The 57,387-nt window shown below is 65.5% G+C and carries 50 protein-coding genes (1 of these 50 cut by a window edge); 25 read left to right on the top strand and 25 right to left on the bottom strand.

Annotated features, from left to right (window positions below):
* The 10 genes from xdhA to DRF71_RS18860 all read left to right on the top strand — a co-directional run.
* Positions 1–131 carry the 3' portion of a xanthine dehydrogenase small subunit gene (xdhA, locus tag DRF71_RS18905; protein WP_112312049.1) on the top strand. Its footprint begins 1,276 nt before the window's first position, so 131 of the gene's 1,407 nt are visible here — the last part of the coding sequence; its start codon lies off the left edge, out of view; its stop codon occupies positions 129–131.
* Positions 128–2,485 carry a xanthine dehydrogenase molybdopterin binding subunit gene (xdhB, locus tag DRF71_RS18900; protein WP_112312048.1) on the top strand — a complete coding sequence of 786 codons (2,358 nt, stop codon included), beginning with the start codon at positions 128–130 and terminating at the stop codon, positions 2,483–2,485. Before xdhA ends, xdhB begins: the two co-directional genes overlap by 4 nt.
* Positions 2,478–3,482: a xanthine dehydrogenase accessory protein XdhC gene (gene xdhC / locus DRF71_RS18895; protein ID WP_112312047.1), complete on the top strand. Its 1,005-nt coding sequence runs from the start codon at positions 2,478–2,480 to the stop codon at positions 3,480–3,482. Before xdhB ends, xdhC begins: the two co-directional genes overlap by 8 nt.
* The gene (locus DRF71_RS18890; protein WP_112312046.1) at positions 3,463–4,995 is read left to right on the top strand and encodes an ABC transporter ATP-binding protein; all 1,533 of its coding nucleotides are present in this window, start codon (positions 3,463–3,465) and stop codon (positions 4,993–4,995) included. Before xdhC ends, DRF71_RS18890 begins: the two co-directional genes overlap by 20 nt.
* Positions 4,996–5,091: 96 nt before the next feature.
* Complete coding sequence (locus DRF71_RS18885; protein ID WP_112312045.1) at positions 5,092–6,186, top strand: ABC transporter permease; 1,095 nt, start codon at positions 5,092–5,094, stop codon at positions 6,184–6,186.
* Positions 6,183–7,112 (top strand): ABC transporter permease, encoded by a 930-nt coding sequence (locus DRF71_RS18880; protein WP_112312044.1) that lies wholly within the window; start codon positions 6,183–6,185, stop codon positions 7,110–7,112. The genes DRF71_RS18885 and DRF71_RS18880 overlap by 4 nt, the downstream gene beginning before the upstream one ends.
* Before the next feature lie 50 nt (positions 7,113–7,162).
* Positions 7,163–8,254, top strand: a complete 1,092-nt coding sequence (locus tag DRF71_RS18875; protein ID WP_112312043.1) for a BMP family ABC transporter substrate-binding protein — start codon at positions 7,163–7,165, stop codon at positions 8,252–8,254.
* Between the two features lie 133 nt (positions 8,255–8,387).
* Positions 8,388–10,169 (top strand): aspartate--tRNA ligase, encoded by a 1,782-nt coding sequence (gene aspS, locus DRF71_RS18870; RefSeq protein WP_112312174.1) that lies wholly within the window; start codon positions 8,388–8,390, stop codon positions 10,167–10,169.
* Positions 10,169–10,633: a DUF1993 family protein gene (locus DRF71_RS18865; RefSeq protein ID WP_157971158.1), complete on the top strand. Its 465-nt coding sequence runs from the start codon at positions 10,169–10,171 to the stop codon at positions 10,631–10,633. The genes aspS and DRF71_RS18865 overlap by 1 nt, the downstream gene beginning before the upstream one ends.
* Positions 10,634–10,734: 101 nt before the next feature.
* Positions 10,735–11,466 carry a GNAT family N-acetyltransferase gene (locus DRF71_RS18860; protein ID WP_112312041.1) on the top strand — a complete coding sequence of 244 codons (732 nt, stop codon included), beginning with the start codon at positions 10,735–10,737 and terminating at the stop codon, positions 11,464–11,466.
* A gap of 419 nt (positions 11,467–11,885) precedes the next feature.
* Here the strand turns inward: DRF71_RS18860 and DRF71_RS18855 are convergent, their stop codons facing one another.
* The gene (locus DRF71_RS18855; protein WP_232831581.1) at positions 11,886–12,659 is read right to left on the bottom strand and encodes a response regulator; all 774 of its coding nucleotides are present in this window, start codon (positions 12,657–12,659) and stop codon (positions 11,886–11,888) included.
* A gap of 216 nt (positions 12,660–12,875) precedes the next feature.
* Here DRF71_RS18855 and mce point away from each other — a divergent pair, with 216 nt between their 5' ends.
* On the top strand, positions 12,876–13,280 hold the full coding sequence (gene mce / locus DRF71_RS18850; protein WP_112312039.1) for a methylmalonyl-CoA epimerase: 405 nt from the start codon (positions 12,876–12,878) through the stop codon (positions 13,278–13,280).
* Positions 13,277–13,576, top strand: coding sequence for a DUF1467 family protein (locus DRF71_RS18845; protein ID WP_112312038.1), 300 nt, complete (start codon positions 13,277–13,279; stop codon positions 13,574–13,576). Before mce ends, DRF71_RS18845 begins: the two co-directional genes overlap by 4 nt.
* Before the next feature lie 5 nt (positions 13,577–13,581).
* On the opposite strand, the gene DRF71_RS18840 is transcribed toward DRF71_RS18845, so the two are convergent.
* The 4 genes from DRF71_RS18840 to DRF71_RS18820 all read right to left on the bottom strand — a co-directional run bounded on the left by DRF71_RS18840 (position 13,582) and on the right by DRF71_RS18820 (position 17,951).
* Positions 13,582–14,295 (bottom strand): EI24 domain-containing protein, encoded by a 714-nt coding sequence (locus tag DRF71_RS18840; protein WP_232831580.1) that lies wholly within the window; start codon positions 14,293–14,295, stop codon positions 13,582–13,584.
* Positions 14,296–14,317: 22 nt separating this feature from the next.
* Entirely contained in the window at positions 14,318–14,902 is a 585-nt protein-coding gene (locus tag DRF71_RS18835; RefSeq protein WP_112312036.1) for a nitroreductase family protein, read from the bottom strand.
* Positions 14,903–15,665: 763 nt separating this feature from the next.
* Entirely contained in the window at positions 15,666–15,992 is a 327-nt protein-coding gene (locus tag DRF71_RS29480; RefSeq protein WP_408634551.1) for a hypothetical protein, read from the bottom strand.
* Between the two features lie 1,020 nt (positions 15,993–17,012).
* Positions 17,013–17,951: an MraY family glycosyltransferase gene (locus DRF71_RS18820; RefSeq protein ID WP_232831579.1), complete on the bottom strand. Its 939-nt coding sequence runs from the start codon at positions 17,949–17,951 to the stop codon at positions 17,013–17,015.
* Between the two features lie 2,977 nt (positions 17,952–20,928).
* Here DRF71_RS18820 and DRF71_RS18815 point away from each other — a divergent pair.
* Positions 20,929–21,123, top strand: a complete 195-nt coding sequence (locus DRF71_RS18815) for a hypothetical protein (protein WP_112312033.1) — start codon at positions 20,929–20,931, stop codon at positions 21,121–21,123.
* A gap of 150 nt (positions 21,124–21,273) precedes the next feature.
* Here DRF71_RS18815 and DRF71_RS18810 read toward each other — a convergent pair whose 3' ends face one another.
* From DRF71_RS18810 to DRF71_RS18800, 3 genes are all read right to left on the bottom strand, one after another.
* Positions 21,274–23,508, bottom strand: a complete 2,235-nt coding sequence (locus DRF71_RS18810) for a TonB-dependent receptor (RefSeq protein ID WP_112312032.1) — start codon at positions 23,506–23,508, stop codon at positions 21,274–21,276.
* Positions 23,509–23,654: 146 nt separating this feature from the next.
* Positions 23,655–24,665: a FecR family protein gene (locus DRF71_RS18805; RefSeq protein WP_112312031.1), complete on the bottom strand. Its 1,011-nt coding sequence runs from the start codon at positions 24,663–24,665 to the stop codon at positions 23,655–23,657.
* Positions 24,662–25,168 (bottom strand): RNA polymerase sigma factor, encoded by a 507-nt coding sequence (locus DRF71_RS18800; protein WP_112312030.1) that lies wholly within the window; start codon positions 25,166–25,168, stop codon positions 24,662–24,664. Before DRF71_RS18800 ends, DRF71_RS18805 begins: the two co-directional genes overlap by 4 nt.
* A gap of 344 nt (positions 25,169–25,512) precedes the next feature.
* Between DRF71_RS18800 and DRF71_RS18795 the strand changes: the two genes are divergently transcribed.
* The 5 genes from DRF71_RS18795 to DRF71_RS18775 all read left to right on the top strand — a co-directional run bounded on the left by DRF71_RS18795 (position 25,513) and on the right by DRF71_RS18775 (position 31,433).
* Positions 25,513–27,540 carry a TonB-dependent receptor domain-containing protein gene (locus DRF71_RS18795; RefSeq protein ID WP_112312173.1) on the top strand — a complete coding sequence of 676 codons (2,028 nt, stop codon included), beginning with the start codon at positions 25,513–25,515 and terminating at the stop codon, positions 27,538–27,540.
* A 61-nt stretch (positions 27,541–27,601) separates the two neighbouring features.
* On the top strand, positions 27,602–28,963 hold the full coding sequence (locus DRF71_RS18790) for a Vgb family protein (protein WP_112312029.1): 1,362 nt from the start codon (positions 27,602–27,604) through the stop codon (positions 28,961–28,963).
* A gap of 147 nt (positions 28,964–29,110) precedes the next feature.
* Complete coding sequence (locus DRF71_RS18785) at positions 29,111–29,488, top strand: DUF3649 domain-containing protein (protein WP_198672263.1); 378 nt, start codon at positions 29,111–29,113, stop codon at positions 29,486–29,488.
* Entirely contained in the window at positions 29,485–31,068 is a 1,584-nt protein-coding gene (locus tag DRF71_RS18780) for a PepSY-associated TM helix domain-containing protein (RefSeq protein WP_112312028.1), read from the top strand. The genes DRF71_RS18785 and DRF71_RS18780 overlap by 4 nt, the downstream gene beginning before the upstream one ends.
* A gap of 2 nt (positions 31,069–31,070) precedes the next feature.
* Entirely contained in the window at positions 31,071–31,433 is a 363-nt protein-coding gene (locus DRF71_RS18775) for a DUF3325 domain-containing protein (RefSeq protein ID WP_157971156.1), read from the top strand.
* Between the two features lies 1 nt (position 31,434).
* On the opposite strand, the gene DRF71_RS18770 is transcribed toward DRF71_RS18775, so the two are convergent.
* Positions 31,435–32,145, bottom strand: coding sequence for a helix-turn-helix transcriptional regulator (locus tag DRF71_RS18770; protein WP_112312026.1), 711 nt, complete (start codon positions 32,143–32,145; stop codon positions 31,435–31,437).
* Between the two features lie 63 nt (positions 32,146–32,208).
* Between DRF71_RS18770 and DRF71_RS18765 the strand changes: the two genes are divergently transcribed.
* Positions 32,209–32,796, top strand: coding sequence for a glutathione S-transferase family protein (locus tag DRF71_RS18765; protein WP_112312025.1), 588 nt, complete (start codon positions 32,209–32,211; stop codon positions 32,794–32,796).
* Between the two features lie 106 nt (positions 32,797–32,902).
* Here DRF71_RS18765 and DRF71_RS18760 read toward each other — a convergent pair whose 3' ends face one another.
* Genes DRF71_RS18760 through DRF71_RS18745 form a run of 4 tightly spaced genes read right to left on the bottom strand, consistent with a single transcriptional unit; the run spans position 32,903 to position 36,812 of the window.
* Positions 32,903–33,751, bottom strand: a complete 849-nt coding sequence (locus DRF71_RS18760) for a sugar phosphate isomerase/epimerase family protein (protein WP_112312024.1) — start codon at positions 33,749–33,751, stop codon at positions 32,903–32,905.
* Positions 33,748–34,899: a dihydrodipicolinate synthase family protein gene (locus DRF71_RS18755; RefSeq protein ID WP_112312023.1), complete on the bottom strand. Its 1,152-nt coding sequence runs from the start codon at positions 34,897–34,899 to the stop codon at positions 33,748–33,750. The genes DRF71_RS18760 and DRF71_RS18755 overlap by 4 nt, the downstream gene beginning before the upstream one ends.
* 9 nt (positions 34,900–34,908) lie before the next feature.
* Positions 34,909–35,673, bottom strand: coding sequence for a 3-ketoacyl-ACP reductase (locus tag DRF71_RS18750; protein ID WP_112312022.1), 765 nt, complete (start codon positions 35,671–35,673; stop codon positions 34,909–34,911).
* Positions 35,670–36,812 carry an acyl-CoA dehydrogenase family protein gene (locus DRF71_RS18745; protein ID WP_112312021.1) on the bottom strand — a complete coding sequence of 381 codons (1,143 nt, stop codon included), beginning with the start codon at positions 36,810–36,812 and terminating at the stop codon, positions 35,670–35,672. The genes DRF71_RS18750 and DRF71_RS18745 overlap by 4 nt, the downstream gene beginning before the upstream one ends.
* A gap of 202 nt (positions 36,813–37,014) precedes the next feature.
* Here DRF71_RS18745 and DRF71_RS18740 point away from each other — a divergent pair, with 202 nt between their 5' ends.
* Together DRF71_RS18740 and DRF71_RS18735 are read left to right on the top strand one after the other, a co-directional pair.
* Positions 37,015–38,031: an aldo/keto reductase gene (locus tag DRF71_RS18740; RefSeq protein ID WP_112312020.1), complete on the top strand. Its 1,017-nt coding sequence runs from the start codon at positions 37,015–37,017 to the stop codon at positions 38,029–38,031.
* Positions 38,028–38,480, top strand: a complete 453-nt coding sequence (locus DRF71_RS18735) for a MaoC family dehydratase (RefSeq protein ID WP_232831578.1) — start codon at positions 38,028–38,030, stop codon at positions 38,478–38,480. The genes DRF71_RS18740 and DRF71_RS18735 overlap by 4 nt, the downstream gene beginning before the upstream one ends.
* Before the next feature lie 6 nt (positions 38,481–38,486).
* Here the strand turns inward: DRF71_RS18735 and DRF71_RS18730 are convergent, their stop codons facing one another.
* From DRF71_RS18730 to DRF71_RS18715, 4 genes are read right to left on the bottom strand one after another with little or no spacing between them, the layout of a single operon-like run.
* Entirely contained in the window at positions 38,487–39,743 is a 1,257-nt protein-coding gene (locus DRF71_RS18730) for a glycerate kinase type-2 family protein (protein ID WP_112312019.1), read from the bottom strand.
* Positions 39,740–40,060, bottom strand: a complete 321-nt coding sequence (locus DRF71_RS18725; protein ID WP_112312018.1) for a Dabb family protein — start codon at positions 40,058–40,060, stop codon at positions 39,740–39,742. The genes DRF71_RS18730 and DRF71_RS18725 overlap by 4 nt, the downstream gene beginning before the upstream one ends.
* Positions 40,057–40,839 carry an enoyl-CoA hydratase/isomerase family protein gene (locus DRF71_RS18720; RefSeq protein WP_112312017.1) on the bottom strand — a complete coding sequence of 261 codons (783 nt, stop codon included), beginning with the start codon at positions 40,837–40,839 and terminating at the stop codon, positions 40,057–40,059. Before DRF71_RS18720 ends, DRF71_RS18725 begins: the two co-directional genes overlap by 4 nt.
* Positions 40,836–42,407, bottom strand: a complete 1,572-nt coding sequence (locus DRF71_RS18715) for an acyl CoA:acetate/3-ketoacid CoA transferase (protein ID WP_112312170.1) — start codon at positions 42,405–42,407, stop codon at positions 40,836–40,838. Before DRF71_RS18715 ends, DRF71_RS18720 begins: the two co-directional genes overlap by 4 nt.
* 140 nt (positions 42,408–42,547) lie before the next feature.
* Here DRF71_RS18715 and DRF71_RS18710 point away from each other — a divergent pair, with 140 nt between their 5' ends.
* Positions 42,548–43,366 (top strand): aldo/keto reductase, encoded by an 819-nt coding sequence (locus DRF71_RS18710; RefSeq protein WP_112312016.1) that lies wholly within the window; start codon positions 42,548–42,550, stop codon positions 43,364–43,366.
* 81 nt (positions 43,367–43,447) lie between these two features.
* On the opposite strand, the gene DRF71_RS18705 is transcribed toward DRF71_RS18710, so the two are convergent.
* From DRF71_RS18705 to DRF71_RS18675, 7 genes are all read right to left on the bottom strand, one after another.
* A complete protein-coding gene (locus DRF71_RS18705; RefSeq protein WP_112312015.1) occupies positions 43,448–45,049 on the bottom strand; it encodes a GMC family oxidoreductase in 1,602 nt (533 codons plus the stop codon).
* Positions 45,049–46,545: an aldehyde dehydrogenase family protein gene (locus tag DRF71_RS18700; protein ID WP_112312014.1), complete on the bottom strand. Its 1,497-nt coding sequence runs from the start codon at positions 46,543–46,545 to the stop codon at positions 45,049–45,051. The genes DRF71_RS18705 and DRF71_RS18700 overlap by 1 nt, the downstream gene beginning before the upstream one ends.
* Before the next feature lie 79 nt (positions 46,546–46,624).
* On the bottom strand, positions 46,625–47,656 hold the full coding sequence (locus DRF71_RS18695; RefSeq protein WP_198672262.1) for a zinc-dependent alcohol dehydrogenase: 1,032 nt from the start codon (positions 47,654–47,656) through the stop codon (positions 46,625–46,627).
* Entirely contained in the window at positions 47,653–48,594 is a 942-nt protein-coding gene (locus tag DRF71_RS18690; protein WP_112312169.1) for an ABC transporter permease, read from the bottom strand. The genes DRF71_RS18695 and DRF71_RS18690 overlap by 4 nt, the downstream gene beginning before the upstream one ends.
* 10 nt (positions 48,595–48,604) lie before the next feature.
* A complete protein-coding gene (locus tag DRF71_RS18685) occupies positions 48,605–50,110 on the bottom strand; it encodes a sugar ABC transporter ATP-binding protein (protein ID WP_112312013.1) in 1,506 nt (501 codons plus the stop codon).
* Between the two features lie 10 nt (positions 50,111–50,120).
* The gene (locus DRF71_RS18680) at positions 50,121–51,086 is read right to left on the bottom strand and encodes an ABC transporter permease (protein ID WP_112312012.1); all 966 of its coding nucleotides are present in this window, start codon (positions 51,084–51,086) and stop codon (positions 50,121–50,123) included.
* Positions 51,087–51,155: 69 nt separating this feature from the next.
* Complete coding sequence (locus DRF71_RS18675; RefSeq protein WP_112312011.1) at positions 51,156–52,265, bottom strand: sugar ABC transporter substrate-binding protein; 1,110 nt, start codon at positions 52,263–52,265, stop codon at positions 51,156–51,158.
* Between the two features lie 283 nt (positions 52,266–52,548).
* Between DRF71_RS18675 and DRF71_RS18670 the strand changes: the two genes are divergently transcribed.
* Complete coding sequence (locus DRF71_RS18670; RefSeq protein ID WP_198672260.1) at positions 52,549–53,229, top strand: TetR/AcrR family transcriptional regulator; 681 nt, start codon at positions 52,549–52,551, stop codon at positions 53,227–53,229.
* Between the two features lie 95 nt (positions 53,230–53,324).
* Here DRF71_RS18670 and DRF71_RS18665 read toward each other — a convergent pair whose 3' ends face one another.
* Positions 53,325–53,753, bottom strand: coding sequence for a GlcG/HbpS family heme-binding protein (locus DRF71_RS18665; RefSeq protein ID WP_198672259.1), 429 nt, complete (start codon positions 53,751–53,753; stop codon positions 53,325–53,327).
* Positions 53,754–55,325: 1,572 nt separating this feature from the next.
* Here DRF71_RS18665 and DRF71_RS18655 point away from each other — a divergent pair.
* Together DRF71_RS18655 and DRF71_RS28735 are read left to right on the top strand one after the other, a co-directional pair.
* Positions 55,326–56,498, top strand: coding sequence for an efflux RND transporter periplasmic adaptor subunit (locus DRF71_RS18655; RefSeq protein ID WP_112312009.1), 1,173 nt, complete (start codon positions 55,326–55,328; stop codon positions 56,496–56,498).
* 10 nt (positions 56,499–56,508) lie between these two features.
* Positions 56,509–57,387: ATP-binding cassette domain-containing protein (locus DRF71_RS28735; RefSeq protein ID WP_232831577.1), on the top strand; the 879-nt coding region annotated here is incomplete at its 3' end.

The raw sequence follows: 57,387 nt of genomic DNA, 5'->3' as shown, positions 1-57,387 counted from the left end.
AGGATTACCAGCCGCTTTCCGATATGCGGGCCTCGGCCACCTACCGCCTGAGCGCCGCACAGAACCTTTTGCTGCGCTGTTTTTATGAGCGCGCCGGCCTGGAAACCTCGGTCCTGAGGGTGGCACCATGAGCATCGGCAAACCTCTTCCCCATGATTCCGCGCCTTTGCATGTCGCGGGAACCGCGCGTTACCTCGATGATATTCCGTTGCCCCAGGGCGCGCTGCATCTGGCCTTTGGTCTTGCCACCATCACGCGCGGGCGGGTTGACCGGATCGACCTTGCCCCGGTGCTGGCGGCGCCGGGCGTGGTGCGGGTGATCACCGCCGAAGACCTGGTGACCGAGTTCGGCGCGGTGCCGGATTGCTCCCCCTCGACCCATGACGAGCCGCTCCTCAGCCCCGATGCCATCCATTTCCACGGCCAGCCCTTGTTCATCCTGGTGGCTGAAAGCCATCTGGACGCGCGGCGCGCGGCGCGGCTGGCGCGGATCGACTACCGGGAAGAGGCACCGATCCTGACCATTGAGGAGGCGCTTGCCGCCGGCAGCCGGTTCGAGCAGGGGCCGGTGATCTGGGCCCGGGGTGATGCGGCGGCCGCGATCGCAACCGCTCCGCACCGGATCGGAGGGCGCTTTCCCGTCGGCGGGCAGGAGCATTTCTACCTCGAAGGCCAGATCGCGGCGGCGCTGCCGCAGGAGGACGGGATGCATATCCTGTCATCGACCCAGCATCCAAGCGAGATTCAGCACAAGGTCGCCCATGCGCTGCATCTGCCAATGGCCGCGGTCCGGGTCGAGACGCGGCGCATGGGGGGTGGTTTCGGTGGCAAGGAAAGCCAGGGCAATGCGCTGGCCATCGCCTGCGCGGTGGCGGCGCGGCTGACCGGTCGCGCCTGCAAAATGCGCTATGACCGCGACGATGATATGGTGATCACCGGCAAGCGCCATGATCTGGAGATCCGCTACGAGGCCGGGTTTGATGATCAGGGTCGTGTGCTGGGGCTGGCTTTCACCCATCTCTTCCGCTGCGGCTGGAGCCAGGATCTGTCCTTGCCGGTCGCCGACCGCGCCATGCTGCACGCGGATAACTGCTACTTTCTGCCGGCGATCCGTATCGAGAGCCACCGGCTGAGGACCAATACCGCCTCGGCCACGGCATTCCGGGGCTTTGGCGGGCCGCAGGGCATGATCGGTATCGAACGGGTGATGGATCATGTGGCTTTTGCCCTTGGTCGCGAGCCGCTGGAGGTGCGGCGGGCGAATTTCTATGAGGCTGCGGCGGAGCCGGGGGGCCAGCCCCCCGGAGCCCCCCGGAGTATTTCCGTCAAGAGGAAGAGGACAGTTCAGAAGACGCCCTATCACATGCCGGTGGAGGATTTTGTCGGGCATGAGCTGGTGGCGCGGCTGGCGGAGAGCGCGGGCTATCTGGCACGCAAGGCAGAGATTACGGCCTGGAATGCGGGTTCAAAGGTGTTGAAACGCGGGATTGCGCTGGTGCCGGTGAAGTTCGGGATTTCCTTCACGCTGACCTGGCTCAACCAGGCGGGGGCGCTGGTGCATCTTTATCAGGATGGCTCGGTCCATCTGAACCATGGCGGTACCGAGATGGGCCAGGGGCTGAATCAAAAGGTCGCCCAGGTGGTGGCGGAGGTGTTCGGGCTGGAGGCAGAGGGTATCCGCATCACCGCCACCGATACCGCGAAAGTGCCGAATACTTCGGCGACGGCGGCCTCGTCGGGCTCGGATCTGAATGGCATGGCCGCGCGCGAGGCGGCTTTGGTGATCCGGGGGCGGCTGGCGGCGTTTCTGGCCGAAAAGCACCAGGTCGCGCCCGGTTCTGTGCGGTTTGAGGGCGGGCTGGTACGGGTGGCGGGCGAGGAATACCCCTTTGCCCGCGTTGCCGCCTGGGCCTACCAGGCGCGCATTTCGCTGTCTTCAACCGGCTATTATGCCACGCCGAAGATCACCTGGGACCGCGTGAAGGGCGAAGGGCGGCCGTTTTTGTATTTTGCCTATGGCGCGGCGGTGAGCGAGGTGGTGATCGACAGCCTGACCGGCGAGAACCGCATCCTGCGCGCGGATATCCTGCATGATACGGGGTCTCCGCTGAATCCGGCGATTGATATCGGCCAGATCGAGGGCGCCTATGTCCAGGGGGCCGGCTGGCTGACCACCGAAGAGCTGGTCTGGGACCGACAGGGCCGACTGATGACCCATGCGCCCTCGACCTACAAGATCCCCGCCTGTTCCGACCGGCCGCGCATTTTCAACGTTGAGCTGTGGAACCGGCCCAATCCCGAGGCGACGGTGGGGCGGTCCAAGGCGGTGGGTGAGCCGCCCTTCATGCTGGGGATCTCGGTCTTTACGGCGCTTTCCGAGGCGGTGGCGGCCTGCGGCGCTGGCCGGATCTGGCCAGACCTGGTGGCGCCCGCGACGCCCGAGGCGGTGCTGGCAGCGGTGGAAAGGGTCAGGCGCGATGTTTGACCGGGTCGCATTGCGCCAGGCCATTGCGGGCCATGGGCCGGTCGTGCGGGTGGTGATCGCCGGGCATCAGGGATCTTCGCCGCGCGAGGATGGGGCTTCGATGCTGGTCTGGGGCAGCGGCCAGGCCGGCACCATCGGCGGCGGCGCGCTGGAATTCCTGGCGGTGGGTGAGGCGCGGCGGATGCTGGCCCGGAGTGAGACCGGCAGCCTCACGCGCCATGCGCTTGGGCCCGGGCTGGGGCAATGCTGCGGCGGCGTGGTCGATCTGGTCAGCGAGATCTGGGATCTGCCGCGCCTTGAGGCGATCACCGGCAGCGTGATTGCCCGCCCGGTTGTGGCGTCTGCGCGCGAGGCCGGGGCGGCTGCAATGCCCTTTGTGATCCGCCGCGCCCTTGCCCGGGCGCGCAAGGGTCAGGCCTGGCAGGGTGGCCCGCTGCTTTCCGCCGGCTGGCTGGCGGAACCGCTGGCGGACCGGCCCTGCCCGCTCTGGATCTGGGGGGCGGGCCATGTCGGGCGGGCGCTGGTCTCGGTCTTCGGGCCGCTGCCCGATTTCGCGCTGACCTGGATTGATACCCTGCGCGAGCGCTTCCCCGAGACGCTGCCATCAGAGGTCGATGCGCTCTGGGCCGAAGACCCCGCGGCTCTGGTCCGCCATGCCCCGCCGGATGCGCAGCATCTGATCGTCACCTTCTCGCATGCGCTGGATCTGGACCTGTGCCACCGGCTGCTTTTGCACAAAACGGGGGGAATCGGGCTGATCGGCTCGGTCACGAAAGGGGCACGGTTTCGCAGCCGCCTGGTCGGGCTTGGGCATGAAGCGGCTGAAATTTCGCGCATCACCTCGCCGATTGGTGATATGAACCTGGGCAAGCACCCTCAGGCCATTGCGGTCGGGGTGGCGGTGCAACTATTGAAACGGAAACGGGAATCCGGAACTGCCTCCGGAGCCCGGCGGACGGAAAGGGCGGGGATCGCGGATGACAGCCGGTTCGGATGAGCTTTTGCGGCTGGAGGGCCTGACCAGGGCCTATCCCGGTGTCATCGCCAACAGCGATGTCTCTTTCACCATCCGCGAGGGCGAGATCCATGCGCTGCTGGGCGAGAACGGCGCCGGGAAATCGACGCTGGTAAAAATGATCTACGGGCTGGTGCGGCCGGATCAGGGCCGCATGACCCTGCGCGGCGCCCCCTATGCGCCGGCGCGTCCGGCCGAGGCGCGGCGGCTGGGTGTCGCGATGGTATTCCAGCATTTCAGCCTGTTCGAGGCGCTGAGCGTGGCCGAGAATGTAGCACTCGGGATGGAGAACCCGCCGGCGATGAAGGCGCTTGCGGCGCGTATCCGCGAGGTGTCAGAGGCTTACGGCCTGCCGCTTGATCCCGGCCGCAATATCGGCGACCTTTCCGCGGGTGAGCGGCAGCGGGTGGAGATCATCCGCTGCCTGCTTCAGGATCCGAAACTGCTGATCATGGACGAGCCGACCTCGGTGCTGACGCCGCAGGAGGTGGAGATCCTGTTTAAGACGCTCCGGCAGCTGGCGGCGGCGGGGACCTCTATCCTTTACATCAGCCATAAGCTGGAAGAGATCCGGGCGCTCTGCGACGAGGCGACGATCCTCAGGCGCGGGCGGGTGGTGGCAACCTGCACCCCGCGCGAGCGCTCGGCGCGCGAGATGGCAGAGTTGATGGTGGGCGCCTCGCTGGCGGTGCCAGCGCGGCGACCGCAGACCAGGGGCGAGATCGCGCTGGAGGTCACGGGACTGTCGCTGGCCTCGCCGATCCCCTTTGGCACCGCGCTGAAAGAGGTGGGGTTCAGCCTGCGAAAGGGCGAGGTTCTGGGGATCGCCGGGGTTGCCGGGAATGGCCAGGATGAGCTCTTGCTGGCGCTGTCGGGGGAATTGCCCGCGCCCGCCGGGGCGATCCGGCTTGCAGGCAGGCCGATCGGCGGGCTTGGCCCGGCAGGGCGGCGGCGGTCGGGGCTGGTGGCTGCGCCCGAAGACCGCTACGGCCATGCGGCGGCGCCGGATATGAGCCTTGTGGACAATGCCTGGCTGACGGCTTCGATCCGGATGGGGCTGGCCGATCGCGGCTTTATCCGCAGGGCGAAGACGCGGGAATTCACCGAAGAGGTGATCCGCGATTATGACGTGCGCACGCCGGGGCCCGATGTGGCGGCGCGGGCGCTGTCAGGGGGGAACCTGCAGAAATTCCTGATGGGGCGAGAGCTGAAACAGGGCGCCGATGTGATCGTGATCAACCAGCCGACATGGGGGGTGGACGCGGCGGCGGCCAGCGCGATCCGGCAAAAGATCCTTGACTGCGCGGGCCAGGGGGCGGCGGTGGTGGTGATCAGCCAGGATCTCGACGAGCTGATGGAAATCGCCGACACATTTGCGGTGCTGAACCTCGGGCGCCTCTCGGCACCGCGCCCGGTCGAAGGGCTGAGCACGGAAGAGATCGGTCTGATGATGGGCGGCGCCCATGGGATGGAGGAGGCGCATCATGCGGGCTGAGGCGCGAAGGCCAGCCAGGGGGACGATTTCTTCAAAGAAATCGGACCAATTCCTTGCAAGGAATTGGACGGTGCGGCTGGCGGACGGGGGCGCCCTATGCTGAGTCTGGAAAGACGCGCCAATCCCTCGCAATTCTGGCTCTGGTTCACGCCGGTGCTGGCGGTCATCCTGACCATGGTGGCGGGCGGGTTGCTGTTCGCGCTGCTCGGCTCGAACCCGTTCACGGTGATCCGCACGATCTTCTGGGATCCGCTGGCGGGCACCAATGCCTCATATTTCCGCGCCCAGCTTTTCATCAAGGCAGCCCCCCTGATCCTGATCGCGGTCGGCCTTGCCATGGGGTTCCGGGCCGGCATCTGGAATATCGGCGCCGAGGGCCAGTATATCATGGGCGCCATCATCGGCGCCTCGGTCGGGCTGGCCTTTTTCCCCACAGAGAACCGGCTGATCTTTCCCCTGATGGTGGCAGCCGGCGCTTTCGGAGGCTGGGCCTGGGCGATGATCCCGGCCATTCTGAAGACCAAATTCAACACCAATGAGATTCTCGTATCGCTCATGCTGGTCTATGTCGCCCAGGCGATCCTTGCGAAAGCCTCGTTCAGCTTTCTCAGGAACCCCGACGGCATGGGCTTTCCCGGCAGCCGCAATTTCTCGACCTATCCGGCGGCGCGCAATCTCGACCTGATCGAGCGGTCGGGCTTTCACTGGGGCGCGGTCGCGGCGCTTGGCGTGGCGGTGGCGGCCTATGTGCTGCTGACCCGGCACGGCATCGGCTTTCGCATCCGCCTTGCCGGTCAGGCACCGCGCGCCGCGCGTTTTCACGGGGTCAGCCCCACAAGGCTGGTGATCTTCTGCCTTGGCTTTGCCGGCGCCCTGGCCGGGCTTGCCGGGATATTCGAGGCCAGCGGTCCCTCGGGCCAGATCACCGAGAATTTCGCCACCGGCTACGGGTTTACCGCGATCATCGTGGCCTTTCTTGGCCGGCTGAATCCGCTTGGCATCATCTTTGCCGGTCTGCTGATGGCACTGACCTATGTGGGCGGCAGCCTGGCAGAATCGCGTCTGAACCTGCCTGCCGCCTCGATCCAGGTCTTTCAGGGGATGTTGCTCTTCTTCCTGCTGGGCGTTGATATGCTGACGAATTACCGCATCCGCTATGGCGCGGCGCGGGTGAAAGGGGCAGGCGCATGATCGTCGGCGGTCTTGATATTGCGATCCTGCTGGCGTCCCTCATGGTCGGCGCAGTGCCGATCCTGCTCGCAGCCCTTGGCGAGACGGTGGTGGAGCGCTCGGGCGTCCTCAACCTCGGCGTCGAGGGGATGATGATCATCGGCGCGGTTACCGGCTTTATCGCGGCGGTAACGCTGGAGAATGCGGTGGCGGGCTTTATCGCGGGCGCGCTCTGTGGCGCGGCGTTTTCGCTGATCTTCGCGGCCCTCACCCAGGTGTTTCAGGCCAACCAGGTCGCCACCGGTCTCGCGCTGACGCTGTTCGGGATCGGGGTCTCCTCGCTGGCCGGTCAGGGCTATAACGGCATCAAGCCTCCGGTGACCGGCGCCGTGCCGCTGGGCCTCCTGCGCGATATTCCCTTTCTCGGGCCGATGCTTTTTCGCCATGACTGGGTGGTGTATTTCTCACTTTTCATGGTTTTTGCCACCTGGTTTGTGCTGAACCGCACCCGCGCCGGGCTGATCATCCGCGCGGTCGGTGAAAACCACGAGGCCGCCCATGCGCTTGGCTATAAGGTCAACCGGATCCGGCTCTTGTGCATCCTGTTCGGCGGCGCCATGGCCGGGATGGGCGGCGCCTATGTCAGCCTGGTGCGCGTGCCGCAATGGACCGACAATATGACCAATGGCGTGGGCTGGATCGCGTTGGCCATCGTGGTCTTCGCCTCCTGGCGGCCCGGTCGTGTGCTGTTCGGGGCCTGGCTTTTCGGCGGGCTGATGGTGCTGGGGCCAAACCTCCAGGCTGCCGGCTACGCCATCCCGGTCGAATATCTTTCGATGGCGCCCTACGTCATCACCATTATCGTGCTTGTCATCATGTCCTCGGGACGCGGGCGCAGTCTTGGCGCGCCGGCCTCGCTGGGGCAGAATTTTCACGCCTCTCGCTGAGGCAGCATAAGCCGGGGCCTGCTGCCCCGGTCTGATAGGGGAGACTAACCATGCAACGCAGAAACCTGCTGGCCACCGCCGCATTCGGGCTTGGCCTTGCGCTGAGCGGCGGCTCTGCCATGGCCCAGGGCCTGGAAAAGGTGAAGGCCTGCTTCATCTATGTCGGCCCGATCGGCGATGGCGGCTGGACCTATCAGCACCATCAGGGCGCGCTGGCGCTGACCGAAGCTTACGGCGACAAGGTCGAGATCGCCTGGCAGGAATCGGTCCCCGAGGGTGCCGATGCCGAACGCGCCATCACCCAGTTTGCGCTGGATGGCTGCAATATCATCTTCACCACCTCGTTTGGCTTCATGGATGCGACCAATGCCGTCGCCGCCCAGTTCCCGGATATCAAATTCGAACATGCCACCGGGTTTAAGCGGGACCAGCCGAATGTCTCGACCTATGACGCGCGCTTCTACGAGGGCCGCGCCGTGATGGGCACCATCGCGGGCCATATGACCAAATCGAACAAGATCGGCTATATCGGCTCTTACCCGATCCCCGAAGTGATCCAGGGCATCAACGCCTCGTTCATCCATGCCAAAAAGGTGAACCCGGATGTCACCATGTCGGTGGTCTGGGCCTATACCTGGTTCGACCCGGCGAAAGAGGCCGATGCCGCCAAGGCGCTGATCGACCAGGGCGTCGACGTGATCCTGCAACATACCGATTCCACCGCACCGCTGGCCGAAGCGCAAAAGGTCGAGGGCGTGATCGGCTTCGGTCAGGCCTCGGATATGGCCGCCTATAAGCCCAGCCCGCGCGTCTCGGCAATCATCGACAACTGGGCGCCCTATTACGTCAAACGCGTCGGCGCGCTGCTTGATGGCACCTATGAGCAATCGGCGGCCTGGGAAGGCATTGCAGGCGGCGAAGTGGAAATCGGCGAGATCACCGATGCGGTTCCCGCAGATGTGAAAGCTGCCGCCGAAAAGATGCGCGACGATATCGCCGCCGGCACTTACCACCCCTTCACCGGCCCGCTGAACAAGCAGGACGGCTCGGCCTGGCTGGCCGAGGGCGAAGTGGCCGATGACGGCGCGCTGGCCACGATGAACTTCTATGTCGAAGGCATCACCGGCGAGATTCCGAAATAAGCCGATATGCTTCGTGAAAGGCCCGCCCCCCGGCGGGCCTTTTGCTGATGCGCCCCCGCTCAAAGCTTGACTTCACCCCGCGACCCGCGTTTTACCGAGGCCGAACAAACACACCTCGGAAAGGGGAACGATGATGCACGCCTATCGCAGCCATACCTGTGCGGGCCTGAACAATGCCAATGTCGGCGAGACGGTGCGTCTCTCGGGCTGGGTCCATCGGGTGCGGGATCATGGCGGCGTGCTGTTCATCGACCTGCGCGACCATTACGGCATCACCCAGGTGCTGGCCGACAGCGACAGTGCCGCCTTTGCTGATCTGGAAAAGGTGCGCTCGGAATGGGTGATCCGGATTGATGGCCGGGTGAAGGCGCGTGATGCAAGCCTTGTGAACCCGAAGATCCCGACCGGCGAGATCGAAGTCTATGCCACCGGTATCGAGGTGCTTGGCCCGGTTGACGGCGACCTGCCGCTGCCGGTCTTTGGCGAATCTGAATATCCCGAGGAAACCCGTCTCACCTATCGTTTCCTCGATCTGCGTCGCGACACGATGCACAAGAACATGATCCTGCGCTCGAACGTGGTGCGCTGGCTCCGGAATGCGATGTGGGATCAGGGCTTCAACGAATTCCAGACCCCGATCATCACAGCGTCTTCGCCCGAGGGCGCGCGCGACTTCCTGGTGCCGTCGCGTCTGCATCCGGGTAAATTCTATGCGCTCCCGCAGGCACCGCAGCAGTTCAAACAGCTGATCCAGGTTGCCGGGTTTGATCGCTACTTCCAGATCGCGCCCTGTTTCCGCGATGAAGACCCGCGCGCCGACCGCTCGCCCACCGATTTCTACCAGCTCGATATCGAGATGTCTTTCGTCACCCAGGAAGACGTTTTCGCCACCGTGCAGCCGGTGCTGCAGGGCCTGTTCGAGGAATTCGGCGGCGGCCGCAAGGTCTATAGCGACTGGCCGCTGATCTCGTACCGCGACTCGCTGAAATTGTATGGCTCGGACAAGCCCGACCTTCGCAACCCGATCAAAATGGTCGATGTGTCTGATCATTTCCGGGGTTCGGGCTTTGCAATCTTCGCGAACCTGCTGGAAAACGAGGGCACCGAGATCCGCGCCATTCCCGCGCCGACCGGCGGCTCGCGCAAATTCGCCGACCGCATGAACGCCTTCGCGCAGAAAGAGGGCCTGCCGGGGATGGGTTATATCTTCTGGCGCAAGGCCGAAGATGGCTCGACCGAGGCTGCCGGCCCGATCGCCAAGGCCATCGGCGCAGAGCGTACCGAGGCGATCCGAACCTCGCTGGGTCTGGACGTTGGCGACGCCGTCTTCTTCCTCGGCGGCAAGCCCGATGTGTTCGAATCCGTTGCAGGCCGCGCCCGCAACGAGATCGGCCGTGAGCTGAAACTGACCGAAGAAAACAGCTTCCGCTTCGCCTGGATCGTCGATTTTCCGATGTATGAGAAGACCGATGAGGGCAAGATCGACTTCTCGCACAACCCCTTCTCGATGCCGCAAGGCGGGCTTGAGGCGCTGTCGGGCGATCCGCTGAACGTCTATGCTTATCAATATGATCTGGCCTGCAACGGCTATGAGATCATCTCGGGCGGCATCCGCAACCATAAGCCTGAGATCATGTATAAGGCGTTTGAGCTGGCGGGCTATCCGAACTCGGAAGTCGACAAGCGCTTCGGCGGCATGGTCAAGGCGTTCAAATATGGCGCGCCGCCCCATGGTGGCTGTGCGGCGGGGATCGACCGGCTGGTGATGCTGCTGGCGGATACCACCAATATCCGCGAGGTCATCATGTTCCCGATGAACCAGCGCGCCGAGGATCTGCTGATGAACGCACCATCGGAGCCCAGCAACGAACAGCTGCGCGAGCTCAGGCTCCGGGTGATCCCCAAGGACGCATGATGTATCAGGCAACGGTCCCCGTCTTTCGCCATACCCTTTCGCGGATCGCGGATATGGTGGCGCTGGCGGGGCCGGATGCGCTGGATCAGCCCTTTCAGGACATGACGGCCCGTCAGCGGTTTTCCATCGCGGCGGGCCTTTCCATTGAAATAACCTGCCCGCTGGCCGGGCGCGAGCTGCCGGATCTGCCGGCGGCGCTCGGGCCACGCCTCGCGGTGGCGCGGGCGCTGCTGGGCGGGATGAAACCGGCCGAATTCGACCCCGATCCCGGACGGATGATCCGGAGGGAGATCGACAATATCCCTGTCGCTCTGCCGGCGGTGGAATTTCTGCATCTCTTTGGGATGCCGTTGTTTTTCTTCCAGACCGCGCTTGGCTATGCCGGGCTGCGGGCGGCGGGCGTGGCGTTGAGCGAGACGGATTTCGACGGCTTCGCCCGCCCCCCGGCCCGTCCCCCGATCTGAGACCAGTTGCCTTCCGGCAGTCGATCCAGATCCTGTGACCGCTTGCCCGCCACCCGGGCCGCGCCTAGCCTCGGGAGGAGTGGCCCAAGGGGGAGACCGGCATGTACAGCGACCAGAATAAGACCGCCCCTCTCTGGGGCGAAGCCCTGCCCGGCTGGACCCCGCCGCCCATGCCCGCCGGCCTCGCGCCAGAGGGGCGGCTCGTGCGGCTGGAGCCGCTTTCGGCCTGGCAGCATGCCGCTGAATTGCATGACAGCTTCGCCGGCGATGACCGGCTTTGGGATTATATGGGCTATGGCCCCTTTGCCTCGGCTGCGGATTACCACCGCTGGGCGGAGGCGGCCCAGGGCAGCACGGATCCGTATTACCTCGTGCTGCGGGATCTGGAGACCGGGCGGGCGGGCGGTATCGCATCCTTTCTGCGGATCGCCCCCGAAAGCGGTGTGGTCGAGGTCGGCCATATCTGCATCTCGCCCGCATTGCAGCGTGGGCCTGTGGTGACCGAGGCGATGCATCTGATGATGGGCTGGGCCTTTCGCGCCGGCTATCGCCGCTATGAATGGAAATGCAATGCGCTGAACCTGCCCTCGCGCCGGGCGGCGCAGCGGCTGGGATTCGGGTTCGAAGGGGTGTTCCGCCAGCATATGATCGTGAAGGGTCACAGCCGCGATACGGCCTGGTTTTCGGTGATCGACAAGGAATGGCCGGCTTTGTCGGCGACGCATGAGGCCTGGCTGGATCCGGCCAATTTCGATGCCGCGGGCCGGCAGGTGACGCGGCTGTCGGATCTGACGCGCCCCCTTCTCGCAGCCCGCGACCCGGCTTTGGCCTGAGGCAGGCCCGGGGCGGTATTGCGGAGAATTTTTGGCTGCCGGGGCATGCCCAGCCAGGCTGAACACCCGGAAAGCCAGCGGCCTGCAGGGCTGGCTCGACGGAGAAAGTCACCACCCATCAGCGTGTTAGCGCAGAACGGCAGCCCGTCTGTCGCGACGGGGCCTATGGCCGAAGCTGTCATCTGATCGCATATCAGACTACAAGACCTTTCTGCCTGGTGAGCGAGGAAGCAGTGTCATCTGAGCGGTCGGTATGGGCTGCCGCGTGGTGGGGCTATGCCGTTATGCGCCCTGACCCTTTGCCCTCCCTGCCCGCGCGGTTTCGCGGGGTGAGCGGTTGCGGTGCGCGGGGGGCCCGATATCGATGTCCCGGGACATGCTTATCCGGACAGCGATCAGGTCCTGACCGCAGCGCCGGATCAGGCATGACCTGCCCGCCTTGCAGCATCGCCCCGGGTGGTGTCGGGCGAGGAGAAGGGCGGCATATGGCGGATTTTCTCGCTGATAATTGCGCGGATCGGGTTGATGTCACCGTTGCGGCTGATGACATCGGCTGCCGATTTCAACGCCTCATCGCCGGTCTGGAGCGCAAGGCCGGCGAGAAAGCCGCGCAGCCAGTCGCGCGTGGCCTGAGCCGTGGGAGCGGCTTTCAACGCCGCCTCGGCAAGCCGCAGATCATCGCGCAGCGCCAGGGCATCGGGTGTCACCGCACCGCCGCCGGGGTTGCCGCGCAGATGCCGGTCGCACAGATGCGCGAGAATCGCCGCCTGGAACCCTGCCAGATCCGGCAGCGGCTTGCCCAGAAACCCCACAGCCCCGGCCCGCAACGCCCGCGTCATACCGTCGCTGTCGGCGCTGGTTCCCAGCACCACCGGCCCGCCCGTCCGGCTCAGCCCGCTGATCAGATCCTCCCCCCGCCCATCGGGCAGACCGAGATCGACGATCACCAGATCGGGCCGGTAGAGCGCCAGATGCGCCGCCGCCACGGCAAGGCTTTCCGCCCGTCTGAGCCGCGCGCCCGAACGCTGGCACATCAGCCTGAGCGCCTCACTCGCATAGCGGCTGTCCTCCACCGCCAGCACGGTCAGACCGCGCAAGGGCAAGGAGGACATCGCCGCCGGCAACAGCCCCGGCAGCAGAACCGGATTTGGGACCGTAACGGCGGGCGGGAAACCGGAGGGGGAACTGGGCATCGGCCTTTCCTTTCGCGGCAGAGGCGGGGGGCGGGACGGGGATGATTCTCGGCCACCAGACTGGCAGGATCCGGGTGAATCCCGCGTTAACGGGGGCGCCGCTTATACCCCTGCCCTCTTGCCCGGGCCTTCTGCTGCGCGCATAAGTCGTCTCAGCCCGCCCCCGGACCGCCTTGTAGTCGCCCCGGGACCCGGATCACAGTACAGGAGAAGCCGATGATCGGACGTCTGAACCATGTCGCCATTGCCGTCCCCGATCTGGAGGCCGCCGCGCGCCAGTATCGCGACACGCTGGGCGCGAAAGTCGGCGCCCCGCAGGATGAGCCCGACCATGGCGTGACGGTGATCTTCATCGAACTCCCGAATACCAAGATCGAACTCCTCTACCCGCTGGGCGAGAATTCCCCGATCAATGGTTTTCTGGAAAAGAACCCCTCCGGCGGCATTCACCACATCTGCTATGAGGTCGAGGATATCCTTGCCGCGCGCGACCGGCTGAAGGCACAGGGCGCCCGCGTTCTGGGCAGCGGCGAGCCGAAGATCGGCGCGCATGGCAAGCCTGTCCTCTTCCTGCATCCCAAGGATTTCAACGGCTGTCTGGTGGAGCTGGAACAGGTATGAACCTCACCTCGGGCATTGTTCTCTACGCGATCACCTGGTTCCTGACCTTTTACATCGTGCTGATGCTGCGCACCCGCACCCAGGCCGAGGCGGGAGAGATCGTGCCCGGAACGCCTGCCAGCGCCCCGGCAGAGGAAAATGTCGGCCGCTCGGCCCTGATCGCGACGGGTTTCGCGACGGTGATCTGGGGGGCGATGGCGTCGGTGATCATCTGGGGCGGCATCACCGTCGAAGATCTGGATTTCCGGGGCATCCTGCCGCCGAAAGAGGCGGATACTCCGGCCGCCACGCAGTGATCTGCTCAGCCGGCACGCAGCCGGTGAAAGATATGCGCAAACCAGGCCAGCCCCAGAAAGGGCGCGGCCAGGTTCAGCAGCGGCAGGCTCAGGAACAGCGCGGTCACGATCCCTGCGACCCAGATCCGGCCGCGATGCGCGGCACGCAACTTTGCCAGTGCCCCCGGATCAAGATGGCGGCGCGCTACCAGGGTGAAATATTCCCGTCCCAGCAGCGCACCGTTCACCATGGGCCATAAGAGCAGCGCCGCAGACCCCAGAAGATCGGTCAGAAACACGATCAGCATGATCGTCAGCGCATTGGCCGCAACCAGCAGGCCGGTGAAATTAACCCAGTCCCTGGCCGGCGGTCTGCTCTGGTTCTCTGCGACCATCGACCAGCGCAGATGCTCGATCATGCCAGAGACCGGCCCGGCAGAAAGCGCGCCGAACACCGCCGCAACCGGGGTCATCAGCCCGATGGAGGCAACCAGCAGAAAGGCGATACCATTGATCCCGAAGAGATCTGCCAGGCCCTGATCGCGGCCTTTTTCCGCGCCTTCCCCTGCCAGGATATGGCCATAGATCAGCAGCATAACCGCCAGCGCCGCGACCAGCAGCGCAAGGCTCAGAGCCGCCGAGAGCAGAGCGAGCCGGCGGCAGGGCCGCGCGCGCAGCAATCCGAATGTGTCACGCAGCGCGGCCAGAAGCATGGGCGATGGGGCTCGTTTCGGGGTCATCAGGCGCGGGGTCAGAAGGGGTTCAGGCGGGGCCGAGGCCCCATTGCACCACCCGCGCCGGGTCCGGACGCGGCCGGTCTGGAAATTCATGCGCCGAGGTGCCGATATGGATGATCCCGGCCACGGTCTCACCGTCCTTGCAGCCAAAGGCGCGGGCGCAGAACTCTGCGTCATGCGCCGGCCAGCCGCTCAGCCAGTTCGCCCCCCAGCCCGAGGCGGTCGCCACCATCAGGAGCGACATGCACAAAGCCCCGGCTGACAGCACCTGCTCCTCGACCGGGATCTTGTCCGAGGCTTTGGGCGCGGAAATTACCGCCACTGCAAGATGGCCGCGATCAAACTGCCCGCGCCCCTTATCCAGCTTTTCGGCATCGGCGCCCATTTCCCGGCCGCGGGCCTCTGCCAGATCGGCCAGCCGCGTGAAATCGGCTCTTTCCAGCACGATGAGCCGCCAGGGCTCCAGCTTGCCATGATCCGGCACCCGGAGCGCCAGGTGCAGCATCGCCGCCAGTTCCTCATGCGAGGGCACCGGCGGGCGGAACATCTTTGCCGGCTGCGACAGGCGGGAGGCCAGAAAATCCAGCGCTGCGGTATTCTTATCGGGCATCACAGGCTCCTTTGCAGGGGGATCCGGTCACGCGGCCCCTGCCCCTTTGCGGATCCGGCCGACGATGAAACCGTCAGCCGCGAAAGTCCAGAGCCGGCAGCCAGCCCGGTCACTGTCTGCCCCCCCGGTTTCGCCCCCGCGTGACAAAGACCGCCAGGCATCTCCGCGACAGGGAAGAGGTCAGGTGTCACAGAGCTCCGGCAAGCAGATCACGCCCCGAGGGGCGGTCACGGCTGCCACCCTCTGCGCCGGCTCTGCAACGCTGGCGGATCCTTCCTTGCGAAACGCAAAACGGCCATATCCCGATCCGCCAGCCTGCTCCCGGCCCGATATGAGGTTTGCCGCGACGGGCAACCCCGGCAAAGGCAGGCACCGATGCCGGAAGAAGCCGCCGGCACAGAAGACCCGCAGCCTGCCATTTTCGGGCCGGTCAATCGACGCTTGCCCCTGTCACCTTCACAGCGGCGCAAAGGGCTCCCTTCCTCCCGCGCCAAAGGGGGTCTGATGCTCCGGGCCTTGCGCAATGCGGCACCACCTTCAAGGATATCGTGCCTGTGGGGCCGCCTCGCCGCCGCCGGGGGGACGGGGGGACGGGGGAAACAACTGGAAAGCCGGAGCAGGCTCAGTTCCAAAGGAAGCCCAGGTGCCGCCCGCCCGGACCGTACCCCGGGGTCAGAGCTTAGTCTCCAGTCTCGTCGACCATCAAAGCCAAAAAAGGATGGCCGCGCCGGGAGTGCTGCCGAGAGGAAGAGAAGGGCATCTGTCACAGCAGCCGGCACCGCGCCTCCAGTTCCAGAACCCAGTGAACCATGATGTCGGTGCGATTGCGGCGTTTGTCATAGCCGCCCGCTTTCCTGCGGCTCTTCAGGCCCAGGATGCATGCCTCTGTCCCCGTGGCTTTCAATGCCTCGCTGAACCAGTCGGCGTCATAATCCCGGCCTGCCAGCATCCGGTCCGCCCTTGAAAAGCGGCCGAGCAGAGCAGCGGCTCCGCTGCAATCGCCGTCCGGTCCTGCGGTGACGAACGGGCTGACAGGGCGGTCCCGACCGAAGGCCAACAACGCCATCCTGGTGTTCAGGCCATATTTCATGCGACCGATCAGCCGGGCATATTCCGGAGGCCTACGCGCGCCCCCTTCACATCCCTTTTTCACCCGCAGACAGGGGGGCCGGGCATCATCAGGGTGACCTCGCCCATCCGGCGCCAGCGCCTCCAACGGCTATCAAGGGGCCTTTGGCGGGCCCTATTCGCGGGGCGCATTGCGACCCTCGCAACCCTTTGCTATGGATGAAAATTATGACGCCAAGGCCGCGTCGGCCGCCGACGCGCGGACGGCCATGACCCCTGGGAAAGAAAGGCACGAGCCGCGCCATCCGCGCCATGGTCAATCGGCAAAGATTGCGCAGCAGAAGGGCGCCTGATCCCCTCAGAAGCACCAACACGATGCCAGTCAATGGGTGCTCCCCTTGCCGCGCGAAGCGCAAGGCCTGGGATACAGGGTACAGGCGAGACAGGCCGGCATGGCTGTGGCGAAACCGTCAGCACCCCCCGCCAGATATGGTCGCACGGATCAGGGGAGCGGCGATCCGGCAGCGGCCCCTCTGGCCGGAAGACGTGGTTGCCCGGCCAGTTTCTGGCCCGCAAGGCCGGCATCCCCTTTCCGGCGCGCCGCAATGACGCGCGATCTGCGGCGCGGGGCCGATGGAAAAATCCGCCCGGCGCAGATCAACCGGAACGGGTCTCAGCTGCCGGGGGTCACGACAGATACCGGCAGGCGTTCATCCCCCTGCTGGCCGTTCCCGGGATGGGTATGCCGAAAGTCGCAGCCCGCAGGGGCAACGATGTCGATCAGCGCAGGGCATTGCCGGCTCCGATCATCGAAACCCGCAGGCCCGTTGAAAGCGGCCAGGCATGCCCTGTCTTCTGTGGATCAAAGCCAGACCGCACCCGGCCCGGCAAGGGCACAATCCGGCGCGAGAAAGGCGCCGCTCACCAGGCGGCGCTTTGATCCGGTTCACCCGAAGCAGAGCGCTGTTCAGCAGTCAATCCGGCGCTGCGGGCTGCCTCCATCATTTTGCCTCAGTCACTTTGCTTCGGCACTTTGCCTCGGTCACTTTGCCTCGGTCACGCTCTGCCAGCTCTGGCCTTTCGGAGCCAGACGGCGCAACAGCGCGACCCTGCGATAAATCATCAGATACAGGACCGTCATCCCTGCCAGAGACAGCAGGATACCAACGGTCGAATTGTGGAACAGCACCATCAGCGCGACGGGGATCAGCGACAATGACCACAGGATCACGCTGGTCAGCGGATTGCGCATATGCGGCGCTCCGATCAGCTGCGCGAGGCGCCTGGCGCGGCTGCGATAGACCAGGCTGTGCAGATGCAACCGGTCGGGCTGGCCGGGATGGGCGCCCTCGCGCACCATGCGGCGATGGATCGAGACCATGGTTTCGATCACCGGGTAAGACAGGGCCAGAAGACCGATCAGCGGCGAGATCTCGGGGTTGCGCATCGGCAGGGCGACGGCAATCGCGGCAAGCATGAAGCCCGCCGTATAGGCGCCGGCATCGCCAAGGAAGATTCGCCCCACCGGGAAATTCATCAGGAAGAAGCCCCCCAGGGCGGCGGCCATGATCAGGCTGACGCCGACCAGCTCGGTATCGCCCTGTTGCCATGCCAGCGCAGCAAAGCCCGACAGGATGATGATCACAGTGCCCGAGGCCAGCCCATTCACCCCGTCGATGATATTGATCGCATTGGCCACGCCGCCAATGGCAAAAGCGGTGAAGAACAGCGCCATCACCGGGAAGGACAACAGCCAGTCTGCCCCGGGCAGATCGACCCGCGTAAGGGCGATTCCGCTGAGAAGGCAGAAGATCAGCCCCGAGCAGATGGTCGCGAACAGCCGCGCGCCCACGCCGACGCGCTTGGTCATATCCTCGGCCAGACCCGCGACAAAAGCAGGAATTGCCGCGATGCCGAGTTGCGCCCAGAGCGTTTTCTCACCCTCGGGCACAGCGAGACCCGCCAAGAGTAAGCCGGCCATGATAGCTATTCCGCCAATCCTCGGGGTCGGAGCGGTGTGCAGCTTCTGCACCCCCGCCTGACTGTCAAGCGAGTAGCGGCCATGCAACCGGCGCGTAAGGACAAGCAAAACGACAATCGAAAACGCGGTACCAAAAGCCACAAGCATGGAATGAGTAAAATGCATTTCCAACCTATGTTTAATTTGAGGTTCTAATGCGAAGGTGTGGCAACCAGGGACACGACGCGGAACTAAAAAAAATACGATTGGTTAACCCAGCGTCTGGTTTGCTGCGACCACTGCGAGAAGTCAATCCAAATCTGGCCGGGGCTTCGCTGCATTAGCAAAGGGCTGTATTCTGCACTGCGGCAACCTGCGGGATTGGGCTGCGTTGCGGCAAAAAAGGGGGCGACTTTTGCCCTTGTGATGAGTGAAAGGCTGTGCCCTGTGCCAGGAACGGGCTGCGCATACGCCTCGCGAGGAGAAAGGGGTTTGGCCCCGGGCTTTGCGGCAGCGAGGTGATTCTGGCGGAGCTTTCATGTGAAAGTCGCTGATCGCTCAGGCGCCCCCCGACCCTCTGCCCTTCGCAACTTCACCGAGACCGATTTCGCCCTCCGCAGCACGTCCCCGCGTCACGACCCAAAAGATCCTCGTCAATGGGGTTCGTCCGTCTGACCGCCCATAGCGGCGCCCGCAAGCGGCCGCGCAACCTGTCCTGATCGTGAGCCTTGATGCCTTCGGGCAATGACCGGATTGCGGGCGGATTATCAGAGATGTTTCCTGAATCGTTCCGGGCAGCCCCGTCAGACCATCGCCGACCCGGAACGCCCCCTCACAAGGCCGGATGGCGTTGTCAAACCGCTGGCACCGTCTTCTGCCCCCGGGAACGGCCCGGATTGAGGCCTGGAAGAACGATATCGAGATCTTCGCAAGGGCCCGACTGGCCGTCCCTCGCGATGCCGCCCCCGGACGAGACGAGGTCCCCGCAGCACGGCATAGACCGACGATATGCCGACACCGCCAGGCCCGGCCGCGAGCATACGCAAAAGCCGATTTGTGCAGCGTCAGGATCATCGAAGCGAAAACACCTGTCCGGCCGGTCTGCCCTCTGTCCTCAATGACGGCGCCAGGGCAAAGCCGCTTTGATGTGCAAGGGCGACAGGCCAGAACAGAGGTTCTCGCAGGCGCCTCAACATCCGGGCCGCATTCAGCGTGCCCTGACCGTCACGCTGAAAGCCGGGAAGGTCATGCAGAGCCAGGCCGGCACCCGGGCCGATGGCTCTGGGTGGGGGAGACAGCCCCGGGGCCTGCGGTATCTTCGTGATCCCCGACAGGCCGGTTGGGGCCGTGGCCTGCCGCTGCCACCCCGACCGCCTGCCTGAGCGGCACCCGTTTCGTCACCCTGCCCAGGGATGCGCGCAATCGTGCGTCGCGCCACCGCACCACCGGAACCCGAGGGTCCCCCGACCCAGTCCGCGATCTGAGGGGCCGATCATCGCGGGGCAGAGCGATCCCGATGCGGGGTGCTTTTCTCATGCCCGAGAGCCGCCCCTTGCGGGGAGCACAACTGCTGCCCGACGCTCTGCCCGGGATGCATGCCGGATTTCCGGCCCCGCCTCCGTTGCCGGCACCAGGGACGCAATGGCGACCGGGAATGGCCGTTCCCGAGGTCTTGCCAGCCACTCCGCGTCATCAGCCGCGACCACCGCGCGATCCGGGCCGATCCGGCCTGGCCATAGTGCAGCGCCCCCGGCGGGCGCCTTCCCGCCAGCCCGCCAAAACGGCGCATGCAGGCGGGATTCGCCCCTTTGCCCAAGCGGTCGAAGGGTCAATTCTGCCCGTTGGTCACAGGCTGCCAACCCGGCTCGCCGATTGTCCGACCCTGCCTGTTTGCGTGCGCCGGCTGCAGGCAACCGACTCCATCCCCACCGGGACCTGTACCGGCATTCTGATAAGTGGTCAGCAGACGAGACCGACAGACGGACCGCACATTCCGTCGCGCGCGCATGCCCGCCGGTCGCTGCCGGTTTGTGGGCAGGAATGCCGCCAGAACCCTCACCTGACCGAGATTTTCATCCGTCATATCGCCCTGTGCCTCCCGGCGAAACTCACCTGCTTTGAGGCTGCGAATGCCTGCCGGGTCGCCCTGCCCATTGTGGCCTGGCCTGACATGTCCCTGACAAGGTTTGCAGGTTCAGGACTGGCTTTCAGCCGGCCTCCCGGCGATGTCTCCCCTGCCCCAGGCTGAGGTTTCCCGCGCTATTTGCAACTGCGGTTTCCCGCTGCCTTACCGGCTATCTGGCTCTGTACCGGGTCAGTCCCATCATGTTGTCCGGCGACACTGACCCGGCTGGCCCCGTTTCGATGTGGAGCCGATGCGGTGCTGCGGCGGGTCGCGGCCATTGGAGGAGGCAGCTCCTTCAGGGCGGTGGGCTATATCCCGGGCGCATATACCAGCCGCAGCCGGCCCCGACCCGCGAGGGCATGATCCTGACCTGATGACCGACGAGACCGGCATCTTGCTGAAAGCGCTGCACTTCCTGGAGGCGCTGTCTGTTCGCGGCGCATCTGCCACCTGCCCAGGGATAACTGAGCGACCTGGCTCCGGGCCGGCTGTAAGCTGACGCCCCTCGGGTCGGAGATTGTCGCGGGGACGCGGCTCACGCGTGGAGGGGATGACGGGATCGATCCGCGAAACCAGGCTTTGCTGGCCACATGACGGCGGCCAGGCTTTGCGCATATGACGCGGGAAAGCCGACGGCACCGCTGCCACTCCTGGAAAGCCCCCCGAGAGAGCCCGGGGGAAAGCCTTCCGGTAAGCCTCGCCGGGAAACCGGGCCAGAAACTGTCCAGCCGCACTGATCTGGCCCGCCAGCAATGGCCGCCTCCGCCACCAGCCGGCTTTTTTTCATCCTGCCTCCGTTCGGCCATTTCCTGTTTGTAGTTTGTTCATAATTTTGAGCCTGACTGGCACGGATCTGACAAGAAAGGATGACACTTGCTGGCCCTGCTTGCTTTGTTTCCCTTGTTTGCTCTTGCCTGGCTGCTGCTTTGCGACCGCCTGGGCTGGGCACAGGATGACCCGCTGACGCAATTCTCTTCCTTCGGGCAGGGGCGCCACGACTTCGCCGCCGGACCACCGGCAATCGCGCTGGATGCGCTCGGGGTGGAAAACGCCTTTTCCACCAGGTGATTGCTGCGCCCTGCGCTGTCTTCCGGGTGCCTCCGCCCAGGCAGCCGGCCCCTTTACGCCGCATCCATGGGCTGCGCATCGTGAAACCCGGCCCCTGATACGGAACAGTATCTGGCCGCCTGCCTCATCCCTGACGCAGCTCCGGAACGCTCAGAAGCTGCGGCTCAGTCCGAGATAAAAGCTCCGCCCATTGGGTACGGACTCATCCAGCCGCCTGTCGGTGACATTGTAAATGCCTGCTGTCAGCACGGTCTCGTCACCCAGCCGGCAATCAAGGCCCAGATCCAGGATCATATGCCCCGGCACCCGGCTGCTGCGTCCCGTCGACAGCGAATGGCTGCGCAGGCGCAGATCTGCGCGCAGGGTCAGAGTGTCGCCCGCCTCCATCCGAGCGCCAAGGTTCAGCATATGGCGCGGCAGGCGGTGAAAGGGCTGGCCCCGATTGCTGCCGCGCGTCACCTCCGAGGCCGACCAGGTATAGTTGGCTGACAGATCCAGTGGCCCCAGCGGCATATCCAGCGTCAGTTCAACCCCGGTGATATCGGCGCGGTCCTCGTTCACATATTGGGTGACCGCCTCATAGACCGCGCCCTCCAGCATACAGCCGGGCGGCAGATCGGAGGGAGTGCGGCACAGGTCGCGCCGGGTGATCCGGTCGTGAAAGCCGGTATGGAACAGCGTGGCGCCCAGTTGCAGGCCGCTTTGCGGTTCCCAGACCAGGCCCAGCTCCAGATTGGTGCTGCGTTCGGGCCTGAGCGCCGAGTTGCCGCGATCGCGGGAGCGCCCATTGCCGCCCGAGGGTTCGGAGACGTTGCTGTCGCCCTGTTTCAGCGCCGGCACGCGGTAGCCGGTGCCGATCCCGCCTTTCAGCGTCAGCTCTGGCGAGAGATGCCAGACCAGCCAGGCACGCGGCGTAAAGGCGGTGCCGTAATTCTCGTTGCGGTCGCGGCGCAGGCCAAGGGTCAGCACCATATCCTCGCGCAGCCTGAACTCCCCTTCGGCGAACCAGGCGTGATGCCAGCGGTCGGGGCTGGTATCCGCCGAGCCAAGCAGGCGGCCCGGGTCATGGCGGGTGCGCTCGAACCGGTATTCATAGCCAAAGCTCAGCCTGTGACGGCCTGCGGTCAGCGCGGTATGGGTGTTGAAGGTGATGGCATCATGGCCGCTGGCGGTGCCCGAGCGGAAATCCGTCGCCTCGCCCTGGAGGAAACTGTCGGTGACGGCGCCGCCGCCCCAGTCCATATGATGGCTGAGGCTGAGCGCGCGGTTCACCACCAGCGTGTCACGCGCCCGCCCGGTGCCGATGGCGCTGCGGTGGAAATCCAGCCGGCTTTGCCGCAGGTCAAAGTCGAAACTCTGGCGCGCATCCGGGCTGTAGCGCAGCCGCAGGCCCAGGCCCGTGCGATCGGTGCCCCCCTGCCCCTGGCCGCCAAAACCCGGCCCGTCCTCGCCGCGCCGGTTGCGCGCGGCATAGAGCATCAGGCCCAGCCGGTCTTCGATCAGTGGCCCTCCCAGCATCAGCCGTGCCTCGGTCGAGGCCCCGGCATCGGGGCTGGTATCATGGGTATAGCCCAGTGCGGCCGAGCCACCCCACTGATCCGGAATGCTGCGGGTGATCACATTGATCACCCCGCCCGAAGCAGCCGAGCCGTAAAGTGAGGACATCGGGCCGCGGATGATCTCGATCCGGTCGATCACCGGCACCGGCGGCAGGAAACCGATCTTGGAATTGATGCCGTGCCCGTTATAGCTGGCCTCTTCCGAGGCGCTGAGCGGGCGGCCGTCGATCATAAAAAGCAGGCAAGACGGACCCATGCCGCGCAGGGTCACCAGCGGCACCCCGTCGCGCAGCGGCCCGGTCACCGCAAGCCCCGGCACATCGCGCAAGAGATCCGCAAGCGTGCCGGTGGGGCGGGTGGCGATGTCATCGCCGGAAATCACCGTCATCGTCGCCGGGGCATCGGTCAGGAGCTGCGGCTGGCCGGTCGCGGTCAGCACGATGGTGCCAAGGCTCATTTCCGGCTCGGCTGCGGTTTTCTCCGGCGCGCTTTGCGGTATCGGCAGCGTCACGATGATACGTCCGCCGCTGCTGCGGTGCCAGGTGGCGCCGCTTCCTGCAAGGACGGTTGCCAGCGCCTGATCCAGCGTCATGCGCCCCGCCAGGGCCGGCCCGCTCAGCCCCGCGCCGCTGCCCTTGATCACCACGGAGACCCCGGCCACCCGTGCGATTTCGGTCACCGCCTGCAAAAGCGGTTGCGCAGGCTGGCTGAACTCATGGCCCGGCGCCTCGGCCATGACGGGGCGGGGCAGTGCCAGAACCAGTAAAAGCCCCATCGCCAGCGCGGCGAGAGGCCCTTTGCAAGCGAAGTGGCGGCGATCCGACATTGTTTTCCAGTCTCTGGCGCTGCGCGCAGCGGGTCGGCTCCGGGGGCCGCTGCGGGGCGGGGATTGCAGGGTCTGGCTGCATGCGGCCCGGAGAAGGGAAGAGAGTTTCGCGGGCTGTCTGGCTGGCGGAATGGGGCAGAACCGGATCAGATCAGCAATTGACCACCCGGCAGAGGGATGATGCGAAAGCCCATCGCTTCGGCCAGGGCTTCCAGCTCGGCCGGCGCATCGCCGAGGTCGATGCTGCCGGAAATCGTCCTGCCGGCAAGCGCCGGGTTGCGGATGAAGATCGCGCCGGCGCCATGGCGCTCCAGCACGCCCGCCACATCGCGCAGCGGCGCGTCGTAAAAAGTGTAGCGTCCTTCGCGCCAGGCCAGGGCCGCGGGCAGATCGACCGCGCGGATGCGTTCGGGCCCATCCGCGACCTGGCGCAGCTGCTGGCCCGGCTCCAGCGCCAGCGCCACGCCACCATCGGTCGCGACCTCGACCCGCCCCTCTTCCAGCGTCACCTCGATACAGCCACCGCAATCTCGTACCGCAAAACGGGTGCCAAGCGCGCGCACCGTCGTGCGACCGAGGCGCACGGTAAAGGGCCGCCCATCCTTTGCCACATCGAAAAAGGCAGCGCCGCCCAGCAGCGTCACCTGGCGACCATCGGCGAGATCAGCGAAATCCAGCGCCGAACCGCCATCAAGCACCAGGCGCGAGCCGTCGCTCAGCGCGAGAGCCTGCGCCGCACCCGCCCGGCTGGCGTGATCGGCGAGCAGCGCAAGCCGCAGATCGGGGCGAACCTGGTCCAGCCAGATCCCGGCCAGCGCCAGCGCAGCCATGGCAAGACCTGCGGGCAAAAGGCGCGGCCAGCGCCAGCTTCGCCCGACCGGGCGCTCCTGGCGCGGAAACTCACGGGCGAGGTCCGGGGCAAGGTCCGCCGCCATATCCCAGGCTTTTTCCGCCGTCGCAAAGGCCCGGGCATTGGCCGGATCACCGGCCCAGGCCTGAAAACCCGCATCCTGGCGGGCTGCCGGATCGGCGATCAGGTCGACCAGCCAGCGCGCGGCCTCGGCCTCGCGCTTTGCAGCCTCTGCCTCGCCCGGCGCCCGGCTGGCCACCTGCCTCTGATCCTGCCTCTGGTCCTGGGTCAAATCCTGGAACCTCATGGAGTCTGCGTGTCGTCCAGCGCGCGGGCACAGGAGGCGACGGCCTTCGCCATATGCTTTGCCACGTTGCGCTCTGACATGCCACAGCGGCTGGCGATTTCCTGGAAGGTCAGACCCTCGGCGCGGTTCATCAGAAAAAGCCGCCGCGTCACCTCGGGCAGATCGCGGATCGCCTGTTTCACCGCCTCGCGCGACTGATCGGCGGCGATGGCCTCATAGGCGGGATCGCTGGGCGCCTCGGCCGCCGGCGTGACGCGGGCATAGGTCTCACGCACCCTTTCGCGCCGCAGATGGTCGATCGAAACATTGCGGGCCGAGCGGCTGAGAAAGGCCGCAGGATTGCCCGACAGCGCTGCCGTCCGCTCCCAGAAGCGCAGGAAGACATCATGCACCAGGTCGCGCGCCACCGACGGGTTGCCGGTACGGCGCGCAATCTGGCGCTCAAGGCGGTCGCCCTCCTCGCTGTAAAGCCGGCCGATATTGTCGGAATCGGTGGAAGACATAGCCAGTGCCAGTAAGCCATTGAAGCGCGGGGAATTTCTGGCATGGCAGGCCACAGGGGCCGGGTCCGGCTGTGCCTCAGTCCTATTTTGTGACACCCGGCCTGTCCACCACGGGCGCCATGGCCGGCAGGGGCCGGGCCGGTCCTGTTGCAAATTCGCGCCAATTTTTCCGCCCTTCCCCCCCCCGTGGCGCCGGGCGGCCCGGATCTGGCGGAAACCGGCACCGGAAAATCCGACAAAAAAACTTTGTACGGCGGTTCAGTGCCGGCGCCCTGCTGCGTGAAGCAATCATAACGCCGCATTCATCCGGACCCTCAGCGGGTCCCGGCCAAGGGGAGACCATGATGAAGAAACACCGTGATATCAGGGCGGGGCTGCTGTCCGGCCTGCCGGTCTGGGCCGTCGCGCTGGCGGTCGCGCTGCCGCAACTGACCGGCATGGTGCATGCGCAGCAGACCGAAGCAGAGGAAGAGGCAGAGACCCTCGGGACCATCGTTCTGACCGCAACCGGCCAGGCCCAGGCGCTGCCCGATGCGCCGGCGACCATCACCGTTATCACCGGCGAAGAGATCGAATCGCAGCCCTATGCCACCATCGCCGATGTGCTGCGCCGGGTGCCGGGGGTCGTGGTTTCCTCCCCGTCAGCCCGTTCGGGGGCCGAGACCATCTCGATCCGGGGTCTGGGTGAAAGCTATGTGCTGACCCTGGTTGACGGCCGCCCCATCGGCAACTCGCAGGAGGCCACCTATAACGGCTTTGGCTCGGGCCTTGCCATGTCTTACCTGCCGCCGCCTTCCGCCATCGAGCGGATCGAGGTCATCCGTGGCCCGATGTCCTCGCTTTACGGCACTGCGGCCTCGGGCGGCGTGATCAATGTCATCACCAAACCGGTTTCCGATGTCTGGTCGGGCTCGCTGATGATGGGGAACTCGACCTGGCAGGACAACAATGCCGGCAGCGCCTATGAGGGCCGGTTCTACCTGAGCGGGCCGCTGATCGAGGGCCGCCTTGGCCTTGCGGTCTACGGCTCTATCCATGACCGCTCGAAACCGGCGCTGCAGGTCGCGGGCACCGGCGCCCGCCCCTCGCAGGATACCGAGCGCAAATCCATCGGGGCCAAGCTGACCTGGGCCATCGACGACAGCCAGGGGCTTGAGTTCGAAATGGTTTCCAGCGCGTCTGACACCGTCAACCTGACCCCGGGCGGCACGCCCGGCGGCGTCGAGGTCGAGCGGATGAACTATGCGCTTGGTCATAAGATCACCTGGGGCCAGGGCTATGAGACCAACAGCTTCGTCACCTATGAGGATGTCGATTTCAGGAACGGCACCAATATTTCCGGCTATGAGCTGTGGAACCTGAACTCCAAAACCAACCTCAGCATCGGCCGTCACGACCTGACGCTGGGCTTTGATTACCGCGACGAGACCACCCGCCATTCGCCGAACCGGGTCAGCGTCAACCCGGTGATGACGCGCTGGAACTGGGCGGTGTTCGGCGAGGACAATTTCCACCTCACCGATGATGTGACGGTGACCTTCGGCCTGCGCTATGACGAGAATGAGCGCTATGGCTCGCATGTGACGCCGCGCCTCTATGCGGTCTGGCACGCGTCAGAGGCGCTGACGATCAAGGGCGGCGTGTCGGGCGGCTACAAGACGCCGACGCTGAAACAGGCGGATGACAATATCTTTGAACCCTCGGGCGGCGATGGCCGGGCGCGCGATCAGGGCAATACCAGCCTCAAACCCGAAGAAAGCACCAATTTCGAGATCGGCGCGATCTGGGAAGCGGAAAATGGTGTGCAGATCGGCCTGACCGCCTATCACACCCGGTTCAAGAACCGCATCACCACCGAGCGGATCTGTATGAACCCCGCCGATCCGGTCAATTACCCGGGCCTGCCGACGAATTGCGGCATGAACACCCCCACCGATCCGATCAAATGGATCAACCAATATGTGAACCGCGACGCGGCCGAGCTGAACGGCGTCGAGGCCACCGTTGACTGGACGCTGGGCGATGTCGGCTTCAACCTCAACTACACCTATGCCGACAGCAAGGTGACCAAAGGCGCCCGCACTGGCACCCGCTTCAACAACAGCCCGCTGCATGTTGCCAATCTCGGCGTGGACTGGCAGGCGAATGAGGCGCTCTCGGTCTGGGGCAATGCGCAATATCGCAGCGCCTCTTTCGATACCGGCAACAGCAGGATCAAGGAGCACGCGATCTTTGATATCGGCCTCGATTACCGGTTCAACGACACTATCAAGGGCTCGGTCGCCATCTACAATATCGGCGACAAGACCTTCGGCGCCACCAATTACAATGATGGCCGTCGCTTCTTTGTCGGGCTGACCTCGACCTTCTGATCCCGGCAGCCGGCCCCCAAACCGGGGGCCGGCCCTCATTCACCGACATTCTGGAGCCGTCATGGTCCGCTTCTCCCGCCCCGCTTTCGCGCTTGTCCTTCTGTTGGGCAGCACCTCGCTTGCCGCCGCCGAGGCGGTGTTCGACGCGCCCGCATCCTTTGCCGGCAAGGTCTCTTTCTCGGGGCCGAACCGCAGCCCGGCCTATGCCGGCGGCATGGTCGAGGTTTCGGGCGAGGGCTTTGCCCCCGGCCAGATCGTCACGCTCAGCCGTGGCGGCGATCTGATCTCGCCCGAGGGGCTCAGCGCCGATACCGAGGGCAAATTCGCCTTCCCGCTGACGCTGCCTGCTGACGCGGTGACCGGTCAGCATCCGATCGTGGTCGAGGCGGAAGGCCCCGACAGCGCCGCCGTGGTCGATCTGAAAATCTCGCCCGAGATCCCGCTTTCGGGGGCTGAGAAATTCACCGGCATCAGCGTCAAAACCGCGCCGGGCGTCTATCAGGTGGCGGTCAGCGCGAAGAACGGCACCGTCTTTACCGCCTCGGCCACCGGGCGCGGCGACAAGGGCACCTCTTCCATCGTCAAATTCGACGCAACGACGCTGGAGAAACTGGCCGAGGCCTCGCCCTATTTCGACAAGGAAAACGGGCTTTACGGTGCTTTCGGCATCGCGGTGGATGATGAGAACGGCACCGTCTGGGTGACGAATACCCGCACCTCCTCGGTCGCGATCTACAAGCAGGACGACCTCTCGCTGGTCAAACAATTCGAGCCGGGTTCGGTCGAAAAGCCCCGCGATGTGGTGATCGACACCGCGCGCGGCCGGGCCTGGGTCTCGACCCACCGCACCCGGATCGAGGAATTCGATCTGAAAACGCTGGAGAAACTGGAAGGGTTCGAGGTGCAATCGGCCGAGCGTGGCGGCCAGTTCGGCACCATGAGCCTCGTGCTCGACGCCGATAAGGGCCAGCTTTACACCGTATCGCTGCGGACGCCGGAACTGGCGCGGATCGACCTTGCCAGCCGCGAGACCACCATCATCCCGCTGCCGGGCGCGAAAACCGCGTCGGGCGTCGATATCGACCCGGCGACCGGACGGATCTTCATCGCCTCGCAAGGCAGCGATGACGTGATCGCGCTGGATGCTGAAGGCAAGGTTCTCTTTGACACCCCGGTCGGCGCGCAGACGCTGAACGTGGTTTTCGATGCAACCAGCGGCCAGCTTTATGTCGCGAACCGCGCCTCTGACACCATCACCGTGGTCGATGCGGCAAGCGGGGCGATCACCGCCAATCTCGACGGGTATTCCTTCCCGAACCACCTGGCGGTGACGTCGGAGGGTGTGGTCTTCGCCGTCAACAAGGCGCGTGGCCAGGATGATGCCAAAGGCGATCAGCTGACCCGCATCGCGCCGGTTCAGTAAAGCCATTCCCCGGGCTGCGGTGCCCTGCTCCCGCGCCGCAGCCTCGCCGCGCTTGCGCCCCTCGCGCCCGGCCCCCTCGCTCCCGCGCCCCTCGCCGGGCGCGGGGGCATCCCTTCCCCGCAGCTTTTGCCCCGACCGGAACCCGATATGCCAGCCAGCGCAGGCCAGACCGACGCCCCTGAGACCCTGACCAAAGCGGGCGGCATCCGCACCGCCGGGGCCAAAAGGCCAAAACCCGATGATGAGGGCCTGCGCTACCGGATCGCGGTCGCCTCGCGCAGTCTTGCGGCGGTGGCGGGGGGCTATCTGCTTGCCAATCTCTTCGTGCTGGCCTTCCGCCGCGTGGTGCCGATGGAGGTGCGCGATGCCAGTCAGCTGGCGCTGATGCTGTCCTTCATCGTCTTCGCGCTGGTCTCGGTCTGGGTCTTCGCCGCCCGCGACAGTTACAGAGCCTGGGCCGGGGTGCTGATCCCGGTGGCGCTGTGCGGCGCCCTTGTCTGGTTCCTGCCGGACGTGCGCGCATGAAAACCGGTTTCCGCCAGTCGATGGCCTGGCTGCATACGTGGACCGGCCTGCTGCTGGGCTGGCTGCTATTTGCGATCTTCCTGACCGGCACCATCGCCTATTTCCGCTCGGAAGTGACCTATTGGATGCGCCCCGAGCTGCATGGCCAGCGCCCCGCCGAAGACCCGGCGGCTCTGGCACTGAAACGGCTGGCCGAGCTGGCGCCGGAGGCCTCCTCCTGGTCGATCACTCTGCCCGATCCGCGCAGCCCGGTGCTTTCGGTCTCCTGGTCGAAACCGGGCGAGGCCGCCGGCCGGCGCGGCGGCCCGGTCACCGTGCTCGACAGCGGCAGCGGCGAGATCCTGCACCCGCGCGAGACGGCGGGCGGCGAATTCCTCTACCGTTTCCATTACGAGCTTTACGGATTGCCGCGCGAGCTGGCCCGCTGGATCGTCGGCATCGCCACCATGGCCATGTTCATCGCCATCCTCTCGGGCGTGATCACCCATAAGAAAATATTCAAGGAATTCTTCACCTTCCGCCCAGGGAAGGGCCAACGTTCCTGGCTGGACATGCATAATATGACCGCCGTTCTGGCGCTGCCCTATCACATTATGATCACCTTTTCGGGCCTTGTGCTGTTTGTCGCCACGCTGATGCCCTTCGTGATCGAGCGCGGGCCCGCGCGGGGGCCTGCCCCCCCACAGGAAGTGGTCGAGCCGCCGCCGCCCCGCCCGCTGCCGGTGCTGACCCCGCTCGCGCCGTTGATGGCCCAGGCAGAGGCAACCTGGGACTGGATGCCGGTCGGGCGGATCCAGATCGGGAAACTCGACACTGCGGCCCCTGAAATCGTGCTGGTGCCGCTGAGGCAATCGGTGGTGACGGTGCAAAGCGGCTCCGGGTCAAACGGGGTCGAGCGGTTGCGTTTCGACGGGCTGAGCGGCGCGCTGCTGGACGAGACAGGGCGCCCCGGGGCCAGCGCGGTTGCGAAGATCAATATGGCGCTTGGCGCGCTGCACCGGGCGCGCTTTGCCGATACCGGGCTGCGCTGGCTGTTCTTTATCGCGGGCCTTGCCGGCACGGTGATGGTCGGGACGGGGCTGGTGCTCTGGGTGTCGAAACGGGCGGCCAAACACGCGAAAGCGGCGGTGAAACCCGTTGGTCTGTGCCTTGTAGACCGGCTGAATATCGGCAGCATTGCCGGGCTTTGCCTTGCCTGTGCCGGCTATTTCTGGGCCAGCCGGCTGCTTCCGGCCGAGGCTGCGACCGCCTCGCTGGGGCGGGCAGAGCTGGAGATCGCCGCCTTCTTCGGAATCTGGGCCGCAGCGATGCTGCATGGTTTCCTGCGCCCCCCTGCCCGGGCCTGGACCGCGCAGCTGGGGCTGACTGCCGCGCTTTTGCTGCTGATGCCGGTGCTGAATGCGGTGACCGGCCCTTCGAACCTCGCGCTGGCGCTGTGGCGAGGCGATATGGTGCTGGCCTCGGTCGATCTGATGGCGCTGATCTCTGGCCTCGCCGCCGGCTATGCCGCCTGGCACAGCCGCTCCAAAGCCGCCCGGATCGCCCCGCCCCGCCGCCCCGCGACCGTACCCGGAGAATGATCATGCAAGGCTGGCTTTCCCTGATCCTGTGTGGCTTCGGCTTTGCGGCCCTGTCGCTCGCCATGCCGCGCCACCATGAGGAAGTGCTGGGCGGCAAGCCGCCGCGCCGGCGCCGGATCCTGTATCGCGCCGCCGCCATCGCGCTGCTTGCGCTGTCTTTCGCGCTGGCGCTGCAGGTCTGGCCTAACCTGACGATTGCCATTTCAGCCTGGCTTGGGCTGGCGACGGTGGCGGCTTTTGCGGTGGCGATGCTGATCCGCCAGATTGCGGAACGGCGCGAACCACAGCGTGGCAAAAAGCCCGCGCGGCCCGCCCGTCCACCTGCCGCAGTGGAAACTGCGGCCAAAGGCGACAAGGCCGCCTGAGTCAGAGCGCCCCTTCCCGGCAAGCTCCTTCCATAACCCTGCTCTGACGGTAGGCCCGCATCAGCGGCACGCGCTGCGGTCGGAAACTCTCGCCGGTCGCCTCCAGGCGGGCGATCCGGTTGATATGGAACAGCCGGTAATCCTGCCGCAGGCGGCAATGGGCCAGCAGCAGGAGATTGCGGTCACCATAGGACATGCCGAGCGGCCAGATCACCCGCTCGGAGGCCTCGCCCTTCAGATCGGTATAGGTGATCCGGACCGCCTCCTCCTCCCAGCAGGCGCGGCGCAGCGCGCCGAGGTCGATCACCGGCGGCATGCGGTCAGGTCCGGGGGAAAAACTCCGCATGATCGCATGCAGCGCCTGGCGCGGCTGGTCGCCGGGCAGCGTTGCGATGATGCGCGCCATCGCGGCTCTTGCCGCCTCGGTCAGTGCCGCATCGCCGACCCGGTCCAGCGACTGCACCGCCATAAGCAGCGCCTCGATCTCCAGCCGGGAAAAGCTTTGCGGCGGCAGCGCCGGATCCTCGGTCAGCACATAGCCAAGCCCGGCCTCGCCGTCGATCAGCGCGCCCCCGGCCCGGAGCGTGGCGATATCGCGGTAAAGCTGGCGCTGTGACACGCCGGTCTCCTGCGCCAGCCGGTCGGCAGTGACCGGCGGGGGCAAACGCCGCAGCATATCCATCAGACGCATCAACCGGTCGGTGCGGGCCATCCTGTCACCTTCTGTCAGCAGGGCTGGTGCAGAGATGCGGCCAAACAGCAAAGGAGTCAAATCATGCTGACCTTCTACCACGCCCCGAACAGCCGCTCGACCAGCGTGAAACAGCTGATCCTGGAATTGGGCATCAGCGATCAGATCGAGACCATCGAGGTGGATATTCCGCGCCAGGACGGATCGGGCGCCCGCGACCCGGCCAATCCGCATCCCGAGGGCAAGGTGCCCTATCTGACCGATGGCGAGGATGAGATCCGCGAGCGGGCGGCGATCATGCTTTACCTGACCGACCGCTTTCCGGCGGGCGGGCTGGGCCGCCCGGTCGGCCACCCCGAGCGCGGGCGCTATCTCTCCTGGCTGATCTGGTATCAGGGCGTGTTCGAGCCGGTGACGATCCTGAACTGGGCCGGGCTGAAACATCCGGCGGTGGAAGCCTCGCTGCGCGACTATGACACGGCGCTGGCGCGGCTGGATGAGGCGCTGGTGAAACATCCCTATCTGCTGGGCGCGGAATACAGCGCGGCGGATCTGCTTTGTGCGGCGCCGTTTGCCTGGTTCGGCGACAATCTGCCCGTGACGCCGGCGGTGAAAGCCTGGGTCGCGCGCTCTTTGGACCGCGAGGCGGTGCGTCAGACCGGCGAGCGCTGATCAGATCGGCCACGGCCCCCTGTGCGGGACCCCCTGTGCGGCCCCCCTGTGAGGGGCTGTGGCCAGCCCCCGCCCCCCACTCGCGAGACCCCCGGATCGAGGCGCCTCAGCAACAATTGCGAAAGCGCGAGGCGATCACATCCAGCACCTCGCCCGGATCACGCCGCCACCAGTTTGCCGCCGAGAAAATCTCGACCTCGCAGGCGCCGGTATAGCCGGCGCCCTCGACCGCCGCGCGGATGGCGCGCAGATCGGCAACGCCGTCGCCCATCATGCCGCGATCAAGCAGCATGTCCGAGGTCGCGGCCAGCCAGTCGCACAGGTGATAGCCCAGGATGCGGCCCCGGGCGCGGGCAAGGCTGTCGGAAAGGCGGCTGTCCCACCAGACATGATAGACATCGACCGCGATCCCAAGTGCCGGGTGATTGAGCCGGTCGCAGATCTCCAGCGCATCGGCCACGGTGAAAAGACAGGTCCGGTTGCCGCCGAACATCGGGTTCAGTGGCTCCAGCGCCAGCCGGACACCCGCCTCTGCCGCGCGGTCACAGGCCGGGGCGAGCCGTTCCGCCAGCAGATCCCAGGTGCCGGCCAGACCGCGCAGCCCCGGCTCGGTGCCGCCGGTCACGATGGTCAGCACCGGCGCACCAAGCGCCGCCGTCATGTCGATGGCCGCTTTCATCTCATCGGCAAGAGCCGCCGGCACATCCGGCCCGGTCAGGAACGGGGTACGACAGAGCCCCACAACCTGCATCCCGGCTGCCCGCACCCTGTCACCGATCGCGACCGCCCGCGACCCGATCTCGCGGCGCCAGAAGGTGATGCCGCCAAAACCGCGCGCAGCACAGGCGTCAATCACACGCTCTGGCGACCACCCGGCCCCTGCCCCGTCCAGATTGTGGCCCAGGCTGGCAGTGTTCAGCGCAAGCGCCGGGTGGCCTTTCGTGAAGTCCCTCATTCTGCGCCGTAAAGCGCGAGGAGGGTCTTCATTCGGGTCACGGCAAGCTCCGGCTGGCGCAGCAGACCGGCCTGATCGGCCAGCCGGAAACAGTCCGTGAAATAGGGCAGCGGGCGCAGCGCCTGATGGCCCCCCGGCATGATGAAATGGTCCTGGAACCCGTTGAGCCAGGCCAGGAAAACCACCCCGGTCTTGTAGTATTGCGTCGGCGCGCGGAAGATCGTCCGCGCCAGCGGCACGGTCGGGTCCAGCGTGGCGCGGAACCCGGCCACATCTCCGGCACCAAGGCGCGAAACCGCATGGGCCGCCGCCGGCGCAAGCGGATCGAAGATCCCCAGCAGCGCATGGGAATAGCCCTGTTCGTCGCCCTGGATCAGCTCGGGGTAGTTGAAATCATCGCCGGTATACATCTTCACGCCTGCGGGCAGGCGACGGCGCATCGCGATTTCCTTATCCTTGTCGAGCAGGCTGATCTTGATCCCGTCGACCTTGGCAGTGTTGCGGGCGATCACCTCCAGCGCGACCTCCATCTGCGCGTCGAAATCCCGGGCGCCCCAATAGCCGGCCAGTTGCGGGTCGAACATCTCGCCCAGCCAGTGCAGCACGACGGGGCGGTCGCAGCCCGCCAGCACGGCATCATAGGCGCGGATGTAATCGGCGGGGCCGGTGGCGACCCGCACCAGCGCCCGGCTCGCCATCACGATCAGATCGCCGCCCAGAGCCTGGATCGCATCGGCCTGCATGAGATAAGCGCGGATCACATCCTCAACACCCTGCGCATCCCCGGGCGCCAGATGATCGGTGCCGCAGCCATTGGCCACCAGCGCGTCAGGCAGTTCTTCGCGCGTGCGACGGATCAGTTCCAGCGCCGCGCCCCAGTCAAGGCCCATGCCGCGCTGCGCGGTATCCATCGCCTCGGCAATGCCCAGGCCAAGCCCCGCGAGGTAATGGCGAAACGCCATCGTCTTTTGCCAGTCAATCGCCGCCGGGCCGCCAGGGTCCGCCGCGCTGAACGGGTCCGCGACCACATGCGCGGCGGAATAAACCACCCGCGCCACGTCTTTCGCCAGGGTGCCGGCGGCAATCGGCGTGCCGCTCAGCATATACTCCACCATCCGGCCAGTCTGATCCGGGAGCTTAATCTTCATGGCCGAACCTCAGAAACGAGGGACAAGCAAGCCGCCATCGGCGGAGATCACCTGCCCGGTGGTATAGGGAAGCCGGCCTGACGCCAGGCTGGCAATGATGGCGCCCATATCCCCGGGCGTGCCCACGCGTGGGATCAGCGTCAGCCCGGCCTCGGCGCGGGCGCGGTAGCCTTCGATGACGGCGGCGGTCATATCGGTGGCGATCAGGCCAGGCTGTACGTCATAGACCGCAATCCCCTCGGCCCCGAGCCGGGCGGCGAGCGTTCTCGACACCATCGCGGCGGCGGCCTTTGAGGCACAATATTCGGCGCGCTGCACCGCCACCGCCACCGCATTCGACGAGGTGACATTGACGATGGCGTGGAAATCCGGCCCGCGTTCGCGCGACAGCAAAAGCCGCGCAAAGGCCTGGGAGAGGAAGAACATCGCCTTGGTGTTGATGGTCAGGCAGCGGTCCCAGCTGGCCTCGGTCACATCGAGCAGATCACCCCGGCTGAGGACACCGACACCCGCATTATTGACCAGCGTGGTCAGGGGGCCAAGCGCGGCCTCGATCCGGGTCAGCGCGCCCGTATGGGCCGCTATGTCGCTGACATCAAAGGGCGCAGCAATCACCCGCGCGCCACTTGCCGCCAGGGTGGCGACGGCGGCGCGCAGTTCCTCATCATCGGCCGGGCCATTCAGCGCGACGGCAAAACCTTCGGCTGCCAGCGCCTTTGCCGCAGCCAGCCCGATCCCGCGCGAAGACCCGGTAACCAGCGCGACCCGGCTCATGCCAGCGCGCCTTTTTTCAACAGTTCCCGCGCGATGATCATGCGCTGGATCTGCTGCGTCCCCTCATAGATCTGGCAGATCTTGGCATCGCGATAGAGGCGCTCGACCTCGAAGCCGCGAATATAGCCCGAGCCGCCAAAGACCTGCACCGCATCCGCCGTCCGCGCCACCGCCATATCGCCCGCGAAGCATTTCGCCATCGAACAGGCCCGCGTCGCGTCCTCGCCCGCGTCGATCTTATGCGCGGCCGAGCGCACCAGCAGCCGCGCCGCCTCGATATCCTTGGCCATATCCGCAAGCAGCCATTGCACGCCCTGGAATTCGGCGATCTGCTTGCCGAATTGCTTGCGGGTGGCGGCGTAATCCACCGCAGCCTCCAGCCCCGCCTGGCCGATGCCGACCGCGAGCGAGCCGATCCCGACCCGGCCCTTGTCCAGCACCGACATCATCATATGAAAGCCCCGGCCCTGGTCGCCCAGCAGCGCCTCCTGCCCGAGTTTCACATCGGTGAAATTCAACGCGCCGACCTGGCTCGCGCGCTGGCCCATCTTGTGTTCCTTGGGACCACGCTCGACGCCCGGGCCGTTCAGATCGACGATGAAGATCGACATGCCGCGATTGCCGGCAGCTTTATCCGTCACCGCCAGCACGAAGCCGAGATCGGCGACCGGCGCATTATGGATCCAGATCTTGCCACCATTCAGCCGCCAGCCCGCGCCATCCGGCGTGGCGATGGTGCGGATCCCCGAGACATCGGTGCCGGCCTCGGGCTCGGTGATGCAATAGGCGACCTTTTTGCGCATGGCGAGAATGTCGGGCAGCAGCGCGCGCTGACCGGCTGTGCCATGCCGCACGAGGAGGCTCGAGATCAGCTCGACCAGACCGCATTGATCGGCCACGCTGGCATAGCCGCGCGACAGCTCTTCCATCACCACGGCATAGGTCAGCGTGTCGAAACCCGGGCCGCCGAATTCCTCGGGCACACCGATGCCGAACAGGCCAAGCTGTGCCATTTCCTCGTAGATTTCCGCAGGGAAGCGCTCGTCGCGATCCAGCGCCTCGGCGGCGGGCCGGATCGTCTCATCGGCGAAACGCCGCGCCATATCGCGCACCTGCACCTGCATCCCGGTCAGAACCATCGCCCCCTCCCCTGGAGTATGTAACCACTGCGTTTGTAACCGAATGGTTAGTAACTAATCAGTTACATATTTTGATCTCTCCCCTGCCGTCAAGACGGAAAATCAGGCGCAGCCGGATCAGAGGTGAACGGGCGACAGGCTTGCGAAAGCGCTGCGACTATGCCAATAACGCACCATATGGTTACTTTGGGAGGAGAACCGCATGCATCCCGCTCAGAAGCGCCGCTTCGGCCGTGTCGATCTTGACGTTACCGCCTTTGCCTTCGGCACCGCGCCGGTCGGGAACTTCCTGCGGGAGATCGACGAAGACACCTCGCAAGAGATGTTCCGCCACGCCTGGGAGGGCGGCGTGCGATTCTTCGATACCGCGCCGATGTATGGCCATGGGCTGGCGGAAATCCGCACCGGCCAGGCTTTGCGCTGGAAAAACCGCGATGATTTCGTGCTGGCATCCAAGGTCGGGCGGGTGCTGCATCCGGCGCCGCGCGGCTCGGTCGACTTCGCGCCCTGGGTCAATGCGGCGCCGTTCCGGATGGAATTCGATTACAGCTATGACGGCACGATGCGCGCGTTCGAGGACAGCCTGCAGCGTCTCGCGCTGGAGCGGATCGACATGATGTTCATCCATGATATCGACGTTTTCACCCGTGGCGCCGAGCAGCCCGAAGTCTTTGCACAAGCGATGGATGGCTGCTGGCGCGCGCTGGCCAGCCTGCGCGACCAGGGGGTGGTGAAAGCCATCGGCGTCGGTGTCAATGAATGGGAGGTCTGCCAGGCCGCCCTTGAGCAGCGCGATTTCGACTGTTTCCTGCTGGCCGGCCGCTACACTCTGCTGGAGCAGGACGCGCTGGACGGGTTCCTGCCGCTTTGCGAGGCGCGCGGTGCGGCGGTGGTGGTGGGCGGTGGCTTCAATTCGGGCATCCTCGCCACCGGCGCGGTGCCGGGGGCGAAATACAATTACGCCCCCGCCCCGGCCGCGATCATGGAAAAGGTCGCAAAGATCGAGGCCGTCTGCGCCGAATACAACGTACCGCTGCCGGCGGCGGCGCTGCAATTCGTGGTGGCGCATCCGGCGATCCCCTCCTTCTGCGCCGGCACCCGCACCGTCGGGCAGCTGGAGCAGAACCTCGCCTGGTTCAGCCATCCGATCCCGGCGGAATTCTGGGCGGCGCTGAAGACGCGCGGCTTGCTGCGCGAAGACGCTCCGGTCCCGGTGTGACACGGCTGCTGGCGCCGGGGCGCTACGGTCTGGCTGACCTGCACCCCGGCGATGTGGTCGAAACCGGCAGCCGCGTGGTCACCGCCGCGATGATCGACGCCTTTGCGGATCTCACCGGCGACCGTTTCGCGATCCATATGAGTCGTGAGGCCGCCGCAGAGCATGGTTTTGCGGGTCGGGTGGCCCATGGGCTGCTGGTTCTGTCGCTGGTTGACGGGCTGAAGAACCAGGCGCCGGCGCAATTCCGCGCAGTGGCCTCGCTGGGCTGGGATCAGAGCTTCACCGCACCGGTCCTTGCCGGCGACCGGATCACGGCGCGGATCGAAGTGGTGGATATGCGGGCGACCAAGGACCCGGGGCGCGGTATCGTCACGCTGGACTTCACGGTGACAAACCAGCATGGCACCCTGGTGCAGCGCGGGCGCAATCAGGTGATGTTGCTGGCCTGACCCGCCTCAGCGGATCAGGATCGCGCGGAAATCATTGACATTCGTGCCGGTCGGCCCGGGCTGGAACAGATCACTCAGCGCGTTGAACGCCCCCCAGCTGTCATGCGCGGCCAAAAGCCCGGCAGGGTCCAGCCCAAGGTCGCGCAGCCGCGCCGCCGTCGCCCCGGTGGCAAAGGCGCCGGCATTCTGCCCGGAGCCGTCAATGCCATCGGTATCCGCCGCCAGCGCCGCGAAATTCACGCCCTCGGCGGCCAGCGCAAGCGCCAGCAGGAATTCGGAATTGCGCCCGCCCCGGCCTTTGGCCCGCAGCGTCACCGTGGTCTCACCGCCCGACAGCAGCAGGACGGGGCGGCGGAAGGGGCGGTCGCGCAAAGCGGTCTCGCGCGCGATGGCAGCATGAACGCGACCGACCTCGCGCGCCTCGCCCTCCATCGCGTCAGAGAGGATCACCGCCGGCACACCCGCCGCCTCGGAGCGCGCCGCCGCCGCCTCCAGCGCGATGCGCGCCGAGGCGATCACGCGGGTCTGATGCCGCGCGAAAACCGGGTCATCCGGGTGCGGCGCCGTGCCTTCATCACTGCCCAGCCAGGCCTGCACCGGACGAGGCAAGGCGATGCGCCAGCGCTCTGCCAGCGCCCGCGCCTCAGCCCGGCTGCCCGCATCCGGGATGGTCGGGGCCGAGGCCACCTGGGCCGGATCATCCCCCGGCACATCCGAGACGACCAGCGTGACCACCGGCGCAAGGCTTGCCGCTGCCAGCCGCCCGCCCTTGATCCCCGAGACCTGTTTGCGGATCGCATTCATCACCGAGATCGGCGCGCCCGAAGCCAGCAGCGCCGCGTTCAGCGCGGCCTCATCGGCAAGTGTCAGCCCGCCGGGCGGCGCGGGCAAAAGGGCCGAGCCGCCGCCACAGATCAGCGCCACCACCAGATCCTCCGGCCCCGCTTCGCGCACCGCATGAAACAGCGCCGCGCTGGCGGCAAGACCGGCGGCATCGGGCACCGGATGCGCCGCCTCCACCACCCGGATGCGGCCCGCCGGACATGCGTAGCCGTAGCGCGTCACCACCATCCCCGAGAGCGGCCCGGGCCAGAGCCGGTCAAACGCCGCCGCCATCTGCGCCGCCCCCTTGCCGGCGCCGACCACCACCGTGCGGCCGCGCGGCACGGGCGGCAAATGCGCCGCCAGCGCGCCCTCGGGCATGACGGACGCGACCGCCGCGGTGAAGAGCCCGGTCAGAAATGCGCGATCCGCTTCGGTCATGGGGCGGTCATGTCGAGGTCAAAGACGAACACACCCCCGGCGCCACCGTCGAGTTCCGAGACGATTTCCGCCCCGATCTGCTGATGCTCACTGTCCGCCAGATAGGCGTCACGCACCGCCGCGTCGCGCATATCGAACCAGAAGACATCGTTGAAGCCGCGCACAAGCGGCAGCTCGACCGAGCAATTGGCAAAGCTGCGGAAGCCGGCAAGCCCGTCGATCCGACCCTGCAATCCTGCAAGCTTTGCGTAAAGCGCGGCTTTGCGGTCGGGGCTGACCCCGGCCCGGAACCGCAGGGCAACAATATGGCGTATCATGCTGGATCTCCTCCAAAATCCGGTTGTCGTCCGGCGGCGCGGGCGGCGAGCCCCTCGCGCAGATCGGGCCCGCGCGCGGCGGCAAGCCCGGCCAGCGCGTCAATCACCCGCCCGCCTTCTTCGCCCTCGGCTGCGTTGATCATCATCTTGCTCAGCGCCACCGCCTCGGGTGACAGCGTAACGATCCGCGCGGCCATCTCGCGGGCAAGGATCAGACCACCGCCTTCCGGCGCAATACGGTCGGCCAGCCCAAGATGCCGCGCCTCTTCGGCGCCGAAGACCTCACCCGCCAGCAGCATCCGCCGCACTGTTTGCGCGCCAAAGCGACGGGTGGCGCGCTGCGTGCCGGACCAGCCCGCGATGATCCCCAGCCCCGGCTCGGGCTGGCCGATCCGCATATGCGCCTCGGCAATCCGGAAATCGGCGCAGGCGGCAAGCTCCAGCCCGCCGCCGAGGCAATGGCCATTCAACACCGCGATCACCGGCACCGACAGCCGCGCCAGCGCATCGAAGGCGGCATTGCCATCGCGCAGCCAGCGCATCGCGAAGTCACGCGCAGACAGCGTGCTCCAGGCCGCGATGTCGCCGCCGGCACAGAAAGCGCGCCCCCCCGCCCCGGTCACGATCAGCACCCGCGCGGATGATTGCTCGACCCTGCGGCAAAGTTCCGGCAGCGCCGCCAGCATCGCCGCAGACAGCGCGTTCCGCTTTTCCTCACGCCGGATCGTCAGGGTCGCGACCGGACCGTCAAAGGTCAGATCGAGCCGCTGAACGCTCACAGCCGCAGCCCGAACAGGCCGGGCTGGAAAAGAGCGGCGTCCATCAGCCTCAGATCGGGCGAGACATGCAGCGCCACGTCGGTCTGGTCGAGAATGTCGCGCCTGAGATCGACCCCCGGCGCAATTTCGGTCACGGTCAGGCCGGCCGGTTCCAGCTGCAGGACGCAGCGCTCGGTCACATAGGTCACCTGCTGGCTCTGAGCGCGCGCCCTCCGCCCAGAGAAACTGACCTGATCGACCTTCGGCACGATTTTGGCGATCTTGCCCTCGCGGTCGATCACAAGGCGGCCCTCCTCGATCCGCATCTTCGCACCCGCGTTGAAATTGCCCGAAAACACGATGCGGCGGGCGCGGGCGGTGATATCGACAAAGCCCCCCGCCCCGGCGGTGCGATGCGGCGTCGCCGCCAGGCGGCTGACATTGACCGAGCCATCGGCGTCGATCTCAAGGAAGGACAAGAGCGAGCAATCGAACCCCGCCGACTGGAAATAGATGAACTGATGCGGCGAGGCGACAAAGGCCTCGGCATTCGACGCGCAGCCGAATTTGAAATCCAGAAGCGGCACGCCCCCCACCGGCCCCTGTTCGATCACCCAGGTCACCGCGCCATGCAGCCCCTCTTCCATCAGGATGCGCGGCACATTGGCCGAGATGCCAAAGCCCAGATTGACCGCCTGGCCGGATTTCAGCTCTTGCGCGACACGGCGCGCGATCACCTTGCCAATGCCGAATTCCGGCAGGCGAAAACTTGACAGCGGCCGGAAAATCTCGCCCGAGATCGCCGGGTCATATTGGGTCGCGGTGGTCTGCAACTGGTCGGGCGCCTCGACGATCACATCGACAAGAATCCCCGGCACTTTCACATCATGCGGCCCCAGAGTGCCGCGCGCCGCCACCCGTTTCACCTGGGCAATGATGATACCGCCCGCGCCGCGCGCCGCCAGCGCCATTTCCATCGCACCCAGCGTCGCCGCCTCATGTTCAAAGGTCAGATTGCCATTCTCATCGGCGGTGGTGGCGCGGATGATCGCCACATCGGGGCGCAAAGCCGGGAAATGCAGCCAGTCCTCGCCGTCGAAATCCACCCGCCGGACCAGAGGCGTCGCCCGGGCGGTGGCATTCATCGCACCGCCCTCCAGATCGGGGTCCACGAAGGTCTCCATCCCCACTTTGGTCAGCACACCCGCCCGCTGCGCCGCCCCGTCTCGCAGCATGTCGAAGATCACACCCGAGGGGAAATTATAGGCGGCGAGATCTTCGGCGAGGATGCGCTGCCAGATCAGCGGCGGTTCGGCATTCGATGGCCCCGAAGGATAGGAGCCGCCGATGATGCGCCGGATCATCCCCTTATGGGCGATGTGATCGACGCCCGGGGTTCCGAACATATCGCCGGCGGCAATCGGGTGGATGGTGGTCAGATCCTTCGGCGCGCCCTCGGCGAGAAAGCGTTCGCCAAGCGCCCTGAGCACCGCATCCGGGCATAAGAGCCCCGAGGACGCGTTCACCGCCACCATCGCGCCGCTGCCAATCAGCTGTACCGCCTCGGCTGCGGTCCTGACCTTATTCATCATCCCCCTCCCATTCCGGTTGGCAATAAGTAACTAACCAGTTATAAGAATAGAGCGCCATCACACACCTTAGCAAGGGGCAATCTCGATTACCCCGGCGGCCGGCAGAGACCAGGGGGAAACGCAATGGGAGGAGAAAAATGAACATATTGTTTTCAAAGACATGGCAGCGATCTTTCGGGACATTTCCCCTGAAAGACAGCGTACTGGAAGCAGCCATTGCCGCCGCGATCGAGACCGGCTACCGCGCTTTCGACACCGCGCAGATGTATGAGAATGAATCGACGACCGGCGCCGCGCTGGCGGCCAGCGGCCTGCCTCGCAGCGCGCTTTGCGTGACCACCAAGGTCGGGGTCGGGAATTTCACGACCGGGAAGTTCATGCCTTCGGTCGAGGCCTCGCTTGCCGCGCTGCAGCTGGACCAGGTCGATATGCTGCTGCTGCACTGGCCCGACCCTTCGGGCGACAATGCGCGCTCGCTTGATCTCTTGCAGGAGGCGCAGGCGCGGGGCCTTACCCGCCATATCGGGCTCTCGAATTACACCGCCGCGATGATGCGCGAGGCGCGGGCGCGGGTTTCGGGGCCGCTGGTGGTGAACCAGGTCGAATTCCACCCGCTGCTGGATCAAAGCCGGCTGCTGGCGGCGGCGAATGAGACCGGCATCCCGCTCAGCTCTTACTGTTCGGTCGCGCGGGGCGAGGTGTTCCGCTATCCGCTTTTCGCGGAAATCGGGGCCAGTTACGGCAAAAGCGCCGCCCAGATCGTCTTGCGCTGGATCCTGCAAAAGGGGTTGCCGATCACCACCATGTCGACAAAGCCGGAAAACATCCGCGCCAATTTCGAGGTGATGGATTTCACGCTTTCCTCCATCGACATGGCCCGGATCGACGCGCTGAACGCGACCGGCTTTCGCGTCGTCGGGAGAGACAAGGTGCCCTACGCGCCCGAATTCGACTGATGCGAAAAGGGGCGGCCCACCAGCCACCCCTTCCGCGCGCGCCGTTCTTCCCGGGCGCTTGTCTTGCCCGGGCATTTGTCTTCAGTGATTGCCCCGGATCAGATCTGCGGCGCGTTCGGCGATCATAATCGTCGGCGCATTGGTGTTTGACCCCACCAGCGAGGGCATCACCGAACTGTCGCAAATCCGGATCCCGTCGAGCCCCCGGATCCGCAGATCCGGCGCGACCACCGCCATCTCATCCGTGCCCATCTTGCAGGTGCAGGTCGGGTGATAGGATGTCCGGCCATATTGCCGCGCATAGGTCTCGTAATCTGCCCGGGTTCTGACGCTGTTATCCGGAAACCGGATCTCGCGGATGTATTTCTGCAGGCTCGGCTGGCTGAAGATCTCACGGCTGAGCTTCACCCCCTCGACCGAGACCCGCAAATCATCCGGATGGCCAAGAAAATTCGGATCAACCACCGGATTGTCCTTTGGGTCGGCAGACCGCAGGGTCACCGTGCCGCGCGCCTTCGGGCGCAAAGTATAGCTGTTCAGCGTGATCCCCGAGCTGCCCTTGCGAACCGAGGGCACCCCGGCCTCTGCCCCGGCCCCGGCAAGGAAGTGGAATTGCAGATCCGGCGCCGGGGCGGAACCCGGCCCGTCCGCATACCAGAACGCCCCGCCCTCGACGACATTCGACGTCACCGGGCCCGAGTTGAACAGCATATATTGCAGCCCGGCCCAGACCATCCGGTGCAGGCTGTTGTATTTGTCAAGGCTGTCATGGCCCTTCAGCTCGGCCACGATGTCGATGCCGAAATGGTCCTGGAGGTTCTGGCCGACGCCGGGCAGATCCTGCACCACTTTGACGCCATGGCTTTGCAGATGCGCCGCCGGGCCAATACCCGACAGCATCAGCAGCTTCGGGCTGCCGACAGCGCCGGAGGTGACGATCACCTCCGCCTCGGCCCGCGCCTGATGCACCGCAGACCCGAGCGCATACTCCACCCCGGTCGCGCGATTGCCCTGGAAGCTCAGCCGCAACACCTGGGCGCCCGTGATCAGCCGCAGGTTCTTGCGGCCAAGCGCCGGGCGCAGGTAACCCACCGCTGCCGAACAGCGCCGGTTGTTCCGGATCGTGGTCTGATAGACCCCGGCCCCGGCCTGTTCCGGCCCGCTGAAATCCGGGTTGTAGTTCAGCCCGCGCTCCTGACAGCTTTGCACGAAAGCAAGCGTTGTCGGGTTCGGCGAAGGCAGGTTCGAGACACCGAGCGGCCCATCGGTGCCATGCCACGCGCCCGACAGCACCGTATTCCCCTCGGAGCGCAGGAAATATTTCCGCACCTGATCAAAGCCCCAGCCGGTGGCGCCCTCGGTGACCCAGCGGTCGTAATCCGACGGATGGCCGCGCGTGAAAATCTCGGCATTGATCGACGAACCGCCCCCCAGCACCCGCGCCTGGGCGTAAGGGATCTCGCGATTCATCGCGTGTTTTTGCGGTGCGGTCACCAGCCCCCAGGTCAGGGGGCCGGTGGTCATTTTGGCAAAGCCCACCGGCATATGGATCAGGGGATGGCTGTCGCGCTTTCCTGCCTCGATAAGGCAGACCCGGACCGCCGGATCCTCGGAAAGCCGCGCCGCCAGCACACAGCCGGCCGAGCCGCCCCCCACGATCACATAATCGAACACATCCGCCATCAGCCGATCCAGTGGTTGCGCTTGCCCAGTTCGATATGGACCGATTTCACCTGGGTATATTCCTCGACGCCGTAGACACCCGCCTCGCGGCCCCAGCCCGATTGCTTGAAGCCGCCAAGCGGCATTTCCGGGCCGCCTGCCATAATCGTATTCACCCAGAACCGACCGGCGCGAATACGGCGCGTGGCCAGAAGCGCTGTGTCGAGATCCTTTGACCAGACGCTCGCGGCCAGACCATAGACGGTATCATTGGCCAGCGCGATGGCCTCTTCGACGGTATCAAAGCGGAACGAGGACAGCACCGGGCCGAAGATTTCATCGCGGGCAATCGACATCTCCGGTGTGACGCCGGAAAACAGCGTCGGGCGGATATACTGCCCCGCGCCAAGGTCGATCACATCGCCGCCGGTCACCAGCCGCGCGCCCTCGGCCTGGCCTTTGGCGATATAGGACAGGATCGTGTCATTCTGCGCATTGGTGGTGATGGCCCCCACCTGGGTCGCCTCATCCAAAGGGTCGCCGACGCGGATCTTCGCCATTTTCGCAGCCAGCAGCGTCTCGAATTCTTCGGCCACCTCGCGCGCGACGATCAGGCGCGATGGCGACACACAGCATTGCCCGGTGTTGAAGCTGATCCCGAAGGCGGCAGCATCGGCGGCATCTGCCAGATCGGCGTCTTTGAAGACAACGATCGGGTTCTTGCCGCCCAGCTCAAGCCCCAGTTTCTTGAAGTTCGAATCCGCCGCCGCATGGACGCAGGACCGCCCCACCGCAGTCGAGCCGGTGAAGGAGAGCATATCGACATCCGGATGTTCGGTCAGCGCCTGGCCAATCACCCGGCCCGACCCCGTCACCACATTGTAAACACCCGCCGGCAGGCCCGCCTCGGCAAGGATTTCGGCAAGGATCAGCGTGGTGGCGCTGGTCACTTCCGAGGGCTTCACCACCATCGTGCAGCCGGAGGCCAGAATGAAGGGCACCCGTTCGCACAGGATCAGGAAGGGGAAATTCCATGGCGTGATCAGGCCGACAACACCCACCGGCTCGCGCAGGACCATGCCGAAAAGCTTGTCGCCAAGGCTGTTGAAACTGTCGCCATGCAAGAGCCGCGCCGCGCCAGCGCCGGTCTCGAAACAGGCGATGCAGCCCTCGATCTCCGCCCGCGCCTGGGAAATCGGCTTGCCGTTTTCCAGCACTTCCCAATAGGCGATCTCATCACGGCGGGCGCGCAGGATTTCGGCGGCGCGCAACAGAACACCGCCCCGTTCAGCCCCCGAAAGCCCCGACCAGCGGCGGTCCTCAAAGGCGCGGCGGGCGGCAGCGACGGCGGCGTTCAGATCCTCCACCGTGCAGCGCGGGATCTCGGTCACCGGCACGTCATGCGCGGGGGAGTGGCGGGTGAAGATCTCGCGCCCGCCCTCCCATTTGCCATCCAGCCAGAAGCCGAAGCGGCGCGGGCCTGCCGGCAGCGCCAGGCTGCGTGTCGTCTTGTCCATGATATCCTCCCCTGCGCCGCGAGGAGCGGGCGCGGCGATAAGTAACTATATGGTTATTAATCTGTCAAGCCAGCCGGCCTCAGCCGGGGCCGATCACGATCTGGGTTTTCAGGTCCCGGGGCCGCGCCGCGAAACTCTCGAACGCTTCCTGAATCCGGTCGAGCGGATAGCTGGCGCGGGTAAAGGCATCGGTGCGGAACCGGCCATGGGTCAGCAGCACAAGCGCCTCATGCATATCCTCCCCCATCCCTGCGACCGAGCCTTTGAGGCTGTTTTCACGCAGGATGGTGTCGAGAATATTGACCTCGACCGCCGCCTCCGGCCCGGTCAGGCCAAAGAAGGCAACATGGCCGCCTTTGCGGATCAGCCGAAAGGCCTCGGTGTAAAGGCGCGGCGAGCCGACGCTTTCGATGACCAGATCGGCGCCGCGCCCGCCGGTCATTTCCAGCACGCGGGCCTGCAGCAGCGCGGGGTCGGAAACCGCAGCATCGGCCCCGGCCTCCAGCGCCATGCGGCAGCGGTCTTGCGACAGGTCTGCCACGATGATCGGGGCGACGCCGCAAAGCCGCAGCATCTGCACATGCAGGTTGCCGACCGGCCCGGCCCCGAGCACCACCGCCGATTGACCGATGCCGGCGCCGGCCTTCCTGGCCGCCCTGACCACGCAGGCGACCGGTTCGACCAGCGCCAGCAGCTCGGGCGCGGCATTTTCCGGCGCCGGGATCACCAGCCGCGCCGGCAGCGCGACATAGTCCGCGAAAGCGCCATCGCGCGAGATGCCCAGCTGCGCCATATCGGGGCAGTTCAGCACCTCGTTCCGACGGCACCAGAAACAGGTGCCGCAACCGATATTGATATCGGCCACAACGGTCTGGCCCTGGGTAAGGCTGGCAACCTCTGCCCCCAGGTCTTCGATCACGCCGCAAAACTCGTGCCCAGGGATCAGTGGCAGGCTGTCAGCGGCGTAAGCCCCATGAAACATATGCAGATCGGTGCCGCAAATGCCGGTGCGGGTCACCCGGATCAGCGCATCCCGCGGGCCGACTGCCGGCCGGGGCACCTCGCGGATCTCAAACCGGCCCGGCGCGGTCAGCACGGCGGCGCGCATCATTTCACCACCCTCAGTTTTGATCGGTCGATGGTCAGCGCGATGGCGGCAATCAGCACCAGGCCAAAGACCATCTGCTGACGGGTGGCGTCGATTTCGAAATACAGCATCGAGGCACGGATCACCGCGACGATCAGCGTGCCGATCACCGTGTTCAACACACCCCCCACCCCCCCGGTCAGCGGCGTGCCACCCACCAGCACCGCCACAATCGCCGGCAAGAGGAAGCCATTCGCAATCGTCGGCGCCCCGCCCGAGAGTTTCACCGAGAACAACAGCCCCGCAATCGCCGCCAGCGCGCCCGATAGCGCGAAAGCGAGGATCTTGTAGCGCGCCACATTCAGCCCCGAGGCCGCCGCCGCCAGCTCTCCGGCGCCGACCGCCTTCAGCGCCCGTCCCAGCACCGTCCGGCGCTCGATGAAAAGACACAGCAGCAACAGGGCGGCGGCCAGGAACAGCTCGTTCGGGATGATGCCGGTGCGCCCGATCATCCAGCCGAAACTCGCGTCGCGCTGGCTGGCATCCATGAACAAAGCCTTCTGGCCGGAAAGCCATTGCGCCAGCGAAAACGCCACGCCGCCAATCGCGAGGGTCGAGATGAAGGAGGGCACTTTCAGCTTTGTCGTGATCACCCCCGAAAGGGTGCCGAACAGAAAGCCCGCCAGCACGCAAAGCACCGCCACAAAGGCCCCCATCGAGGCGAGGTAAATCGAGGCGATCACCGTCACCAGATTGGCCATCGACTGCGCCGAAAGGTCGATGCCGCCGATATAGATGGCGAAGGTCAGACCCAGTGCCATGATGAACAAAGGCACGATATCGCCGGCCAGCATCAGCAGGTTCGACGGCGCCAGGAATGTCGGATTGGCAATGCCGACGAAAGCGGTCAGCACCACCAGCGTCAGCCAGGGCAGATGCGGTTTGATGCGCTGAAAATCCATCATCGCCCCCTCAGATCATGTAATGAAGCAGATCGAACAGCGTCGGTTTCGCACCCGGCGCGCCGTCGAATTTCTGCTGAATGACCCCGTCCTTCAGGACAAGGATCGTGTGGGAAAGCCCGATCGCCTCTTCCAGCGTATCGGCGACCAGCACCACGCCCACGCCATCATCCGACATGTCGCGGATCATGTCATAGACATCCTCCTTGGCACCGATATCGAGGCCACGCGTCGGGTGGTCCAGCAGCATGATATCCGAGCCGCCGGAGCGCCATTTCGACAGCACCACCTTTTGCTGATTGCCGCCCGAAAGATTGCCGCAATCGGCAAATTCGGAATGCGCCTTGATCGAGAGCTTTTTGATCCAGTCGCGCGCCAGCGCCTTTTCCTCGCCTGTGCGCAACACGCCGGCACCGGAATAGCGGCGCATCTGCGAGAGCGTCATATTCTCGTAAACGCTCATCCCCGCGACGATGCCCTCGATCTTGCGTTCACGCGGGACATAGCCGACGCCCTGCTCCACCGCATTGCGCGGGGAGAAACGGGTGACCTCGCGCCCTTTGATCGAGACACGGCCGGCAAGCGGCGTGCGCATGCCGAAAATGGTGCGCAAAACCGCCTCGCGGCCCGAGCCTTCGGTGCCAACGAGGCACAGAACCTCACCGGCATGAAGCTTCAGCGACACTTCGGCCGCGCGGCCCGGGAAACGGACGCGGTCCATCTCGACCAGCACGCGCGAGGGATCATAGGGTTTCTGCCGCGGCTCGCGGTAATATTCCTTATCGACCGAGCGGCCGACCATCTTCTTCTGGATCGCCTCGACATCCGAGGCGCCGCGCGTCACCACATCAACCACCTGGCCGTCCTTCATCACATAGATGCGGTCGGACAGCTCCATCACCTCGTCCATGCGGTGGCTGACGAAGATGAACGATGCGCGCGAGGTGAGTTCCCGCACCAGGCCGAACAAAAGTTCAACCTCTTCGCGGTTCAGAACCGAGGTCGGCTCATCCAGCAGGATCACCAGATCGCCCTCGACCCGTTCCTCCAGCGTCAGCACCTTGGCCAGTTCGACCAGCTGGCGCTGCGCGAAGGAGAGATCCGCCGTGACCATGCCCGGGTCGATATCCAGTTTCACCTTGGCCAGCTGGCGGCGCGTCGCCGCCGCCATGGCGCGGCGGTTGATCACGCCGAAGCGGACGAATTGCGCCTCCTGCCCCAGGAAGACATTCTCCATCACCGTAAGGTTCGGGATCAGCGATTGCTCCTGGAACACCATGCCGATGCCCTGCTCCATCGCCTGGCGCGGATTGGCGAAATGCACCGCGCGCCCGTCGATGGAAATCTCGCCGCCATCGGGCTGATAGGCGCCGTAGATCACCTTCATAAGGGTGGATTTGCCGGCGCCATTCTCGCCGACAAGGCCGACGACCTCGCCACGTTTCACCTCGAAATCCACCGCTTTCAGCGCATGGACGCCGGGAAATTTCTTGTCGACCGCTTTCAGCTGATACATCGCCCGGCCCTCACTTCACGAAACTGACAAGGCGGCGGTCGGTGGAAAGGACCACGGCGAGGATCACCATCAGCCCCAGCACCCCGTCCTGGAGGTAATCGGGCAGTCCGATCACCACCATGCCGTTATTGATGACATTGACGATCAGCACGCCGACGACCGCGTTCCACACCCCGCCGATACCACCCCAAAGCGCAACGCCCCCGACCACCGCCGAGGTGATCGAGATGAACATGAAGTTATTGCCGGTAGCGGTTTCCGCGATGCCGATCCGCGCCACCGCCATCAGCGCGCCCAGCGCGTAGAAGGCGCCGGCAAGCGTGAAGCCGATCACCCGCACCCGCCGCGTGTTCAGCCCCGAGGCATGGGCCAGTTCCTCGCCGCCGCCGACCGCATAGAGATTGCGCCCGATGGTGGTCCGGGTCTGAATGAACCAGGCGATCAGCACGAAACCGAAGGCCAGCCAGACCATCAGCGGAAAGCCTGCAAAGCGGAAGGTCAGAAGGCCCCTGAACAGCTCATCCTCGACCCGGATCCGGTCGCCGCCGGTCATCATCAGCGCAAGACCGGTGCCGACGAAACCGAAAGCAAGGCTCGCCATGAAAGAGGGGATCTGCAGCTTTACATGCAGCCAGCCGTTCAGCATCCCGAACACCGCCCCCGCCAGCACCGCCGCCGGCAGTGCGATCCAGGCCCAGGAGGCCAGCGTGCCCCCCAGCTGCAAAAACACCGTGGCAAACAGCACGGCGGTAACCGAGACCGCCCCCTCCATCGACAGGTCGATCGACCCCATGATCAGGATGAAGGTCACCCCGATCGCCACCATCAGCGCCGGCGTCGCGGCCAGCGCGATCCGCGCCGCATTGCGCAGCGAGAAGAAACTCGGATTGAGGATCGTGAAGAAGACGACCAGCGCGATCAGCACCAGAAACGGTGCCCATCTGAGCAAGGTCGCGCGCGAGATGCGAGCGCCCAATTGCAGCCCCCCGATTTGTGGAAATCCGGTCAGGGGGCCACGCCTGGCGCGGCCCCTCTTATACCCGGCTTACTTATACTGGATCTGACCATTGCCCGGACCCCAGAAATCGGTCCAGTCATAGGTCGGTGTCGCGTCGAGATTGGTTTTCCTGAACTCTTCGGCATCGGCTTTGGTGATCAGCACGGTCGGGCCGTAGAATTCGCGATGTTCGGGCGGCTCTTCCGAGGGCTTAAAGGTGCCGATGGCCGCGTGATAGGACAGAGCCGAGGTGATACCGCCACCCCAATAGGGGTTGGTCGAGACGGTGCAGAGGATATCGCCCTTCATCACCAGCTCGACCGCCTGGAGATTGCCGTCATATGAGACGACCGGCATCCCCTCGATCCCTTCGGCACGCAAAGCCTCCAGCACCCCGTAAGCGATGGTGTCATTGGCGCAGTGGACGCCCTTGATCTCATCGCCGTAGCGGGTGAGGAAGCTCGCCATCAGCTCATTGGCCTTTTGCGTATCCCAGTCGGCCGGCTGCGCGTCGAGCAGTTCGATATCCGGGAAATCCTTCAGCGCATTTTTCAGCCCGTTCAGCCGTTCAATCGCCGGGTTGTTCGCCGCGATGCCACCCAGATGGACGACGCCCCCCTTGTTGCCCATCGCCTCGAAGAGGATGCGCGCGGTCTGTTCCGCCGGCCCCTCATCAGACCAGGTCATGTGGCTGACATAATTGTCACCGAAATCCCAGGGATGCAGGTCGTCGGTCTTGTTCCATATGGTCGAGACATAGCCGCCCGCCGCCTTCACCGCCTCGACGACGGGGCGCGCATTGGGGCTGTCATTGGCATCGCAGGCAATGGCGCAATTGCCGCCGGTTTTCGACAGGAACGCCTTGATATCCGAGAGCGATTTCTCGGACGACCCCTCATTGATCAGATGGGTCATAAAGCCTTTGTCCTTGCCGATGGAGGAGGCAAAGCTCTCACCGCCCGAGACAATGGAATTCCAGTAGGGATTGGTGCGGTCGCGATAGCTCCAGGCCATGGCCGGATCGGTCAGCGCGGCATTTGCGCGGCCGGCCATCCCCATCGGCGCCAGCGCGGCCCCCATGCCGGCGGCCGAGGCCAGCAGGAACTTCCTGCGGCTCAGCGTCTGCGCCTCGATATAATCCCTGATGAAGGTCGACATGCATTTCCTCCCATTTGGCAAGCACGGCTCAGGCCGCGATGTTCTCAGGCTCCGGATAAGACCAGCCGCCGCACTCCCCGATGGAAATGCGCCTCCTTCCTGCATGGCCCTATTCACTTAACGCACTAACTGGTTACTTTCTTGCAACCCCGTGAGTCAAGCGTTTTGATGCGCTTTTCCGTGCTGAGACGAAGGTTCGGCTTTGAAGGTCCGGCGCGCTGGTCTATAGGTCGGGAAAGCCTGGCGGGCCTGATGCCGGCGGGCCGCTTGTCGGAGAAATTGTGTGAGCACCCCGTCAGAGACCGAAGCCGCCGCCGGGGAACCCGCAGCCAGCCCGAAGACCCGCATCCGGATCCGCGATGCCGAGGCCACCCGAACCCGCATTCTTGAAGCCGCCAAACGGGAATTCGCCCGCAACGGCCTTGGCGGCGCCCGGGTCGATGTGATTGCCGAAAAGGCGAAAGCCAATAAGCGGATGATCTACCACTATTTTGAAAGCAAAGAGGGTCTGTTCCAGACCGTGCTGGAGAATGCCTATCTCGATATCCGGGCCGCCGAGCAGCGGCTCAATCTCGACAATCTCGATCCCCGCACCGCGCTGGAGCGGCTGGTGCGGTTCACCTGGGATTACTACCTGAAAAACCCGGAATTCATCACGCTGGTGAACAGCGAAAACCTGCACCGGGCCAAACATCTGAAAAAGTCGGAACTGGTCGCTGCCACCAGCAGAAAGCTGGTCTCGATGGTGGGGGGAATCGTCGAGCGCGGTGTCGCCCAGGGCGTGTTCCGCCCAGGGGTCGATCCGGTTCAGCTCAATATCACCATCGCGGCCATCGGCTTCTATTACTTCACCAACCGGTTCACCGGCACCATCATCTATGAACGCGATCTGATGGCGAAAGAGGCGCTGGAAGAGCGGCTGAGCTTCAATATCGAGACGATCATCCGTCTGGTCAGCGCCTGAGCCATAGTGGCGGGCGAGTTCAGCGCCTGATCCGCCCCACTGACAAGCGCCCGAACAGGCCGGATGGCGGCCATCTGCAATGCGCCCGCCAGGGGTCAGAGTTCGGAAAACAGGCCAAGCGCCTCCAGCGCCGCCCGGGCGCAGGCGATGTCTTCCGCTTCGGCTGCGCCGGAAACCCCGATACCGCCGATCACCTGCCCCTCCAGCACCACCGGCAACCCGCCGCCCCAGACCAGCAGGCGGCTGCGATTGGCAAGTCCGGTGCGCAGCCCCGGTGAGGCATTCATCCGCTCGAACCAGGCGGCAGTGCTTCGCCGCATGGTGGCGGCAGTATAGGCCTTGTCGCCGGCAAAATCGAGAATCGGCGGCGCAACCCCATCCATTCGCAGCGCCGATAACGGGCAGCCCTGGGCATCGGTCACCACCACCGCCACCAGCCAGCCGCTATCCGCCGCATGATCGCGCGCGAGAGCGGCGAGCTTCCAGGCCATGTCGCTGGCGATATTCCGGGTCTCATGGATCATTCCAGTGCCTCCGTCTCATTCATTTGCCGACCCGCATGGTGCGGCCCCGTCCGCCATACGCGCGGATGCAGGGGCCATATGTGGGACAAAGTAAACATTTGGTTACTTGCTGAATAAACGCCGGCGCCGGGGCGCTGTCAAGACGAGGCGCCCCCCCTTCGCCCTCCGCCGCCAAAATCCCGACACTCCGCAAAGCAGCCCCGGGCCAGGCAAGACGCTGTTGACCAGCGCCGCGATCGGCCCGGCAGCGCAGGCATGGTTCCCGGTCAGCGCGCCGGATCATGGCCGGAACCACCGCAAAAACCCGGGCAAATCAGCGCCGCATGCGGCTCCTGACAGGTCTCGCTGTGCCTGCGACCAGGGTGAAACCACCAGGTTGCCCGGCGCATTGATCTCCGAAAAGGGCCTCAGCCCCAATTTAGTGAGAGCTGAACCGGTCCTGGCTCCAACCTGTCGGGCGTCGAGGGCCCGGGCTGCCGGGCGCCAGGGCGGCGCCGGGAAAACGGGTACGGGTCGATGCCGCATGCCCCCTCCCCGGAGCGGCCTCAGGGCCGGCGGTGCGCCGATGGTGACGGCCTCTGTGTCCTTTCGCGCATCCGGCTCAGACCCGCCGGAGCCCGCCACCCCTGCGACCGCCGCTCCTGCGACCACCGAGGCCCTTCAGCCAGGGGTCCGCGACCAGAGCATCCGCGGCTCAGGGCCTGCGCTGATCCGGCGGCGAAGGCCGCATTTCAGGCTGAGGCCCGCTGCCATGGAAACGGTCAGGGCGATGCGGCTTTGGCTCCTCAGTTCCATCAGGCACAGGTTCATGCCAGATCAGGATCCTGGTCAGAACATCGGCCTGGCGCCGTGATGGCGCGCGGCTGCACAGGTTCCCCCGCATGGCCCCGTTCGCAAGGATGGGCATAAAACTGTCCCCCGCGATGAGGTCGTCTGCCGACGCACAGAATTGGCCCGATCCCCGCGCTCCCGCAATGCGGCGACGGCTCGCCCGGCCTTCCTGAACCAGCGGTCCCCCGTCCGGTTTCCTTGCCGATCAATGGGTGGCGCCTTCATCCGAGGTCAGCCCGCCCCTTGTCACGCGGTTCCGCAGGAACATGATGCGCGACCAGGCCGCCATTCCCTGTCAGCAATCCGTCCCGACCGCCCTCCTCATTCCGCACTCCAGAGTTCTGCCCGGCCTTTCGGGCGGCGGCCCGCGCACAAATCCATCAACCAGGCCTGTTTCAGACCTGCCAAAGCCGGCGCGGCGCCAGCCGGCAAGGATGCGGCAAATCCTGCCCCGATGAGCCAGGCTTTCCAGACGCTGCCCGGAAGCCGCCCTGCACTTTGCAACCGTATCGGCGCCGGACAAATCGGCCCGCATCCGCAGAGGCGCCGCCCCCCCTTCATCCCCGCCCTATGCAGATTTCCCGACAGGAAGGCTCTGGCAAAGCACGGTCTTTTCCCGATAAAATTCCACGCGCTCCGACGGTTGTGGCGAGGCGTGCCGTTTAACATGCTGCGAACCTCCGGCACCCATTCCGGCACCTGTGGCGGTTCCCGAAAACACCCGCAGCCGGAGACCAGACCATGCGCCGAACCGCCCTGATTGCCCTTTTCCTGCTTGTCTCGGCGGGGCTTGCCTGGGCGGGCTGGCGGGCCACCCAACCGGCCGAGACTGACGGCACCGCGCCCGAGACGGTTGCGGTGCGCAAGGGCACGATCAGCCAGACAGTGCGCGCAACCGGCGTGATCGAAGCGTCGAGCCTCGTCTCGGTCGGCGCCCAGGTCGGCGGTCAGATCCAGTCGCTGCCGGTCGAGCTCGGCCAGGTGCTCGCCGCCGGCGATCTGGTGGCGCAGATCGACCCCGAGGAACAACAGACCGATCTTCTGCGCGCCGAGGCGTCGCTGGCGCAGATCGAGGCGCAGATCCTCGCGCTGAAGGCCAATATTTCCGAGGCCGAAAAGGCCCTTACCCGCAAGCGCCAGCTGAATGAGAAAGGCCTGACCACCGCCCAGGACCTGGAACCCGCCGAGGCCCAGCTGGAAATCTCCCGCGCCAATCTGAAATCCGCCGAAGCGCAGCGCGCCCAGGCCGGGCTTTCGGTAAAATCGGCGCGGATCGCGCTGGAACGCACCCGCATCACCGCCCCCATCGCCGGCACCGTGGTCGCCATGGTGCTGCGCGAGGGGCAGACGATCAATGCGAATCAGTCCAGCCCGACGGTGATCAAACTGGCGGAGCTGGGCATGATGGTGGTCACGACCGAGATTTCCGAGGCCGATGTGATCCATATCCGGCCCGGCCAGAAAGCCGGCTTCACCCTTTCCGGCGCCCCCGACCTGCAATTCGAAGCGGTGCTGCGCGCGGTGGAGCCCGCACCGGCCTCGATCGCCACCGCCGATAAGGTCGATACCGGAAAAGCCATTTATTACAACGCGCTTTTGGATGTTCCGAACCCCGACGGGCTGCTCAGGATCGGTATGTCGGCCGAGGTCACCATCGCGCTTGCCTCTGAAGAAGACGTGCTGATCGTACCGGCTTCGGCGGTGACACGCAGGCCCGGCGGCGCGGCGCTGGTCCAGGTCTGGGACCCGGCAACTGCGCGCCTCACCGAACGCGAGGTGGAAACCGGCATCATCACCACCCATGAAATTTCGCTGCGCGCAGGCGTGAGCGCAGGAGAGCTGGTCGCGATCACGCCCTCGGCCAGCCGAGCCGGCCCCGCCCGCCCGCGCAACGCGCCGATCTCGCTGTTCTGAGGCCCTGGCCGTGACCAATCCCTGCTCCGCCCCCCTGATCGCGCTCAGCGACCTGAGCCGCCGCTTCACCTCGGGTGATGAGGATCTGACCGTCTTGCACGGCATCAGCCTCAGCATCGGACGCGGCGAGATGGTCGCGATCATCGGCACCTCCGGCTCGGGGAAATCGACACTGATGAATATCATCGGCTGCCTCGACCGCCCCTCGGGCGGCAGCTATCTTTATGACGGCCAGGATGTGGGCCAGATGGACGAGGCCGGCCGCGCCAGGCTGCGCCGGGCGCATTTCGGATTTATTTTCCAACGGTATCAACTGCTTTCCGATCTTGACGCGGTCGGCAATGTCGAGATCCCGGCGATCTATGCCGGCGCCGCCCGCCGGTCGCGCCGCCTGCGCGCGCGCGATCTTTTGCAGCGGCTTGGCCTTGGCGAAAGGCTCGATCACCGGCCCAATGCGCTGTCGGGCGGCCAGCAGCAACGGGTATCAGTCGCGCGGGCGCTGATGAATGGCGGCGAGGTGATCCTTGCCGATGAGCCGACCGGCGCGCTGGACAGCCGCTCGGGGCAGGAGTTGCTGGCACTGCTGGATGAGTTGCACGCGCTTGGCCATACGATCATCATCGTCACCCATGACCGCGACGTGGCTGCCCGCGCCGGCCGCGTGATCGAGATGCGCGACGGCAGGGTGGTCTCGGATACCGTCACCCGCCGCCCCCTGCCCGCCCCGACCCTGCCCTCGCCCCCCACCGGTCAGCGGCGCTTTGGCGGCACCGGCCGGCTGCGCGAGGCCTGGTCGATGGCGTTCCACGCGCTGATGGCGCATCCGATGCGCAGTTTCCTGACCATGCTGGGCATCATCATCGGCATCGCCTCGGTGGTCTCGGTGGTC

The sequence above is a fragment of the Pseudogemmobacter bohemicus genome (assembly GCF_003290025.1).
Lineage (GTDB): Bacteria > Pseudomonadota > Alphaproteobacteria > Rhodobacterales > Rhodobacteraceae > Pseudogemmobacter > Pseudogemmobacter bohemicus.
This window is presented reverse-complemented; position numbering and strand designations above follow the sequence as displayed.

Bases quoted from the DNA above. Each gene is read 5' to 3' on its own strand.
- xdhB (WP_112312048.1), top strand. From the start codon at position 128: ATGAGCATCGGCAAACCTCTTCCCCATGATTCCGCGCCTTTGCATGTC.
- xdhC (WP_112312047.1), top strand. From the start codon at position 2,478: ATGTTTGACCGGGTCGCATTGCGCCAGGCCATTGCGGGCCATGGGCCG.
- DRF71_RS18890 (WP_112312046.1), top strand. From the start codon at position 3,463: ATGACAGCCGGTTCGGATGAGCTTTTGCGGCTGGAGGGCCTGACCAGG.
- DRF71_RS18885 (WP_112312045.1), top strand. From the start codon at position 5,092: ATGCTGAGTCTGGAAAGACGCGCCAATCCCTCGCAATTCTGGCTCTGG.
- DRF71_RS18880 (WP_112312044.1), top strand. From the start codon at position 6,183: ATGATCGTCGGCGGTCTTGATATTGCGATCCTGCTGGCGTCCCTCATG.
- DRF71_RS18875 (WP_112312043.1), top strand. From the start codon at position 7,163: ATGCAACGCAGAAACCTGCTGGCCACCGCCGCATTCGGGCTTGGCCTT.
- aspS (WP_112312174.1), top strand. From the start codon at position 8,388: ATGCACGCCTATCGCAGCCATACCTGTGCGGGCCTGAACAATGCCAAT.
- DRF71_RS18865 (WP_157971158.1), top strand. From the start codon at position 10,169: ATGTATCAGGCAACGGTCCCCGTCTTTCGCCATACCCTTTCGCGGATC.
- DRF71_RS18860 (WP_112312041.1), top strand. From the start codon at position 10,735: ATGTACAGCGACCAGAATAAGACCGCCCCTCTCTGGGGCGAAGCCCTG.
- DRF71_RS18855 (WP_232831581.1), bottom strand. From the start codon at position 12,659: ATGCCCAGTTCCCCCTCCGGTTTCCCGCCCGCCGTTACGGTCCCAAAT.
- mce (WP_112312039.1), top strand. From the start codon at position 12,876: ATGATCGGACGTCTGAACCATGTCGCCATTGCCGTCCCCGATCTGGAG.
- DRF71_RS18845 (WP_112312038.1), top strand. From the start codon at position 13,277: ATGAACCTCACCTCGGGCATTGTTCTCTACGCGATCACCTGGTTCCTG.
- DRF71_RS18840 (WP_232831580.1), bottom strand. From the start codon at position 14,295: ATGACCCCGAAACGAGCCCCATCGCCCATGCTTCTGGCCGCGCTGCGT.
- DRF71_RS18835 (WP_112312036.1), bottom strand. From the start codon at position 14,902: ATGCCCGATAAGAATACCGCAGCGCTGGATTTTCTGGCCTCCCGCCTG.
- DRF71_RS29480 (WP_408634551.1), bottom strand. From the start codon at position 15,992: ATGAAATATGGCCTGAACACCAGGATGGCGTTGTTGGCCTTCGGTCGG.
- DRF71_RS18820 (WP_232831579.1), bottom strand. From the start codon at position 17,951: ATGGCCGGCTTACTCTTGGCGGGTCTCGCTGTGCCCGAGGGTGAGAAA.
- DRF71_RS18810 (WP_112312032.1), bottom strand. From the start codon at position 23,508: ATGTCGGATCGCCGCCACTTCGCTTGCAAAGGGCCTCTCGCCGCGCTG.
- DRF71_RS18805 (WP_112312031.1), bottom strand. From the start codon at position 24,665: ATGAGGTTCCAGGATTTGACCCAGGACCAGAGGCAGGATCAGAGGCAG.
- DRF71_RS18800 (WP_112312030.1), bottom strand. From the start codon at position 25,168: ATGTCTTCCACCGATTCCGACAATATCGGCCGGCTTTACAGCGAGGAG.
- DRF71_RS18795 (WP_112312173.1), top strand. From the start codon at position 25,513: ATGAAGAAACACCGTGATATCAGGGCGGGGCTGCTGTCCGGCCTGCCG.
- DRF71_RS18790 (WP_112312029.1), top strand. From the start codon at position 27,602: ATGGTCCGCTTCTCCCGCCCCGCTTTCGCGCTTGTCCTTCTGTTGGGC.
- DRF71_RS18785 (WP_198672263.1), top strand. From the start codon at position 29,111: ATGCCAGCCAGCGCAGGCCAGACCGACGCCCCTGAGACCCTGACCAAA.
- DRF71_RS18780 (WP_112312028.1), top strand. From the start codon at position 29,485: ATGAAAACCGGTTTCCGCCAGTCGATGGCCTGGCTGCATACGTGGACC.
- DRF71_RS18775 (WP_157971156.1), top strand. From the start codon at position 31,071: ATGCAAGGCTGGCTTTCCCTGATCCTGTGTGGCTTCGGCTTTGCGGCC.
- DRF71_RS18770 (WP_112312026.1), bottom strand. From the start codon at position 32,145: ATGGCCCGCACCGACCGGTTGATGCGTCTGATGGATATGCTGCGGCGT.
- DRF71_RS18765 (WP_112312025.1), top strand. From the start codon at position 32,209: ATGCTGACCTTCTACCACGCCCCGAACAGCCGCTCGACCAGCGTGAAA.
- DRF71_RS18760 (WP_112312024.1), bottom strand. From the start codon at position 33,751: ATGAGGGACTTCACGAAAGGCCACCCGGCGCTTGCGCTGAACACTGCC.
- DRF71_RS18755 (WP_112312023.1), bottom strand. From the start codon at position 34,899: ATGAAGATTAAGCTCCCGGATCAGACTGGCCGGATGGTGGAGTATATG.
- DRF71_RS18750 (WP_112312022.1), bottom strand. From the start codon at position 35,673: ATGAGCCGGGTCGCGCTGGTTACCGGGTCTTCGCGCGGGATCGGGCTG.
- DRF71_RS18745 (WP_112312021.1), bottom strand. From the start codon at position 36,812: ATGGTTCTGACCGGGATGCAGGTGCAGGTGCGCGATATGGCGCGGCGT.
- DRF71_RS18740 (WP_112312020.1), top strand. From the start codon at position 37,015: ATGCATCCCGCTCAGAAGCGCCGCTTCGGCCGTGTCGATCTTGACGTT.
- DRF71_RS18730 (WP_112312019.1), bottom strand. From the start codon at position 39,743: ATGACCGAAGCGGATCGCGCATTTCTGACCGGGCTCTTCACCGCGGCG.
- DRF71_RS18725 (WP_112312018.1), bottom strand. From the start codon at position 40,060: ATGATACGCCATATTGTTGCCCTGCGGTTCCGGGCCGGGGTCAGCCCC.
- DRF71_RS18715 (WP_112312170.1), bottom strand. From the start codon at position 42,407: ATGAATAAGGTCAGGACCGCAGCCGAGGCGGTACAGCTGATTGGCAGC.
- DRF71_RS18710 (WP_112312016.1), top strand. From the start codon at position 42,548: ATGAACATATTGTTTTCAAAGACATGGCAGCGATCTTTCGGGACATTT.
- DRF71_RS18705 (WP_112312015.1), bottom strand. From the start codon at position 45,049: ATGGCGGATGTGTTCGATTATGTGATCGTGGGGGGCGGCTCGGCCGGC.
- DRF71_RS18700 (WP_112312014.1), bottom strand. From the start codon at position 46,545: ATGGACAAGACGACACGCAGCCTGGCGCTGCCGGCAGGCCCGCGCCGC.
- DRF71_RS18695 (WP_198672262.1), bottom strand. From the start codon at position 47,656: ATGATGCGCGCCGCCGTGCTGACCGCGCCGGGCCGGTTTGAGATCCGC.
- DRF71_RS18690 (WP_112312169.1), bottom strand. From the start codon at position 48,594: ATGGATTTTCAGCGCATCAAACCGCATCTGCCCTGGCTGACGCTGGTG.
- DRF71_RS18685 (WP_112312013.1), bottom strand. From the start codon at position 50,110: ATGTATCAGCTGAAAGCGGTCGACAAGAAATTTCCCGGCGTCCATGCG.
- DRF71_RS18675 (WP_112312011.1), bottom strand. From the start codon at position 52,265: ATGTCGACCTTCATCAGGGATTATATCGAGGCGCAGACGCTGAGCCGC.
- DRF71_RS18665 (WP_198672259.1), bottom strand. From the start codon at position 53,753: ATGATCCATGAGACCCGGAATATCGCCAGCGACATGGCCTGGAAGCTC.
- DRF71_RS18655 (WP_112312009.1), top strand. From the start codon at position 55,326: ATGCGCCGAACCGCCCTGATTGCCCTTTTCCTGCTTGTCTCGGCGGGG.